The sequence below is a fragment of the Longimicrobium sp. genome, assembly GCF_036399255.1.
Taxonomy (GTDB): domain Bacteria; phylum Gemmatimonadota; class Gemmatimonadetes; order Longimicrobiales; family Longimicrobiaceae; genus Longimicrobium.
The window spans coordinates 56755-114425 of record NZ_DASWNM010000134.1; the positions used below are offsets into that span (position 1 = coordinate 56755).

The window sequence follows — 57671 nt, forward strand, 5'->3', positions numbered from 1 at the left end:
ACGCCGGCGGCAGCCGAGCGAGAAGGAGCGGATCGTAAAGGAGCGCGGGTACCTGAACCTCGAACTGAAGTACGAGGACGTCGCCGAGTTCGAGTACCGGCCGGGCAAGTGCGGCCGGAGCTACCGTGTGGTGGTGCTGCGCAAGAACATCAGCAAGATGAAGGGCGAGAACCTGCTCTTCGACGAGATCCGCTACTTCTTCTACATCACCACGCGCACCGACCTGAGCGCGGAGGAGGTGGTCCGGTGCGCGAACGAGCGCTGCGACCAGGAGAACGTGATCGAGCAGCTCAAGAACGGGGTCGGGGCCCTGCGGGTGCCGCTGTACGACCTGGTGAGCAACTGGGCTTATATGGTGATGGCGGCGCTGGCCTGGAACCTCAAGAGCTGGCTCGCCCTGATGATGCACCGCAAGAGCGACCGCCGCGACTACATCCGGATGGAGTTCCGCCGCTTCCTGCACGCGCTCATCCTGATCCCGGCGCGCGTGGAGCGGAGGGCGCGGGGAATCACGATCCGGCTCATCGGCTGCCATCCCACGCTGGACCGGCTCTTCGGCACCTGGCACATGATCGAGAGCGTGGGATTCACGTAGCAGGGTACGATAGCCGGCAGTGCCTTACCGTCTCGCGGAAGCTGGGGGCGAGACGGCGGCTCAGCCCTGCGCTGAAGGACCGGAGTCGAAGGAAACGAACAGAAAGCGCATGCCTCTCGCCGCTCGGGAGTGCGTGGGAGGCAGCGGAATCGCTCCCGGAGGCCGACGAGCGGCGCCTTACAACCCGGTCACAGCCAGACAGCCCTTCGCTGCGGCGCTCGGGAGCGATATTCGCTTATTTCAGGCCTAGTCGTGGCGCAGCAGCGATTGGAAGACAGACGCAAACGGGAGCGGCGCACCTCGCGCCGCTCCCGTTTGTTTCGCGCCAGCGGCTCGTGCTTACGGGCAGGGCGCGATGAACTTGTACTTGACGTACGCCGTCTGGTATCCGGAGGCCATGATGTAGTCCCCGTCGCAGTACCCGTATCCCACCCCCACGATGGTCGTCTGCGCGGCCGTGGAGTAGAACGTCTCCTTGTAAGTGATCTGATCCGCGGCCACGGGCGCTGCCGCCGTCGCCGAGACGAGGAGCATAGGGGCTGCGACCAGCGCCACCAGCTTGCGGCGGAGCACGGTACGGAGCGTGTTGGACATGGAGCCCTCCCTGCGAGTGTACGTGATGAAGCGGATTGTGCAACAATAGTCGTAAAGGGATAATGAGGCAAGAGAGAGTGTCAGTGATCTCAATCCGTGTATCAGCAGCCAAACGAGTGTGGCGGGCCAGAGCCCGTGCTCCGTCAATGTTCTCTTCACGAGGCGCCACACACATCGCGAGGAGCGCTCGATGGATATCATACGCTACGACTGCTTCGGCGACGGGCCGCTGTTCGACCAGCCAACGGTGCTCGCGATTCTGAGCGGCCTGTTCCTGCTGTTCGTCTGGTGCGCAGTTCGACGCCCGCCCACCCTCAGTGGTGGCGAACACACCGTACCAGATAGGCGATCGAAAAACGGGAGCGGCGCCACGCGGCACCGCTCCCGTTCGTCATGATCGAAGCCCGTTCAATTGTCCTACTTTCCTGGGCTGTGCGATGAGGGCTCGCTTTCGAGAAAGCACCTCAGAGACGCGGCCCCTTGGTAAGGATCGCTTCAATCGGATCCGGAGCTTCGATGGGCCAGTGGTGCGCCTCATACGCCTCGATGAGCGTGACAAGCACATCGAGCCGTGCCCCGTCTGGGGCGTGCCGGAAGCGGCATCCATGATCGCCTCGACCTCAGCGAGCGCGGCCTCGTAGTCGTCCTCGGTCTGGACTGGCCGAACAGTGACTTCCCTCAGATCGTCTCCGCAGTTGTCGCGATCGCAGGACACAGACTGTGGAAAGAATCCAAACGGGAGCGGCGCCACGCGGCACCGCTCCCGTTCGTCCTCTTCCTCAGACTCGATCGCCTACTCCAGCTCCTTCGACTCCTTGAGCAGCTCGCGCAGGCGGGCGGTCTGGGAGCCGTGGATCATCTCCTCGGCGTCGGCTTCGTCGCCCTGCACCTCGACGAAGCGGGCGCGCAGGGACTGATCCGACAGGCAGTGGAAGATCACCTTGGGCCGGATGGAAAGGCCAAAGCGGCCGCCCGAGGCAAAGGCTTCCCAGGTCAGCAGGTTCTCGTCGGTGAACGTCTGGCTCATTTCAAGTGCCGAGTGGCGAGTGCCTAGTACCTAGTGCCGAGAACCGTGCCGCCGAGCAACTCGGCACTTGGCACTTGATACTCGGCACTGCTCTTGTCAGTGCCGCATTCCGGCGGCGGCGGCGAACTCCTCGAACTCCTTGCGCGCGCTCTCGTCCAGCTGGTCGGGCACGTCCACCTGCACCTTGACGAACTGGTCGCCGCGACGGCCGCTTTTTTCCACGCCCATCCCCTTGATGCGGAAGCGGCGGCCCGGCTGCGTGCCCGCCGGCACCTTGAGGACCACGAACTGCCCGTCCACCGTCCGCACCTTTACCTTGGACCCCAGCACGGCCTGGGCCAGGTTCACGTGGATGGTGCACTCCACGTCCAGCCCCTCGCGGCTGAAGAACGCGTCGGGCTCCACCCGGAAGGTGAGCACCAGGTCGCCGGGCTGCCCGCCGGAGGCGCCCGGCTCGCCCTGGCCGCCCAGGCGGATCTTGGAGCCGTTGTCCACCCCCGCCGGCACGGTGACGTTCACCGCGCGCTGGCGCCGCACCTGGCCGTTGCCGGCGCAGGTGGCGCACGGCTCGCTGGGCACCTTGCCCTTGCCGCCGCACTGGGGGCAGGGCCGCGAGACGCCGAAGCTTCCCGCGCCAAAGGTCACCGTCCCTCGCCCCTGGCACTCCGGGCAGGTGCTGACCGTGGCGCCCGGCGCGGCGCCGCTGCCGTGGCAGGTGCCGCAGTCCTCCGTCACCGGCACCTGGATGGTCACCCGGCCGCCGCGCACCGCCGTGCGAAAGGGGATCTCGACCGCGTACTCGATGTTCTCGCCGCGCTGCGGCCCGCCGGGCTGTCCGCCCGGCCGTCCGGCGGCACCGGCTCCGCGCCCGAAGATGGAGCCAAAGATGTCGCCCAGTCCCCCGCCGCCCAGGTCCAGGTCGTCGAAGGTGAACGTCTGCGCCCCCCCCGCCCCGCCGGGCCGCCCGGCGCCCGGACGAAAGCCGCCCATGCCCCCCATGCCGCCGAACGCGCCCAGCTTGCGCATCTGGTCGTACTGCTTGCGCTTCTCGTCGTCCGACAGCACGGAGTTGGCCTCGGAGAGCTCCTTGAAGCGCTCCGCGGCGGCCGCGTCGTTGGGGTTGGCGTCCGGGTGGTACTGCTTGGCCAGCTTGCGGTACGCCTTCTTGATCTCGTCCGCGCTGGCGTTTTCGGCCACGCCCAGCACGCGGTAGAAGTCCTTGCTCTGTGTCGCCATCGGAACCTGACTCGGATGAACGGCGCCCGCCCGCGTTCATGGGACGGGCGGGCGCGGGATCAGCCCTGGTGCTTCTTGACGACGACGCGCGCGGGGCGAAGCAGCACGCCCTTCAGGCGGTACCCCTTCTGGTAGACCTGCGCCACCTTGTTGTCCTCCTCGGCGCTCTCGGCGGGGACGGTGGTCAGCGCCTCGTGGATGGTGGGGTCGAAGGCCCGGTCCTGGGCCTCGATCTCCTCCAGCCCCGCGGCCTCCATGGCGCGCAGGAACTTGCGCTCCACCATCTCGCACCCCTCGTGCAGCGCGCCGGCGGGGGTGGTGGCGGGGTCGAAGTCCGCCACGCGGGCCAGGTCGTCCAGCGGCTCCAGCAGCCGCTCCAGCAGCTGCGCCTGGGCGCGCACCCAGCTTTCGCCGCGCTCGCGCTCCACCCGCTTGCGGTAGTTGTCGAACTCCGCCGCCAGCCGCAGGTGCCGCTCGCGCAACGCCGACAGCTCGTCGCCGCCGCCCGCGGCGGGCGCGGAGGCCTCCGCGAACGCGGGCCCGTCGCCACCCACGCCGTTGGACGGGCCGTTCGCCTGGCCGTCGGCGCCGGAGGCCTGCGCGCCGCCGCCGTTCTCCACCGCCTGCGCCTCGTCGGACGGGCGCTCCGCGGAACCGTTGTCGTCGTGCTCGCTCATCATCCCCGAAAGGTAACCAGCCTGTACAATGCGCGCCCCGCCGGACTCCGCGCGGAGCCGGCGGGCGCATCGTCGGAATCCCGCCGATCTGCAAGGGCAAGCGAGGTGCCATGCCCCGACCGCCATTGTGGCAGGATGAAAGTGCCCAGGATCAAGTGCCTAGTGCCGAGTGCCGAGTGCCAAGTACCGAGTACCGAGTACCGAGTACCGAGTACCGAGTACCGAGTGCCGAGTACCGAGTGCCGAGTGCCGAGTGCCGAGTGCCGAGTGCCGAGTGCCGAGTGCCGAGACACGAAGATGCACCAAACACTGGGCACTGGGCACTGGGCACTGGGCACTAGGTACTAGGTACTAGGTACTACGCACTAGGCACTTTCATCCTCGCCCGGCCCTCCGATCCGCGCGCCCAGCCACGCCGCCACATCCGCGACCACCTGGTGGCGGTCCGCTTCGTTCAGCGACTCGTGCTGAAAGCCCTCGTACCGCCGCACCTGCACCTCGCCCGGGCAGGCGCCGGCAAAGCGCGCCACCGCCTCGGGAAGCACCACGCGGTCCGCCGTGGGCGCCAGCACCAGCAGGGGAACGCGGATGCCGTCCGGCTGCGCGAACGCCGCGTCGATGGCGGCCACCATCTCCGTGTACAGCCGCGGCGTGATGGTGTTGTGCAGCAGCGTGTCGGCCCGGTACGCCTCCACGTACCCCGGCGCCGTGGAGAGCATGGCCGTGTCGATGGCGTTGTGGAACGGGAGCCAGGGCACCCAGCGCGAGAGAACGCCCGACAGCGCCACCTTCCACCGCGGCGCCTTGACCGCGATCCCCACCAGCGGCGCGGAAAGGATGGCGCCGGCGTACGGCGCCTCCGGGTGCGTCTGCAGGTGGCGGATGGCGATCAGCCCGCCCAGCGAGTGCCCCAGCAGGAAGATGGGCTTGCCGCCGGGATGCTCCTTCGCCACCGCCGCGCGAAAATGCTCGAAGTCGCGCACGAACTCGCCGAAGTGCGCCACGTGCCCCCGCGGGCCGCCGGAGCGGCCGTGCCCGCGGTGGTCGATGGCGTACGAGGTGATCCCGTGCCGCACCAGGTCCTCCGCCAGCGCCGCGTACCGTCCGCCGTGCTCGCCCAGCCCGTGCGAGACCAGGAGCACCGCGCGCTCCGCCGGCGCCGGCCAGGAGCGATGGTGCAGCCGCACGCCGTCCGCCGCGCGCAGCTCGCCCGCCCGCTCCCGGGTGGCGCTCATTTCCGGCGAGCCCGGTGCACCGGCGTCACCCCGCGTGGCGCCCGGTCGAGAGCTTGCGGAAGTCGCGCAGGTACACGTACAGCGAGTAGACGGTCAGCGCCACGGCGATGGCCAGCGACACCGCAGTGAAGGCGGCGTGGAACCACTCCCAGGCGCCCCACGTTCCCCCGTTCCACCCCCGCTCGCGCGCCGCGGACTGCAGGGCGTACCACAGGATGGCCGCGCCGATGAAGATGTTCTGGAACACCGCCTTCAGCTTTCCCGCCTTTCCCGCCGCCAGGATCACGTTGCGCCGCGCCGCAAAGCCGCGAAAGACGGTGATGAAGAGCTCGCGCCCGAAGATGACGACCACGATCCACAGCGGGAACGTCCACCCCAGCCAGGGAAAGGGCGTCTCCCGCTCGGTGTAGTGGTTCAGCACGTAGAAGGGAACGAAGGTCAGCCCCAGCAGCAGCTTGTCGGCCAGCGGGTCCATCAGCTTGCCGAAGTCGCTCACCAGGTTGCGCGAGCGCGCCAGGTGCCCGTCCCACAGGTCGCTGAAGGCGGCGGCCAGAAAGACGACGAACGCCCCGATGCGCCAGCCGGAGTGGTCCGTCATCAGCATGGGCGCCACCCCCAGCGCCAGGACGATGCGGCCCAGCGTGATCGCGTTGGGAAGGTTGCGCCAGGCCATGGAGGTCGCCGCCGTTGGGTTAGCTGAGGGACTTGATGACCAGCTTGCTCACCGCCTTCAGCGTGTCGAACACGCCGATCCCCCGCACCGCCACCGCCTCGAAGTGCGGCACCAGGTTGGGGTTCAGCTCGCGCTGCAGCTCGTCGAGCGACGAGATGTTGGGCAGGTCGCGCTTGTTGTACTGGATGACGAACGGGATCTCGCGCAGGTCCAGCCCGTACTCCGCGAGGTTTTCGTACAGGTTGTGCATGGACTCGATGTTGGCGTCCAGCCGCTCCACCTGGCTGTCGCCCACGAACACCACCCCGTCCACCCCCTTCAGGATGAGCTTGCGGCTGGCGTTGTAGTACACCTGCCCCGGCACCGTGTACAGGTGAAAGCGCGTCTTGAAGCCGCGGATGGCGCCGAGATCGACGGGAAGAAAGTCGAAGAACAGCGTGCGCTCGGTCTCGGTGGCCAGCGAGATGAGCTTGCCGCGGGTGTTGGGCGCCACCTTTTCGTACACGTACTCCAGGTTGGTGGTCTTGCCGCACAGACCCGGCCCGTAGTACACGATCTTGCAGTTGATCTCGCGCGAGGCGTAGTTGATCATCGACATGGGCGGGCCTCCTAGAGATCGCCGAAGAGGCGGTCGATCTCGTCCTCCGCCTCGTCGGCGAAGCCGGCCTCCACCCGCGGGCCCTGCGTGGCCGCAGCGGACCGCGTGAACATCTCGCCGAACACCTCCGACAGCTCCCGCACGACGGCCTTCACCTTGATCCGGATCATTCCCAGGGTGGTGCGGTTGTCGAACAGCACCACCAGGATTACCCGCCGCGCCACGTCGGCCAGGTACATCGACTCCTTCTCGCCCTGGTGAAAGAGCGAGCTGAACTCGGTTTCGCCGATCATCGTGGCCAGCTGGTCGTTGGCCGAAAAGTCGGCCGCGGCCAGCGACGCGAAGGCCACCGAGTCGAAGTCGGGCTTTTCGCCCGCGGTGGTCACCAGCTGGCCGGTGCGGTCCACCAGCAGCGCGCACCGGGCGCCCGCGTCGTACAGGAACGCCTGCAGAATGCGGTCGATGCGGTGAAAGTCGCGCTCTTCGAAGCTCCAGCTGCTCGCCCCCGCCATCAGCCGACCTCCCGGGCCGCCAGGCTTTCTTCCAGCCGCTGCAGCACCGCCTCGGCGCGCTTGCGCGCCAGGGAGCGGTTGCGCGGGGAGCGCTTTTCCCACTCGATGAAGTCGCGCAGCAGCAGCACCGTGTCCACCGACGCCGGCAAGCCCCCCAGGTACTCCAGCGCGGCCAGCCGGCGCAGGGTGTGGGGGCTGAACAGGTCGCGGCGGCTGCGGCTGATCTGGTCGCGCACCAGCAGCACGCCCACGGCGGCGACGGCGGCGACGGCCAGCGCCGCGACGGCGGCGGTGCGAACGATTCGGTTGCTTTCCATCACCCGTAGAACGAGGGGCGGAACGGCGGATGGGGTGGACGCCGACAAACTAACGGGGCATCGCCCAAAAAACAAAATGCCGCGATCTCTCGCGGCACCTCTGCTCGTTTCGCGCCACGCCGGCCCCTACATCTCCCGCCGCCCGTTCAGCGCCTCGGCGATGGTCACGCCGTCGGCGTATTCCAAGTCGCCGCCCACCGGCAGCCCCCGGGCAATGCGGGTGACCCGCACCCCCAGCGGCTGCAGCATGCGCCCCAGGTACAGCGCCGTGGCCTCGCCCTCCACGCTGGGATTGGTCGCCAGCACCACCTCGCGCACCTCGCCCGCGCCCACCCGCTCCAGCAGCGGGCGCACGTTCAGCTCGGCCGGGCCAATGCCGTCCAGCGGAGACAGCCGGCCGCCCAGGACGTGGTACATTCCCCGGTACTCGCCCGTGCGCTCGATGGCCATGATGTCGGACGACTCTTCCACCACGCACAGGGTGGCCACGTCGCGCCGGGTGCTCTGGCAGATGGCGCAGGGGTCCTGCTCCGACAGGTTTCCGCAGCGCCCGCACGGATGCACCTTCTCGCGCACGTGCACGATGCTGCGCGCCAGGCGCCGGGCATCGTCCTCGGGCGACTTGATCAGGTGAAACGCCAGGCGCAGCGCCGTCTTGCGCCCGATCCCCGGCAGGCGCGCCAGCTCTCCAACCAGCTCGTCGATGGCCGACAAGGAGCGGTCCCCCGGCCCTTACAGGCCCGGCAGGTTGAACGGGAGGTTGAGCCCGCCCGACAGCTTGCGCATCTCTTCCTCGTACATCTCGTTGGCCCGGTTCTGCGCCTCGTTCACGGCGGCCAGCACCAGGTCCTCCAGCATCTCCACGTCGCCGTCCCTGACGATGCTGGGGTCGATGGTGAGCGCCCGCAGCTTGCCGCGCCCGTCGGCGGTGGCGCTGACCATGCCGCCGCCGCTGGTGCAGGTGACGGTCTTCTGCCCCAGCTCGGTCTGCAGCTGGCTCATGCGGGCCTGCACCTGCTGGCCCATCTGAAGGATCTGCTGAAGGTTGTTCATCTTCGCTTCTGCCACGCGGGCGCTGACGATCAAGGAAAGATGGCGCATGCAAACGCCGAACGACGCAGGGCGCGGGCCGGCGTTCCCCCAGGTAACGGGGAGCCGAACCCGCGCTCAGTCAACCAGTTCCAGGTCCCACGCTTGTACCGCCGCCGCGAGCACCGGTTCCCCATCCATCATCCGCTGCAGCCGGTCGCGCCGCGCGCTCTCGTTGGTGATGCGCGTGGCCGACGGGCCGCCGGCGGAGGCCTGCCCCGCGACGTAGTTCACCGACACCCTTCGCCCCAGCTTGCGGCCCAGCGCGTCTTCGAGCGCGCGGCGGCTGACGGGGCTGCTCACGTCGGGGATGAGCGCGGCGGAAGGCAGCTCCACCCGCGCCTGCCCGCCCTCGGCCGTCACGCGGCTCACGGAGCGCAGGATCATCCGCAGGGCGCCCGGGATCGCCGTGGCGTCCGCCATCACCGCCTTCCACGCGTCGTTCAGCGCGCGTGCGTCCAGCGGCCCCTCGCCCGCGCCCATCGCCGGCTGCGCGGCCTCCGCCGCGGGCGCGGGCACCTCCACCCGTGACGAGGGTGGCGCCACGGGAGCGGGGGAATTCGACGCGGCGAACCGATCGGGCGCGGGCGCGGCGTACCGGTCGCGAGCGGGCGCGCCGTACTGGCCGCCGTCGTCCTCCCCCGGCGCATACCCGTCGAACTCCGGCAACGGGATGTCGTCCATCGGCGGGGGGCCGTCGTACGCCCCCTGCCGCGACGGCGCCTGCCGGGACGCGGGATGCGGCACCACGTCCTCCACCGGGGCGGGACGGGGCGCGGGCGCAGCGTGAGGCGCCGGTGCCTCGGCCTGGGGTGCCGGGACGGCCTGCTGTGCCGGCGCGACGGGCTGAGGCGCCGGCGCGGCCTGCGGTGTCGGCGCGGCGGCCTGGGGCGCGGGCACCAATGCCGGAGGAGTCGGCGCGGCAGCCTGCGGCGCGGGCACCACCGCCGGAGGAGTCGGCGCGGCGGCCTGCGGCGCGGGCACCACTACCGGAGGAGTCGGCGCGGCGGCTTGAGGCAAGGACGCGGCGGCTTCGGCCGGTGGCGCGGCGGCCGCAGGCTCGGGCGCCGGAGCGACGGCCTGAAGCATCGGCGCAGGCGCAGCGGCAGCGGCCGGCGCAGGCGCGACGGCCGATGGTGGGGCGGCGGGGGCGGGCTCGGTCAGGCGGCCGGGCCGCGCCTCAGGAGACGCCGGCCGGCCGCCCGCGAAGTTTCCCCGTGGTGCCCCGCCGTCTCCCGATCCGCCGCTCCCCGATCCACCCCCGCCGCCGATCGCGGAAAGCACGTCCTCCAGACTGACCGTGCTCTCCAGATAGGCAAAGCGCAGCAGCAGCAGCTCGATCAGGATGCGCTGCTCGCCGCTCTTGCGAAAGCGGCCGTCCGCGTCCAGCTCCGCCACCTGCGCCAGCATCCGCAGCAGGTCGCCCGCGGCAAAGCGCGCCGCCGTCTCGGCCACCACGGGCTGCAGGTGCTGCGGAATCCCCTCCGCCTCGCCCCCGCCCAGGCGAATGATGAGGATGGCGCGCAGGAAGTCCGCCAGGCCGCGGTAGAACTCGGCCAGGTCGTAGCCCTCGTCCAGCATGCGCCCCACGAAGCGGAACACGTCCGCCGGCCGCCGGTCGGCGATGATGCGGAAGAGGTCCAGGTACACCTCCGTCCCCACCAGCCCCAGGATGCGCCGCACGTCGTCGGCGCTGGGCGCGCCCTCGGTGAACGAGAGCACCTGGTCCAGCAGCGACAGCCCGTCGCGCATTCCGCCGTCCGCCTTCTGCGCGATGGGGACGAGCACCTCGTCGCCCACCGTGATCCCCTCGTGCCCCAGCACCGTCCGCAACCGCGCCACCAGGTCGCCCGTGGAGATGCGGTGAAAGTCGAAGCGCTGGCAGCGGGAGAGGATGGGCGGCGCGGCCTGCTGGATCTTCTGCGGCTCCGTGGTGGCGAAGACGAAGATCACCCGCGGGGGCGGCTCTTCCAGGATCTTGAGAAGCGCGTTCCACGCCTCGCGCGTGAGCATGTGCGCCTCGTCGATGATGTAGACCTTGAAGCGGTCTTCCTCCGACGGGGCGTACATGGCCCGCTCGCGCAGGTCGCGCGCGTCGTCCACGCCGCGGTTGCTGGCGGCGTCGATCTCCACCACGTCCAGCGAGGTGCGCCCGGCCCAGATGCGCTCGCAGCTGTCGCACACGCCGCAGGGCTCGCCCTCGTCCGTGCGGTTGGGGCAGTTGAGCGCCATGGCCAGCACGCGGGCCAGCGTGGTCTTGCCCACGCCGCGCGGCCCGCAGAACAGGTACGCGTGCGCCACGCGGTCGCGCTGCACGGCGGCGCGAAGCGTCTGCGAAACGTGCTCCTGTGCGCCCACCTCGCTGAAGTGGCGCGGGCGGTATCGGCGTGCGAGTGCGGTGCGGGACACAGACTGCCGGGGAACGCGGGAAGATCGACTGCGAACCGATGAATATAGTCCCCTCGTCCAGTCCCCTCAACCAAGACGAACGCGCGCCGGTCCGCCAGCGGCGCGGAGCCACCCGCGGAGGGTCGGGTCGACGATCACAAAGCCGCCACCCCCCCGGGGGAGCGGCGGCTTTGCGAGCCTACTCACCCGGCCGCTTTCTCCCGCGGCGCGGCTTCGGCTCGGGAGGTGGCACTGCCTCCACGTCCTCGGGCGGGCCGGCGTGCCCGGGAGGCGGGGGCGTGGGCGGGTCCACCCGCTGCTCGCGCGCGCGGATCACGCCGTAGCCGGGCGGCGCGGCGGACCAGCCGGGCTCGGTGCGCGTGCGCGGGCGCCCGCCGCGCGCGCCGTTGGCCCGCGCCGCCGCCGCCTTCCGCTCGCTGGTCGCCGAGCCGCCGCGCTGCGCAAAGGCCCGCGGCATCGCGGGCCCCAGCATTTTCACCAGCACGCCCGCCACACCGATGTGGATGTCGAGGGCTTCCCACTCCAGCGCCTCGCCGGAGGCAAACGGCCGCACCGCGCCGAGTTGCGCGGCCGACCGGCCGGCGAGCTCGGGGTACATCTCGGGCGGGAACGCGAACGACCCGCCCTGCTTGAGCTCGACCACGATCCGTCCCGTGGCGCCGTCGAAGTACACGTCGCGCGCCCGCGGCTCGGTAGTGTCGGCGACGCGCTCGGCCTCACGCGCCGCCTCGATCTGGCGGACCAGCTCGTCGTCGGAAAGTCGGAGATCAGCCATGGATCTTCTCCCAGGCAAGCATAAGGTGCGCGCGGTGCTCTTCGACCATGCGCACCGCGCGCATGGCTTCATGGGTGGGCAGGTCCTTTACGCGCAGCACCGCCACGCGTTCGTCCGGCCGCGGAATGGTCACCTTTGCCTCCCCGCCGCCACGCCGGATGGCGTGCACGTGGGGCGGCGCGTGGTCGTCGCTGTGGATCACGAACCTCCACCCGGGCTCCCTCATCACCGTTCCCATTCAGCTTACCTATCGGCTTGGGTTTTGTCAACGCCACTCCTCCCCCACACGCCGGCCGCGGCGGCCGGCGCGCTCACCACACCCTCCAGGCGTCCTCCACGTGCTCGATGACCGGGTCGCCGCCGGAGGGAAGCAGGATGGCGACGGCGTCGAAGCGGTAGACGTCGCTCGGTGAGCCGTGCGCCTCGATCCAGGCGGCGGCCACCTGCTGGATCTCCCTCCGCTTTTTCCGCGTGATGGCTTCTAGCGGATGCCCGTATCCCAGCCCACCCCGCGTCTTTACCTCCACAAACGCAACGACCTCGTCGCGGCGGGCGACGAGGTCGATCTCACGGTGGCCGATTCGGAAATTGCGGTGGAGTATCACCCAGCCGCGGTCCGCCAGAAACCCGGCGGCGATCCGTTCTCCGCGGTCGCCGAGCGGCTTGTTGTTGCCGCGCGACCCGGAGGGGCGGGGGTCAGGCGGGCTGGGCGGCACCCTCGGGAACGAGCGGCGGCACCAGGCGGGACCCGATGGCGTTGGCGATCACGGCGATCTGCTCCATCAGCTCTCCGAACTGGTCGGGATACAGCGACTGCGCGCCGTCGGACATGGCGCGCTCGGGGTCCGGGTGCACCTCGATCATCAGCCCGTCGGCCCCGGCCGCCACCGCCGCGCGCGCCATGGGCGTCACCTTGGCCCGCAGCCCCGTGCCGTGGCTGGGGTCGGCGATGATGGGCAGGTGCGAAAGCGACTTGACCACGGGGATGGCGGTAAGGTCCAGCAGGTTGCGCGTGTGCGTGTCGAAGCCGCGCACGCCGCGCTCGCACAGGATCACGTGCGGGTTCCCCTCCGCCAGCAGGTACTCGGCGCTCAGCAGCAGGTCCTTGACCGTGGCCGCCATCCCCCGCTTGAGCAGCACCGGCTTGCCGGCCCGCCCCGCGCGGCGCAGCAGCGAAAAGTTCTGCATGTTGCGCGCGCCGATCTGCACGATGTCGGCGTACCGGACCACCAGGTCCAGGCTCTCGTTGTCGATGGCCTCGGTGACGATGGCCATCCCCGTCTCTTCGCGGGCCCTGGCCAGCAGCTTGAGCCCTTCCTCGGCCATCCCCTGGAACGAGTAGGGCGAGGTGCGCGGCTTGAAGGCGCCGCCACGCAGGATGGTGGCGCCCGCGTCGCGCAGCCGGTGCGCGATGCCGATGATCTGCGCCTCCGACTCGACCGAGCACGGCCCCGCCATCACGCACACCTCGCCCCCGCCGATGCGGGTGCCGTTGTCCAGCGCGACGACGGTGTTCTCGGCGCGCCACTCGCGCGACACCTGCTTGTACGGCTGGGAGACGTGGATGATCTCCATCACGCCGCTCAGCGACTCGATGCGGTCGGCGTTCACCTTGCCGTCGTTGCCGACCAGGCCGATGGCCGTGCGCTGCTTGCCCGGCATGGGCCGGGCCTCGTATCCCATCTCGCGGATGGTGTCGACGACGCTCTCGATCTCCTGAGGCGTCGCGTCGTGTCTCATGACGACCAGCATGGCACTGAAGTCCGTTGGGGGTCCCGCATCAGCTCTGCCCGAAATCTACGGTCCCGCGCCGTTTGCGTCCACTCGTCCCGGAAATGGAGACGCGGAGGGCACGGAGCAGGCCTTCCGCGCCCCCCCGCGTCTCCATGCCGGAGCGTCTTTTCCCGGGTCGGCAGGTTCCGCGCTCCTACGCCACCCGCTGGTCCCCGAACGACCAGGCGCCCTCCAGCTCCACGCCCACGATGGTGGATACGCCCGGCTCCTCCATCGTCACCCCGTAGATCCAGTCCGCGGACTCCATGGTGCGCGGGTTGTGGGTGATGACGATGAACTGCGTCTGCTCCTTGAAGTCGTTCAGCAGCTGGATGAAGCGGCCCACGTTGCTCTCGTCCAGCGGCGCGTCCACCTCGTCGAACAGGCAGAAGGGCGACGGCTTGACCAGGTAGATGGCAAAGAGCAGCGACAGCGCCGTCAGCGTGCGCTCGCCGCCGCTGAGCAGGTGAATGCGCTGCGTCTTCTTGCCGCGCGGCGACGCCTGGATCTCGATCGGCGACTCCAGCGGGTCGTCGGGGTCCGCCAGCCACACGTCGCATTCGCCGCCCTGGAACAGCGACTGAAAGGTGCGGTGAAAGTTCTCGCGCACCCGGTTGAAGGTGCCCATGAACACCTCGCGCGCGGTGCGGTTGATCTGGCGGATGGCCGACGACAGGTCGTCGCGCGCCTTCGTGAGGTCGTTCTGCTGCTCCAGGAGGAAGGTAAGGCGGCGGTCTTCTTCCTCGTGCTCCTGCACGGCCAGCATGTTGATGGGGCCCAGCGCGTCCACCGCCTGCGCCACCTCGCGCACCTCCACGCGCCACGCGTCCGGCCCGCCCTCGTCCACGGGGGCCGCCTGCGAGGCCAGCACCTCCCACGTGCGCCCCCACTCCACCTCCACCCGCTCGCGGACGCGCACCAGCCGGCTTTCCTGGTCCGCGCGCTCCAGCTCCAGCCGGTGGCGCCCCTCCGAGGCCTCGCCCTCGCGCCGGCGGGCCACGCGGGCGCGCTCCTCCGCGTGGGCGATCTCCGCCTCCAGCTCCCCCAGCCGCGTGTCGAGCCCCGCCAGCAGCGACGCCTCGCGGTCGCGCTCGGCGAACAGCCCCTCCACCTCGTCCCCCGCGCGGTCGCGGATGCCGGACAGCCCCTCCAGCGAGCGCCGCAGCTCCGTGGCCTCCGCCTCCAGCGTGCGCCCGCGCCCCGCCGCGCCCTCCGACCCCTGGCGCGCCGCGGCAAGGGCGCGCTCCAGCTCGCGCAGGTCGCCCTCCGCGCGGGCCACGGCCACGCGCAGCTCGCTTTCTTCGTCCCGCGCGGCCTCCCAGACGCTGTCCAGCTCGCCCAGCGCGCCGCCGGCCCGGTGCTGCTCGCCCACGGCCTCGCCGGCGGCCCGCTGCAGCTCCGTCATCCGTCCGTCCACCGCCGCGATGCGCTCCGCGGCCTCGACCGAGAGGCGGCGCGCGTTCGCCATCCCCACGCCCACCTCCTCGCGCTCGCGGCGCAGGCGCGTCTGCCGGTGGCCGTGGGCGGCGGCGTCCGCGTCCAGCTGGCGCAGCTCGTTCTCCGTCCGCCGGACGAAGTCCTCGGCCTCGCGCGCCTGCTCCTCGGCCACCGCCAGCTGCTCGGCCAGGGCGTCGCGGTCCAGCGCCAGGCGGTCGTGGGCCACGCGCGCGTCCTCCACCTCGTTGCGCAGCCGGGCCAGCGCCTCGCGCCGGGCCAGGATCCCCTCGCCGCTGACGGGCTGGCCCAGGCGGATGACGCCGCGCGGGTCGACGGTATCCCCCAGCGCGTCCACGCGGGCGCCGCGGGCGTACCCCTCCAGCGCGTCCTCGCCCTCGACCACCAGCAGGCCGTGGAGAAAGGCATCCACCCACGGCGCCGCGTCCCCCTGCCCCGCCACGCCCAGCCGCGCCGCCGCGTCCGCCTCCTGCACCGCCTCGCGCACGCCGGGCGCGTCCAGTGGAAGAAGAAGGAGGGTGCCGCCGCCGTCCCACTCGTCCCGGAACCAGCGGCGCACGCGGCGCGCGGCGGCCAGGTCGTCCACCACCAGCGCCTGCAGCAGCGTGCCCAGGAACGACTCCACCGCCGTCGCCGTGGCCGCGTCCGCCGTCGTCGCGCGGACGAAGTCGGCCAGGGGGGCGCGGACGCCGGGAACGCGGTCGCGCAGCCCCATCAGCGCGGTGACGGCGGGGGAAAAGCCCTCGTAGCTGCGCTCCAGCGCCTCGCGCGCGGACACCTGCGCCGTCAGCCGCGACAGGCGGTCGTCCGCGGCGCGCAGCTGGTCACGCAGGGCGGCTTCGCGGCCGCGCAGGACGCGGATCTCCTCGCGCGCCCGCTCCGCCGCGTCGATGGCGGCGTCCAGCCGGTCGCGCAGCGCCTCGCCCTGGCCCGACCACAGCTCCGTCTGCTCGTCCAGCATCGCCAGCTCGCCCGCCAGGCCGGCCTCCTGCTCCGCCAGCCGGGTGATGCGCTCGGCGGCCTCGGCGGCGCGGCGCTCGGCGGCGGCGCGCTCGCCCTCGGCGGCGGCGATCTCGCGGGCCAGGTCGCGCGCGCGGGCCGCGGCGGCGTCCGCGGCCTGGCGATGCGAGGCCAGGGTGGCGCGCAGGGCCTCGTTCTCCTCCAGCCGCGCCTCCAGCCGCTCGCGCATCCCCTCCAGCCGCCCCCGGGCATGGGTGACGTCCCCCTGCAGCCGCGCCGCGTCCGCCGCCAGCCGTTCGGCGCGCTCCGCCAGCTCGCCGCGCTCGCGCACCAGCTGGGCGATGCGCATCTCCGCATGCGAGCGGCGCTCGTCCGCCAGCAGGATCTCGCGCTCGCGCGTGTCCAGCCGCCTGCGCACCTCCTCGAGCCGCGCGGAGACCGCCGTCCGCTGCCGCGCCACCTCCGACTGCTCCAGCCGGCGCTCCTCCAGCGTGGCTTCGGCCGTGGCGCGCTCGGTGGCCGCGTCGCGCCCCTCCGCCTCCAGCGCCGCCAGCCGCCGCGTTCCCTCCGCGAGCGCCAGCGTGAGCGAATCCGCCTCGGCCCGGGCGATGGCCATCTCCAGGTCCAGCCGCCGGGCCTGCAATTCCGCGTGGCGCTGCGCCCTGCGCTTCTGCCGGGCGAGGGCTTTCACCTTCGATTCCACCTCGCCCACCAGGTCGTTCAGGCGGGAGAGGTCCACCTCCGCCGCCTCGAGCCGGCGCTGCGCGGCCTTGCGGCGGTCCTTGTAGCGGCCGATGCCCGCGGCCTCCTCGAACATGGCGCGGCGCTCGTCCGGCCGCTCGCTCAGGATGGCGTCGATCATCCCCGCCTCGATGATCGAGTAGGCGTCGGCGCCCAGCCCCGTGTCGCGCAGCAGGTCGTTGATGTCGCGCAGGCGGCACGACTGGCGGTTCAGGAAGTACTCGCTGCCCCCTTCGCGAAACACCTTGCGCGCGATCTCGATCTCGGTCTGCGGAATGGGGACCGACCCGTCCTCGTTGCCGAAGACGAGCGTGACCTCCGCGTAGTTCAGGGGACGGCGGCGGATGGTGCCCTGGAAGATGACCTCTTCCATCTTGGCGCTGCGCAGGGCGCCCGCGCGCGTTTCGCCCAGCACCCAGCGAACCGCGTCTGCGGTGTTGCTTTTGCCGCAGCCGTTGGAGCCCACGATGGCGGTCACGCCGTCGCGAAGCTCCAGCACCGTCTTGTCAGCGAAGGACTTGAAGCCGTGGAGCTGGAGGGAGCGAAGCTTCATTTGGGGGAAGCGGGGGGCCGGCCCGATCTCTCGACGAGACGGGGGGGAATGCTGGCGCCCTTCAGCAGCTCCGTCATGGCGGCGGCGCTGGCGGTGTCGCGGTAGGCGCCGCCGTACACCTTCCAGCGCTCTGTGCCGTCGGTGTAGGGAACGGGCGCCACGTAGGCGGGAATGGCGCGCGAGGTCAGCGAGTCCGCCCGGGCGCGGGCCGCCTCGGCGGTGGGGTACTCGCCCAGCTCGTGAGCCAGCGGGCGGTGGTCGATCAGGGCGTAGCGCCCGCCCGCCGCCTCTTCCTCGATCACCTTCTCCGCCAGCAGCCGCTCGCGCAGCGCGGTGACGGCGGTGGTGTCGGCGGCCATTCCCGCCATCACCTTCCAGTAGGTGATCCCCTGGTTGGCCTCGGGGACGATGAAGAACTGCGCCTCGCTGAACCGCCGCGACACCTCGCGCGAAAACACCGCCGCGTCGTCCCAGCTCTGGAAGTTGCGCACCTGCACCGAGTACGGCAGCACCGCGCCCGCGGCGGCCACCGGCTGCGGCCGCACGGGCGCCGCCGCCGCGGGGACGGCCTTCGCCGGTGCCGGCTCCGCATCGCGCGCGGTGGACGAGCCCAGCAGGTCCGGGAAGCCGGGGATGAGCTGCGGCCCCAGGAAGACCAGCGCGGCCAGGAGCGCCACCAGCAGCAGGACCAGGAGCAGCGGCGACACGGCGCGCTTGCGCTTCTTCGGCTCGTCCGCGTCCGTCCACTCCGGGTCCGGGACGGGGATGGCCTCGGGCGAGACCGGCGGCGCGGCGGGCGAGCCCGGGACCGCCGCCGTGGGGACGATCACGTCGTTCACGCCGGCCAGCTCGGCGCGGGTTCCCGGCGGCGCGTTCCAGGGCGCCACGGGCTCCGGCTCGGGAAAGCGGTCCGCGGGCGACGCCGGGCGCGCGGCGGGGACGGCGGCGGCGTCGTCGCGGCGGGGCGGGGTGAGCCAGGCGCGCACGCTGAACGGATCCGCGAGCCCCGCGGGCATGGGGCTGGCGCCGTCCCCGCCGCCCAGCAGGATGGCCTCGCTGGCAAAGCGCCGCAGCGAGGCCAGCTCCGGCGCGTCGCTGGGGACGAAGAGGAGCAGCGCCGCCTGGTTGTCTCGAAAGCCGGCCACGATCTTGTCCCAGCGCGGGTTGCGCAGCACGCCGCCAGGGTCGTCGCTGTAGGTGCCGGCCGAGATCAGGTGAAAGCCGCGGCCGGGGACCGCCCGCGCGCTGCGGGCCAGCGACGCGCCGTAAAGAAAGATGTCGACCACGCCGTCCTGGTTGGGCATCCCGATGCGCTCGTGAAGGAACGGGTCCTCCAGGCACAGGTCGGCCAGCACGGTGCGGCGCCCGGCCGCGTGCCACCCCGTGGCCAGGCTGACCGCCGCGTCGGCGGCCCAGCTGCGGTCCGCCGCGCGGTCGAAGAGCAGCAGCACGGGACCCGGCGCGGCCGTCTCGCCCGCCACGGGGGCGGGCAGGCGCTCGAACGACGGGTCGAAGAACGTGGGGGCCGGGACGCGTCCCGGGTCGCCGGCGTGCGGCTGCGAATGCGTCATGGGCTCTGGAAGGCTGTGCCGGGCAGAGGCAATCCGGGTCAGGAACGGAAAGTACACGGCGGAGTCGTTGCGAAGCAAGCGTTTGACGCACGGTGGGGTCCCGACGCCGTGCCTCGTCCGGGCATGAACCGGCACCTCGACAGGACAGCCGTGAAATCCTCCATGACCCGCGGGTGCAGAAGGCAATCCGCGTGGAACGAGAGGCGGCTCACGGATTCAGCCTGAGCCCGCGGTGGAGTCGTGGGCGAAATCCCACAACCGGCGAGCTACCGTCAGGGTTGAGACCGCCACAATGCACGCCGAAAGGGATTGACAATCTCGTCGCGGTTCGGGTACACTTCGCCTGCAGGCCGGGTTGTCACGACAACCCGCGCAATGCCAAGGGGTACAACCATTGTACGCCTTGGATCGGCACCAGAGAGGGACCACCGATGGCCCGAACTGCTTTTCGCGCACCCTACGCTGGCCGTCAGGCGCTGCTCAACCTGCGCAGGCGTCTCAACGACCCGGCCGTCGCCGCAAGCACGGCCGAAGCGCTGGAGAACCTGGACTGCGAGCTGTTCTTGCGCGAGTACGAACAGGCGTATGCAGATCTCCGGGACGACCCGGAAGAGTGGGCGGAGGTTCAGGCGGAGCGGCGCGCATTCGACGGGTCGCTGATGGATGGGCTGAATCCGGATCAGGCCTGACCGGACGTGCAGCCGCCCGTGAGACAGGGGGAAGTCTGGTACATCAACTTCTCCCCCGCCGAGGGGCATGAGCAGCAGGGACAGCGGCGCTGATCGTCTCTCGCAACGCGCTGAACCGCACAGGGATGTGCATGGTCGTGCCGGGCACGACCACGTTCAAGAAGCGCCCCGGGCGGGTGGCGCTCCCCGCGGGTGAAGGCGGAGTGACGGAAACGACGTATCTCCTGTGCGACCAGCTGCGGACGGTGGACGCGACGCGCCTGATTCGCCGCTGTGGCGCGGCGGACCGGCGGTATGTCGAACAGGTCCTCACTCAGGTTCACTACTTCCTGACGCCGGAACTTGCCGACTGAACCAGCAGATCAAGAGAGGCGCGGAGACCTGGTCTCCGCGCCTCTTTTTCCGTCCAGCGACCAAACGCCAGCGCTTACGTGCGGACGCGCACCATCAGCACCAGGCCGGCGACCAGAAAGAGCAGGTTGGGGCCCCACGCCGCGACCATGGGGTCGATGGCGCCGCTGCTGCCCAGCGCCTTGCCCACACGAAAGAGCAGCATGTAGATGATGGTGATCCCCAGGCTGATCCCCACGCCGTACGCCGTCCCGCCGCGGCTGGACGAGGTGACCAGCGGCGCGCCGAACAGCACGATCACGATCACCGCCAGCGGCACCGAAAGCTTGAGCGCCTGCTCTACCCGCAGCGGCAGCGCGTCGCCGCCGGAGCGCTCGATGGCGCCCACGAAGCGCGTGACCTCGGCGTAGCGCATCTGCTCGGGGTCGCGCGGCTCGGCCATCAGGTCCTCGGGCATCTCGACAAGCCCCGGGACGGAGAGGGTGTCGAAGCGCACGGCCTGCTCGCGCCCGTCGGCGTGCAGGGTGCGCTTCCACCCGTCCTCCAGCCGCCAGCCGCCCTTCTGCCGCCAAACGGCCCGGCGCGCCATCAGGTGCACCCCGGGCGTCTTGTCGGTGGCGTTGCGCTCCAGCGCCAGCTCCGTCATCTCGCCCGTTCCCGCGTCCAGCCGGCGCACGGAGAGGATGCCCTCGCGCTCCGTCTGGAAGACGAAGTTGATGCGCGGGCCGTTGGCCGCCTGTGTCACCGCCTCGCCGCGCAGGGCGGCTGCCTTGCGCATGCTGGCCGGCACCACCTCGCTCAGCCCGAACGCCCCCGCGCTCAGCACGATGGAGAGCAGCCCCACGGGAACGAACAGGCGCCAGAAGCTCACGCCGCCGGCCTTGGCCGCCGTGATCTCCTGGTGGCGCGTAAGCCCGCCGATGGTGAACACCGTGGCCACCAGCGCCGCGATGGGAAAGGCGTACACCATGAACTGCGGGAACTGGTACACGTACGCCAGCCCCAGCCGGGCGATCGGCACCCCGCGGTCCATGTAGGTGTCGATGTTGTCGGTGATGTCGCCGATGATGAACAGCAGCGGCAGCCCCAGCACCAGCATGATGAAGGTCAGCAGGAACTGCCGCAGGATGTAGCGGTCAAGCAGCTTCATGGCCGCGCCCTCCGCATCCGCTCCAGCGGCGCGCGCACCGCCTGCAGCAGTCCGTCCCACGCGCCGCTGCGCGCCGTGGACGTTTCACGCCCCATGGTCGCCAGGCCGAACAGCCCCACCACCGTCATCAGCGCGTTCATGATCCACATGGCCACCGCCGGGCTCACGATCCCCCGCCCCGCCAGCGACTCGCCGCCGATCAGCCCCACGTAGTACAGCGAGAACACCGCCATGCTGGTGGCGATCACCATCCCGATCCCCCCGCCCCCGAAGCGCAGGGCCAGCGGCGCGCCGATGATCACGAACACCAGCGAAGCCACGGCGATGGAGTACTTCTTGTGGATCTCGACCCAGTAGTTGCGAATGCTTTCCTCCAGCTGCCCCACCTGCCGCCCGTTGTTGGCCAGCAGGTCGGCGGTGCGGCGGGTGCGGGTGCGCAGGTTGCGGCGCTCCGCGTCCATGGCGGCGACCATCTCGGGCTCCAGCCCGGCGCGCGACATCTCCGCGCCACCGGGGCCGGGAAGGTCGGCCTCCTCCTTGCCCGTCAGGGCAAAGTCCAGGTCCGCCAGCGCGCTCTGCCGCAGCGTCTTCGCCTCTTCGGCCCGCTGGCGCGACAGGGTGTCGATCTGCGCCTGCAGCATGCCGATGGTCATCTCGCGGTCGCCGCGGTAGCCGTCGGGACGGTCGTTGCGCTGCAGCTGGTTGCCCACGCCGGGCACGCCGAACACCTGCCGCTCGAAGTACACGCGGCGAAAGTTGTCGGGCTCGCCGGCGTTCACCTCGCGCGTGTGGCCATCGTACAATTGCAGGATCATGTCGGTGCCGCTGCCGCTGAACCAGGCGCGCCCCGAGTCGGCGAACACGGTGTGCAGGGTGGTGGGGTTGCTCACGTCGAACATCTGCACGTCCCACATCCGGTTGGTCCCCGGCTCGATGCGGCTGGCGCGCAGGTAGTACACCTTGCCCCCGCTCTGGGGAGAGATGCGGTTCAGCGTCTGCTCCTCCAGCAAAAAGGTGGGCGTCTTGCGGCCGATGTCGATGATGAGCTGGCTCCACAGGTGGTTCGACTCGGGGAGCACGCGGTCGTTGAAGACGATCATCCCTCCCGTGATCACCCCGGCGGCCAGCAGCAGGGGCGCCAGCATGCGCCGCAGGTCCACCCCGCTGGCCTTGAGCGCGGTGATCTCGTTTTCGGCCGTGAGGCTGGAAAAGGTGAACAGCACCGCCACCAGCACGGCCATGGGAAAGGTGAGCGCCAGCGTGGCCGGCAGCGCCAGCACGAAGAACTCGCCGATCACCCGCGGCGGCAGCCCCTTTCCGGCCAGGTCCGCCAGCCGGCGCGCCAGGGTGTTGATCAGGATCACCCCGGTAAGGGCGAGAAACGCAAACAGAAACGGGCCCAGGTGCGCCCGCATGAGGTACCGCGTAAGGATCTTCATCGGGCCCGCCGAGGACTTGCCGGTTGCGTGGGACGGCGCCTAGTATACGCCGTACGGCGGGGCGGTACAACCGTACCGTCCACACCGTCCTGAAATCTTCCCTGCCACATCCCGTGCCCCTGATACCGATGCGCGGCGCCGCCCGTTCCGCGGCGCTGGCGGGCGCGCTGCTGCTGGCCGCCTGCGCCGACCGCCCGCCCCCCGCGCCGGAGTTCCGGGCGGAGCGCGCCTGGTCGTACCTGAACCGGCAGCTCTCCTTCGGGCCGCGCTACGCGGGAAACCCGGGGCACCGCCGCCAGCTGGCGTGGCTGCTGGAGGAGCTGCGCTTTCGCGCGGACACGGTGCTGGTGCAGACGTTCACCGCCCGCGACGCGGACGGAAAGGCGCTGGAGCTGACCAACGTGGTGGCGCGCTTTCGCCCGGAACTGAAGGACCGCGTGCTGCTGGTGGCCAACTGGGACACCCGGCGCCGGGCGGACGGCTCGCCCGAGCCGCTGGACCGCAAGTTTCCCGTCCCCGGCGCCAACGTCAACGCGTCGGGGGTGGCGGTGCTGATGGAGATGGCCGAGCTGTTCCGGCGGCAGCCCCCGCCGGTGGGGGTGGACCTGCTGCTGGCGGATGGAGACGACTACTCACGGGAGGTGTCGATGGCGGGAACGCGAACCTTTCTGGCCCGCATGCCCGGCTACCGGCCGCGCTACGCGGTGGTGCTGCAGGGCGTGGCCGACGCGGCCGCGCAGTTTCCCCTGGACGCCGCCGGGGCGGAAGAGCCGGCACGGCGGATGTGGGACGCGGCGCGGCGGCTGCGCTACGACTCCGTCTTCGTCCCCCAGCCCGCGCCGCCCGCGGCCAACCAAGGCCCCGTCCTGCGCGCCGCGGGAATCCCCACCGTGGTGGTAGCGGACCGGGAGTACGGGCCGCTGAACATGCACTGGCACGCCGCGGACGACGTTCCCCGCTACCTGCGGCGCGAGACGCTGGGGCTGGTGGGGCGCACGCTGGCCGAGACGGTCTACGCCGAGACGCCGGCGGGGGAGGGCTGATGGGAACGCCGCAGGAACGGCTGGCGCTGGGGGTGGCCGCGCTGCTGCTGGCGGGGGGCGCCACGGTGCGCGCCCTGCGCACGGAGCCCGTCCCCGCCGCGCTCACCGGCCCGCCCGCCGCCGAGGCACCCGCGTCGCGCCTGGCCGCGCAGGTGGCCGACTCCGTCGAACGGGCGGAGCGCCGCCGCGCGCCGCTGGCGCCGGGGGAGCGCATCGACCCCAACACGGCGGGGACGGACGAGCTGGACCGGCTGCCCAAGGTGGGCCCGGCGCTGGCCGCGCGCATCGTGGAGTGGCGGCAGGCCCACGGCCCCTTTCGCACCCTGGCGGACCTGGACTCGGTTCCCGGCGTGGGCCCCGCCCTGCTGCGCGACGCCGCGCCGCACCTGGCGCTGGCCCCCGCGCATACGACAGCAGGGAATAGGGAACAGGGAACAGGGAATAGCGGGCAACAACCCCTGGTGTCCACAGGAGACCCTTCCCAACCGGCTGCTTCCGTAGCAGATTGGGACCGTTCTCCCCAAAACGTGACTCACGGGCCACCGGCGGCGTCATCCCCGGTCGACGTCAACACGGCGACGGCGCAGGAACTGGCGGCGCTGCCGGGGATTGGCCCGGCGCTGGCGCGGCGGGTGGTGGAGTGGCGCGCGGCGCACGGCCCCTTTCGCGGCGTGGACGCACTGAACGACGTGCCCGGCATCGGCCCGGCGACGGTGGAGCGGCTGCGCCCGCTGGTGCGCGCTACCCCTTGACACCGCTTGCACTTGCGGCGAAGCTAGAAGGATAATCCCCGAAATCCCGCCCGGCGCGCGCGATGGTCCCTGCGTGCCGGGACTCCCGCCCAGAAAACAGGGCTAGATGGCCGTTTCCGCCCCCGCAGACCGGATCGGCGAACAGCTGATCCACGAAGGACTGGTCACCCGCGAGCAGCTGTCCAAGGCGCTCGACGACGCGCGCAGCAACGGCACGCGGGTGGGCTTCAGCCTGGTCAAGCTCGGCTTCATGGGCGAGCAGGACCTGGTTCGCGCGCTTGCCCGCCAGCACCGCATTCCCGCGGTTGACCTGGAGCGGGTCAAGCTGGACCCCAAGATCCTGCGTCTGCTTCCCAACGAGATCGCCATCAAGCACCAGGTGCTGCCGCTGCGGCGCGTGGGTCGCACGCTGACGGTGGCGATGGCCAACCCCACCGACCTGGGGGTGCTGGACGACCTGAAGTTCGTCACCCGGCTGGACATCGAGCCGGTGATCGCGGGCGACTTTTCGCTGCGGCGGATCATCGAAAAGGAGTACGAGGGCGGGGCCGACGACAAGATCAACGACCTGCTGAAGCAGATCGAGCAGGAAGAGGTCGAGCTCGTCGACGACACCGAGGAGGAGATGTCGGTCACCGCCCTGCAGGCGGCGGTGGACGAGGCGCCGGTGGTCAAGCTGATCAACGGCATTCTGAGCGACGCCGTGCACCGGGGCGCGTCCGACATCCACCTGGAGTGCTACGAAAAGGACATCCGCGTACGCTACCGCATCGACGGCGTGCTGCAGGAGATCATGCGGCCGCCCATCAAGATGAAGGCGGCGCTCATCTCGCGCTTCAAGATCCTCAGCGACCTGAACATCTCGGAGCGGCGGGTGCCGCAGGACGGCCGCATCAAGCTGCGGCTGGGGCGGCGGGTGATCGACTTCCGCGTGTCGACGCTGCCGACGCTGTTCGGCGAGAAGATCGTGCTCCGAATCCTGGACAAGGGCAACCTGACGCTGGATCTCGAGAAGTTCGGGATGGAGCCCAAGGCGGAGCAGGACTTCATGAAGGCCATCATGAACCCGTACGGCATGGTGCTGGTCACCGGCCCCACGGGCTCGGGAAAGACGACGACGCTGTACAGCGCGCTTTCGCGCATCAACACCGCCGAGGTCAACATCATGACCGCGGAGGACCCGGTAGAGTACAACCTGCACGGGATCAACCAGGTGCTGGTGCGCACCGAGATCGGGATGACCTTCGCGGCGGCGCTCAAGGCGTTCCTGCGGCAGGACCCCAACATCATCATGGTGGGCGAGATCCGCGACCTGGAGACCGGCTCCATCGCCATCAAGGCGGCGCTCACCGGCCACCTGGTGCTCAGCACCCTGCACACCAACGACGCCCCCAGCACGATCACGCGCATGATCGACATGGGGATCGAGGCGTTCAACGTGGCCAGCGCGGTGAACCTGATCACCGCCCAGCGCCTGGTGCGCCGCATCTGCTCCAACTGCAAGGAGCCGGTGACGTACCCGCGGGAGTACCTGGACGCGGCGGGACTCACGGACGAGGCCCTGGACGGGATCACCTTCTACCGCGGCGCCGGCTGCGACACCTGCGGCGGCAGCGGCTACAAGGGCCGGCAGGGATTGTACGAGGTGATGGCGATGAGCCCCACGCTGCGCCGCATGGTGCTGCAGAGCGCCTCCACCGCCGACCTGCAGGCGCAGGCCATCAGCGAGGGAATGCTGACGCTGCGCATGGACGGCCTGCTGAAGCTGCGCAAGGGGATTACGACGCTGGAAGAGGTGGTGAAGGAGACGGCTGCGTAGGGGAACGGCAGGGAATAGGGAATAGGGAATAGGGAATAGGGGACAGGTTACAGCGGGCGAGGTGGTCGCGGGGGCCGAGGGTCCGGTGCGGCTGGGCGGGTCCCGATCGATGCCCGGTGGTCGGGACCGCAGCGGGATGCCCGCGCAGGCTGTAACCTGTCACCTGTAACCTATTCCCTGCTCTCTCCGGCGGCACACAACTTGGTTACCTCCAAGGCAGAACCGCGAAAACCGCGCAGATCCGTAAGCCGTGGCGCCGGGCCGTCTTGCACGCTGCAACAGATGTTGCGGAGTGCGGCGGCGGGTGGCCGCGGGCGGCACCTTTGGAAGCACCCCGTTCTACGAAAGTCCCCATGACGATGACCGCCGAGGCCAACCGCGTGGCCCCCGAAGCCGCCCGCAGCCTGAACCTGCGCGCGCTGCTGGAAGAGATGATCGAAAAGGGCGCCAGCGACCTGCACGTGACGGCCGGCGAGCGCCCCAAGCTGCGCATCGACGGGCACATCACCGACAGCGGCGTGGACCACGTCCTGACGCCCAAGGACTGCCTGCAGCTCACCTACAGCATCCTTACCGAGAACCAGAAGAAGCGGTTCGAGACCGAGGACGAGCTGGACTTCAGCTTCGGCATCCAGAACCTGGCGCGGTTTCGCGGCAACGTGTACCGCCAGCGCGGCTGCGTGGCGCTGGCCATTCGCCAGATCCCGTTCAAGATCCAGACGTTCGAAGAGCTGCGCCTCCCCGGCATCATCAGCAAGATGGCCGAAAAGCCGCGCGGGCTGGTGCTGGTGACGGGGCCCACGGGCTCGGGCAAGAGCACCACGCTGGCGGCGATGGTCGACAAGATCAACAAGGAGCGCAAGGGGCACATCCTCACCATCGAGGACCCCATCGAGTTCATCCACCGCCACCAGGGGTGCATGGTGAACCAGCGCGAGGTGGGCAGCGACACGCAGTCGTTTGCCCGCGCGCTGAAGTACGCGCTTCGGCAGGACCCCGACGTGATCCTGGTGGGCGAGCTGCGCGACCTGGAGACGGTGCAGGCGGCGCTCACCATCGCCGAGACGGGCCACCTGTGCCTGGCCACGCTGCACACCAACAGCGCCGCCGAGACCATCAACCGCGTGATCGACGTGTTTCCCGCGCACCAGCAGCCGCAGATCCGCGCGCAGCTGGCCTTCGTGCTGGAGGGCGTGGTGACGCAGCAGCTGCTCCCCAAGGCGCGCGGCCGCGGGCGCAGCATGGCGTGCGAGATCATGGTGTGCACCCCGGCCATCCGCGCCTGCATCCGCGACGACAAGGTGCACCAGATCTACTCCATTATGCAGGCCGGCAAGAAGCACGGCATGCAGACGCTGAACGACTCGCTGTACCAGCTGTACGTGCAGCGCGAGGTGGCCCTGGACGAGGCCCTGAAGCGCACCAGCGACCCGGCCGAGTTCCAGCGCATGATCGGCGAGCCGGTGGCGAACTGAGGAGAAGAAGTACCTAGTGCCTAGTTTTCGAGTACCGAGTTTACTAGGTACTAGGTACTAGGTACTAGGTACTAGGTACTAGGTACTAGAAACTCTTCGTCTCGCTGTCCCCTGTAACCTGTTCCCTGTCCCCTACATGCCAACCTTTGCCTACAGCGCGCGGTCGTCCAGCGGCGAGCTGATGAGCGGCGAGATCGACCTGCCCAGCCGCGACGAGGTGGTGGGCTACCTGGTGCGGCAGCGGCTGCGCCCGGTGTCGGTGAACGCCAAGGCGCGCGACATCAACATCCAGTTCGGCACCGGGATCAAGACCCGCGAGGTGGTGATCTTTACCCGGCAGTTCGCCACCATGATCAACTCGGGGCTGCCGCTGGTGCAGAGCCTGACCATCCTGGCCGAGCAGACCGAGAACAAGATCTTCCAGAAGGTCATCACCCAGGTGCTCAACGACATCCAGGCTGGCCAGACCCTGGCCGACTCGATGAAGAAGCACCCCAAGGTGTTCACCGAGCTGTACGTGAACATGGTGGCCGCGGGCGAGGCGGGCGGCATTCTGGACGTGATCCTGATGCGCCTGGCGGTGTTCCTCGAAAAGAACGACGCCCTGGTGCGCAAGATCAAGGGCGCCATGACCTACCCGGCGGTGATGCTGTGCGTGGTGATCCTGGCCACCACCATCCTGCTGTGGAAGGTGGTGCCGGTGTTCGCCACCATCTTCACCTCGTCGGGGCTGGAGCTGCCGGCGCCCACCCGCGCGGTGCTGGCGATCAGCGAGTTCCTGCAGAGCTACATCTTCTTCATGGTGCTGGGAATCGTGGGGCTGGTGTTCGCCATCCGCCGCTACTACCGTACCGACAACGGGCAGCTGGTCATCGACCGCATGCTGCTGCACATGCCGGTGCTGGGCGGCATGCTGCGCAAGTCGGCGGTGTCGCGCTTTACCCGCACGCTGGGCACGCTGATCTCGTCGGGCGTAAGCATCCTGGAGGGGCTGCAGATCACCGCCCGCACCTCGGGCAACCGCGTCATCCACGACGCGGTGATGCAGTCGCGCGCCAGCATCGCCGGCGGCGCCACCATCAGCGAGCCGCTCAAGGCCTCGGGCGTGTTTCCGCCCATGGTGGTGCAGATGATCAACGTGGGTGAGCAGACGGGCGGCCTGGACGACATGCTCAGCAAGATCGCCGACTTCTACGATGACGAGGTGGACGCGGCCGTGACGGCGCTTACGTCCATCCTGGAGCCCATCATGATCGTGGTGATGGGCATCGTGATCGGCGGCATGGTGGTGGCCATGTACCTCCCCATGTTCGACATGATCAACACCGCGCAGACCTGAGGCGGTGCTGAGCATATCTATTTTGTCGCACGTGCGACGTCGGATTCTGTCGTGGTGATGTAAGTGAATGTGGCGTGAGAACTTGGCAGGCCCTCCTCCAGAGCATGATCTGGGGGAGGGCCTGTTTCTTCTATTCACGGCTACCATTTGCGACAGAATCCGATGTCGTGGTCAGGTGCCGGGTCCTACCTCGCGTTCGCCTGCCTCGACACCAATTCCGCGTGAATGCTGGTTTTTGTGGGTTTGATCGCGGTGCCCCCCCTGCACGACATCGGATTCTGTCGCGCAGTGCCCGTGGGAGGACCACATCGGATTTTTTCGCATACCTTTGAGGCTAATTCTTTCATTGACTTAGCGTCTTTTTTTTCCCATTCACACTCGGCGGTCCGCGTAGGGGCCATTTGCGCGTACCTTGAAGGCCGGTCGTGAGGTGCGATGCAGACCCGTCCTTGCGACTCCGGGGGGGATTTGCAGAAATTGCGCAGTTCAGTGCGCCCAGCCTGCCGTTGTATTCCCCACGACCATCCCCGCACCTTCTATGTGGCCGACAACGAATCCCCCATCGATCTCTACAACGTGCAGCACCTGGTCGCGGCCGTGGCTTCCACGGCCAGGAACCAGCGCCTGCTGCCGGTGACCATCGGCGTTTACGGCGACTGGGGGAGCGGGAAGTCGACCGTCGTGCGCATGGTGAAGGAGCAGCTCGAGCGCGAGGAGGACACGCTCTGCGTGTACTTCAACGGCTGGCTGTTCGAGGGCTACGAGGACGCGAAGGCCGCCATCATCGGCTCGATTCTGGATGAGTTGGCGGACAAGCGGCGCGCGGTTGAGAAGGCCGGAGACCTGTTTCACCGGCTGCGCAAGCGCGTCAACGGGTTCCGCCTGATGGGGTGGGGTATCAAGACGTACTTCAGCGTGAAGGCGGGGCTGCCCCCCCGCCTGACGCGGCGGCGGTGAGCACGGAGGTCGTCAAGGCAGCTGCGGACGGGATGGAGGAATCACTTGGTAACTGTATTCTCTTCTTGGTGGAGCAAATTGCTCAGGGGCGGGGCGGAAACCGGTTTCGGCGTGACTGCCGCCGTGGTGGGAAGCGTAGAGCCGGCGCCGTGGTGAGCAGTACGCCCGAAGGCAACGGCCGGGGTGAGCATTCTGGCCGGGTCGGCAGCAAAGGTCGCAAAGCTCCCGCTGAGCAGCCGGTCGTCCCGCGCGATCCGCCAGCCATCCGGTTAGTGTCCGGTGCGTGCCTTACCCTATCCACGCTCATGCCGTGGAGACGCGCTGGAGTGCGTGTCCACGTCCGTGCGCAACCCTGAGCTCTGTTCAAGAGGGTGTCTGTAGCGCCGCATCCCCCAGCTTTGTAAGCCCGTGCGCGGATCCACAAGTTCGGCGCAGGGCCGTTCCATTCGTGGTGATCCTGCCGATGTGCAACTTAAAAAGGTTGCAGCGACGGTTTTTGACATTTATAGTGGCGTATCAGGCGGTACCGTTCGTTCCTTTCATGGACCAGCTGTGTCCGTGTGGGCCTCTTCCTCCATCCATCTGCTTGCTTCATGGCTTCGCGACTTACGCGGCACCTGATCTGGACCCATCCGGACGCGCCGGAGGCGCGCGCGCCAGACGGCGAACCCAAGACGATGTTCAGGGCCGTGATGCCCGGGGGGCCGGCGCAGATGGCGTTCAGGGCGTTCACCGCCTCCGAGCTGCGCGGGGAGACGTCGTCGGAAACGCTCAGCGTCAACCTGCCAAGCGTTGCCCGGGACCGCGCCATCTATTTCCTGCACATCGGCGCCGAGGTGGAGCACGCACTCATGGTGCAGTACCTCTACGCCGGGTACTCCCTGGACGCCTCGCAGGTGCAGGACCCCAAACATCGCGCGCTGGTCCAGCAGTGGCGCGAGACGATCCTGCTGATCGCGCGCGAGGAGATGGGCCACCTGGCGGCGGTGGAGAACATCCTCACGCTCATCGGGGGCCCGCTTTCGTTCGACCGGCAGGAGTTCCCCGTGGAGAACGAGCTGTACCCCTTCCCGTTCGACCTGGAGCCGCTCACCCGGCGCTCGCTGGGCAAGTACGTGCTGGCCGAAAGCCCCAACGACGAGGCGCTGGCGGCCATGGGGCTCACCGAAGAGATCGAGGAGATCAAGGAGTACGTGAAAGCCGGGGGCACGTCGGTCAACCGGGTTGGCGTCATCTACGATGCGGTAATGGCGCTCTTCAAGGCGCCCGACGAGCCGAAGTACCCCGGGAAGCGTCCCTTCTTCATCCAGTCCGGCGACATCCAGGCGGATTCCGAGGGTTTTCAGGTAGGGCCGGGCGAGTGGGGGCTGGGATACAAGGACCTGCTGATTTGCACCGCGAACGACCGTACATCGGCCCTTGCGGCGCTGGAGGCGGTGGCCGAGCAGGGGGAGGGGGAGAAGGTCGAGGACTTCGCGTCGTCCCACTTCGGCCGGTTCCTGACCATCTACCGTGCGTTCCCCAAGGACGGCGAGTGGACGCCGGCGCGCAACGTGGCGTGCAACCCCACGCTGGGCCGCCACGCGCCGCCGGAGCGCCAGATCACACATCCCACCGCGCGGCTGTGGGCGGGTCTGCTCAATGTGCGCTACCGCATGCTGCTGGCGTACCTGGCGCACTCGTTCCAGGTGGAGGAGCCGGTCAAGCAGTGGACGCGCACCTCGCGGGGCCTTCTGGTCTCGTGGGCGTTCGGCGAAATGTACAACGTGCGCTCCATCTCCGAGATCCTGATGCGGCTGCCGATGCACCCGGGCGGCGACGTGTACGCCGGGCCGCCGTTCGAGATGCCGTACACGCTGGCGCTCCCCACCCGCGACGCCGACCGCTGGCGCACCCACCGGGACCTGTTCCTGATGTCGCGCAACTACATCAACCTGCTGCTGGCGGACCCCGAGGCTCAGCCGTACCGCACGTACCTTGAGGGGCTGCGCACCGCGGGCGAGGCGGGGGTGGAGCAGGCGATCACCCTGATCGGAGGCTGACCCGTGGCCGACCGCATCGTGGAGCTTCGCATCCTTCCCCCGTTCGCCATCGGCCGGCTGGGGTCGTCGCCGGACCCGATGGACAACTATGACCTGGTGCTCCCCGACCCCATCTCGGTGCGCCGGATCGTCGCCGCCGACACCATCGTCGTGGACCCCGCCACGGGCGCCGCCACGCTCAAGCGGCCGCCCTTCGACGTGCGCTTTCGGGATGCCGGGTACCGCATCCGCCCCATCGCGCCGTTCCTGGAGGTATGGGCGCGGCGCGAGGGGAGCGAGGAGCTGGTCCCCCTGACCGCGGGGATGCTGGAAGAGCTGGGGCTGGGGCCCGACGCCGTGGAGTGGCGGGTGCACGTGGGCAACGTCAAGGCGTTCCGGCGCACCAACGACCCCAACGATCGCGTGGAGGCGGTGGCCGGCCCCTTCCGCGACCACGGTCCCCACCCGTTGCTTGGACAGTGCGCCAACTTCCTGGAGGGCAAGGTGCTTCCTCTGGGATCGGTGCAGTACGTGCGTCCTACGGCCGAGCTTCCCGAGATCCGCCTTCGCTTTACCCCCGCGGCCGGGCTGGTGTACGGCCCGCCGCCCGACCCGGGGCCCACCGATCCCAACATCGCCGACGCCGTGTACGACCCGGAGAAGGGGAGGTGGAAGGGGTACATTGACCCCAGTGACCCCAAGATCGACCCGGTCGGCGTCCGCCGGGCGACCAATCCTGCGAACGTGTACGCCGGCGTGGCCCAGGGGAACAACCAGATCAGCTACGGCTATCTGGACGACGAGTGCGACGGGTTCGTGGAGGTGGCGCTGCACACGGCGGAGGGCCCGCTCACCGCCTTTGCGCGGGTGGCAGCAGGCCCGCCCACCTTTGCCCCCGACAGCGCGCCCGTGCGCACGGTGGGCGATGACCTGGAGCAGGCGATGTTCGGCCCCGACGTGGACGCCCCTGCCGACCCGCGGGAGGTGGAGGAGGTGGGCGAGATCGTACGTCGCGCGCTGGAGACCGTGCGGCTGATGAACACGGCGCAGATGAACGGCGCGTCGCTGCAGCGCGGGGTGGGGATGGCGCGCATGGACGCGCTGGACGTGAACCGGGCGCTGGAGCCCATCGTGGAGCCCGCGATCGCCGATTCGCTGGCCATCCGCGCCCGCCACGAACGCGTGCTGCTTTCGCTGGCCAGCGGCTCGCTGGCCTGGTTTGCCCGCGTGCTGCGCGCGTACGACGAGGTGGGCTCGCTCTCCGACGAGAGCCGGCGCAAGATGCCGGCGCTCATGCGCGGCGCGGACGGCCGGCACCTGGCACTCACGCGGCGGCAGGTGAACAAGGTGCGCGCCGCCGCTGAACTGATTACCCGCGCCGCCGCCGAGGCCGAACGATGAGCCCCCCCAGAGAGCCGATCAAGGCGGTGAACCTGACCGCCCAGCTGGAGTTCCGCGCCGCCGGCAACCCGCCCAGCACGCTGCCTTCCACGGCGATCTCCAACGCCTTTCCGGGGCTGGAGATGGACTTCCGCAACGTGTGGAAGCGCATCTTTGTGGGCATTCAGCTGCACGAATCCAACAACCTGGTGGTCGCGGCCGACGACGACGCGCCGGAGGCGCTCAAGGCGCTGGTGAACGCCTACCGGCTGATCTCGGCGGCCGGGTGCCCGGTCACCGTGGAGGTTACGGGGCCCGCCTATCCCGGCGGCCCCTCCGTGCCCCTGCCGGACAGCACGTTCAACGAAACGCGCATGCCCATGGAGTGGTCCAACGCGCTAGCCGACGTGGTGCACCGGTACCAGGGGCAGGAGGTGGAGTGCGTGTTCGAGCGGCTCCCGGATCCCGCGAAGCCGGACGCGCCGGTACGGGAGACCACCCGGTGGCTGAAGGTGCGGCCTTTCTTTCACCAGGCCGTGGAGGACGACCCGCACAGCCGGCAGGCGGTCATCGCCCGCGACATCGCCCCGCCGGGCGTGCTTTCCGAGAGCCTGTGCTCGCCCTGGCAGAACGACTACCGGGAGTGCGCCTGCTTCTACTGGGCGGCCAGCCGGCCGGACTACGTGAACGTGGAGCCGCGCGGCGACGGCACCAGCACGGGCCAGCAGTGGATGCAGAAGGATCGCGACGCGTCCACCCCGCTGGTGTACATCGTGGACGACTGGATGGACCCGGCGCTGCTGAGCCACGGCGACCTGTTCCGCCACTGGGAGCGCTCGCTGCGCTTCGTCATCGGCGGCAAGGACGAGCCGCCGCCGGGCGACTCCCCGTGATCGTCCAGCTTCAGCGCCGCCCGCCCGCGCCCCGGCCCGACGCGCGCCCGCCGGCGGCGGTGCACCGCTTCGACACCGCGGACGGCCGGCACCTGCTGGTCGTCAACGGCTCCCGGGTCTTTACGCTCGAAGCGGCGGCGGCCGCCGTATTCGACGCACGCGAGCCGGGAGACGTGGCCTCCGTACTGGAGGAGATGGGGCTCGCAGCACCGCCGTTCGTGGACGACGCGCCGGTGCACGACCCGCCGGTGCGCGCCCTTTCGCTGGCCATCGCGCAGAAGTGCAACCTGGGCTGCACGTACTGCTACGCGCAGCAGGGGGAGTTCGGCGGCCCCGCGCGCGACATGACGCCCGAGGCGGCGCGCGGCGCCGTGGAGCTGCTGTTCAGCGGCGCGGGGCCGGGCGACGCCGTGAACCTGGCGTTCCTGGGCGGCGAGCCGCTCACCAACCGCGCCCTGCTGCGCGAGTGCACCGAGCGCGCGGCGGCCATGGCGGCCGACCGGGGCGTGCGGATCGGCTTTTCCGTGACCACCAACGGCACCCTGCTGCGTCCGGACGACGGCGAGTTCTTCGAGCAGCACGGCTTCGCGGTCACGGTGAGCCTGGACGGCGTGGGTGAAGCGCACGACCGGCTGCGGCCGTTCCGCGGCGGCCAAGGGAGCTACGACCGCGTGCTGCGGAACGTCCGCCCGCTGCTGGCGATGCAGCGCGCCATGCAGGTCTCTGCTCGCGTCACCGTCACCCCGGCCAACCTGGCGCTCCGCGAGACGCTGGACGAGTTCCTGGGGCTGGGCTTTCACAGCGTGGGATTTTCGCCGATGCTCTCGTCCCCCGCCGGCACGGGAGAGATGGACGGCGATGCGCTGGGCGCGATGCTGGAGCGGATGATCGACTGCGGCGACGAGTTCCAGCGCCGCGTGCTGGCGGGCGAGCGGTACGCCTTTCTGAACATGGCCAACGCCATGCGCCAGCTGCACCGGGGAACGCACCGCCCCTACCCCTGCGGGGCCGGTGCCGGGTACCTGGGCGTCTCGGCGGATGGGGCGCTGTCGGCGTGCCACCGCTTCGTCGAAGACCCGGCGGGACAGCTGGGCCACGTGGGCACCGGGGTGGACCTGCACCGCCAGCGCGCCTGGCTGCAGACCCGCCACGTGCACCGCCAGGAGCCCTGCCGCGGCTGCTGGGCCCGCTACCTGTGCGGCGGCGGGTGCCACCATGAGGTGATCCGGCGCGGCCGGCCCGCGTGCGACTACATCCGTGGCTGGCTGCACTACTGCCTGCAGGCGTACGTGACGCTGGCCGAGCGCCGGCCCGGGTACTTCCAGGCGTAGCGCATGGCGGCGCGCGAGGTCCGGGTGGAGGTGTGCGTGGTGGGCGGCGGCCCCGCCGGCGCCGCGCTCGCCCGCCGCCTCCAGGCCCTGGGCCACGCCACGGCCGTGGTCGAGCGCGACGTGTTCCCCCGGCGGCACATCGGCGAGTCGCTGACGGGGAGCATGGTGCCGCTGCTGGAGGTGCTGGGGGTGCGCGCCGCCGTCGAAGGCGCCGGTTTCCTTCGGCCCTCCGGCGCCATCGTGCGCTGGGGGGAGGAGGAGGCGCGGCGTGGGGAGTCCGGGGGGGCGGGCTTCCAGGTGGACCGGGGACGCTTCGATGCGCTGCTGCTGGACGCTGCGGCGCAGGCGGGGACGGTGGTGGTGCAGCCGGCGCGCGCCGTGGCGGTGGAGCGGCGCGCGGAGGGCGGATGGTCTACCCGCGTCCGAGGCGCGGAGGGGGAGACGACGATCGTCTCCCGGTTCCTGGCGGACGCCAGCGGGCGTCCCGGGCTGTTCGGCGCCCGGCGGCGGCGGACCGCCGCGCGGACGGTGGCACTGTTCGCCTACTGGCGCGACGTTCCCCTGGACGGCCCGGAGACGCGGGTGGAGGCGGGCGACGACGCATGGTACTGGGCGGCGCCGCTTCCCGGCGGCGAGGTGAACGCCGCCGTCTTCGTCGACGCGGCGACGTACCGGGACGAGCTCCGGCGGGCGGGCGGCCGCGCGCGCTACTACCACCGCCTCCTGGAGGCGTCCAGCCTGCTGGCCCCCTGCACGCGCGGCACGCGGGTCACCGGGGTGCACGCCTGCGATGCCACGCCGGGGTTAGCGGCCACGCTCGTGACGCGCGACCGGATCAGCGTGGGCGAGTCGGCGTTCAGCATCGACCCGCTCTCGTCGCAGGGGGTGGCGGCGGCGATCGGGTCGGCGCTCCACGCGGCCACGGTGCTGCACACCATGATGGCGCGGCCGGAGCACGCGGCATTGGCGGTGCGCTTCTACCGGCGTCGAGGGATTGCGTCGGTGCGCGTGCACTCGGAGGCGGCGGCGCGCTTTTACGCCGAGGCGGCGCGGACGCGCCCGGGCGCCTTCTGGACGGCGCGGGCGCGGAGGCCGGCGGAGGCCCGGCTCCCGGGTGGGGAGCCCGCGCCCATCACGCTGTCCACCCGGGTGGCGCTGGGAAGCGGGGTCTGCTTCACGCCTGCCGCCGCAGTCCGCGGTGATTTCGTGATTCCCGTCACGGCGGTGAGCGCCCCTGCGCTCACCTCGCCGACCACGTTCGTCGGCGGCATCGAGGTGACACCGCTGCTGCGGGCCCTCGACCGCCCTCTGCCCGTGGCCGAGGTCCTCGGCGCGTGGAGCCAGGGGCTGCCGCCTTCAAGCAGTACCGCCCTCCTGCGGTGGGCGCTGGAGCGGCGGGTGATCGTGCCGAGTGAGGCCCAGCCAGCCTTCCTCGTTCACGCTCCGGCCTCGCCGGACCTCGGACCGATCGAGAACGCCGAAGGCTGAGACGGCAGCCAGGCACCTGGCTGAAGATCGATGTCCGGCAGTCTGGGAGTCCGTTTCTCAATCTGCATCCCACCACGTCCCTTCCCGCGGCGTTGCGTCGGCCTCGCCAAGCCCATTTCGCGAACCTCCATTCGCCGAGGTGGCCTCCATGCGCGTTCACTTGCATTGGGAGCCGTTTGGCAAGACTGTCTCCGCCGAGATCCAGCGCGTTGTGGACGGTATCATCGCGGAGACCTACAAGAGCAAAAACGAGGAGAACAAGGAGAAAACCGTCGAGGGTAGCCCCGTCCGATCTCAATGTCTTCTCGGACCCTGCGGGCCAGGACGGCGGCGGCATACCAGACCTCACGCGGCTCCGTGGTGCGGGCGCTGGCAATTGCCTCCAGAACCTCCAGGACTGATGTCCCGATCGGACCCGGCAGCGGTTCCGGACCGGTCAGCTGGGCGTACGCGGTGGTCGTCGCCGCAAGCAATGGAATCCGGCGGATCGAATCGGGGGGCACAAGGTCACTCAGCCACAGTGCGCTGGCAGGATCGACATACCTGGCCAGCACCAGCATCGCTCCGACCCGCATGGAGATCTGTCCCAGCGCCCAATCGTGCCTCCCGGCCGGATTACCCGTCTGGAGCACCTGGGCAGCGAGCCGGCAGTCGTTCCGATGCCGGGCAGCCGCTGCCGTCTCGCTTCCCTGGCCGCTGAGGGGTGCGGTGGCGCAGAATGCAGCCACGAGAGCGCCGACTATACGTAAGCTCATCCGTATCACCGTCTCAGTTGCTGGACGCAGGTTCAGGAATGGCACGCAGCACCGCGCCCCGTTCGTTCCTCAGACTGCAGTCTCCACCAGAATCACGCGGCACGGGAAGCCCTGGAAAGCCGCCCTCACCATGGATGGCGAAGGACTCACGCCGAGCAACATCATCCAGATCCCACCACGCTTGATCATAAGCATCGTACGGCGACCATTCCAGCGGCCGCGCTCCGTGAACCGGCGGAGTGATCCGGTACACGTGGGTCGGCTGAACGTCACAGAAAAATGCCTGGAAGTCAGCGAAGCAGAGTTGCGCAGCCGTCTCACACAGACTCTGCTCCCTCTGCGTGAGAATAATCTGTTGCCGGAACCGGGATGCCACGCGTCTGTCGGCGCCCTTCTGCCCGTGCTTCGCCACGTGTACATTGAGCCGCGCAGGCCCCTCCCCCGTCCGTTCAACATCCCCGCCATCATCGCATTGCCATGATGACCATCCGCCGCCTCCTTCCGGCCGCGCTCGCCGCCGCGCTCTGCGCCATCGTCCCCTCTCGCGCAGCGGCGCAGTCGATGGATGCGGGCAAGTGGATGCTGATCCAGTACGACAACGTGTACATGGATACCTCCACCATCGTGCCGGCGGAGGGAGGCGGGCAGCGCGTGTGGCTTCGCGCCCTGTTCGAAGGCGAGCAGGAGTGGCCCAGGCACCCGGACGTCAAGTACAACGCGCTCTACTACGAGCGCGTCTACCGCTGCGACACCTTCGAGTGGGTGACGCTGCGGCACCAGGCGTGGCTCGGCGAGCGCATGGTGCGCGACATGCCCAACATGTTCGCCGGACACATGAACAACGGGCGCGACAACCAGGAGGACGTCTTCCAGATCGTCTGCGAGCACATCCGCACCCGCGAGCAGGACTGAACCGCCGCAGGAGCTTCGCCGCGCTCTCACCAGCTCCGCGACGCCGGTTCGAAACACGGTGTGAGGGCAGCGAAACTCCAATGGATGGAGCGCAAGCGTGGGCGCCGCGACAGAGAGATCGCGGCGCCCCCGCTTGCTTCTGGCATCCTGGCACATTCCCCATCCAGCAACTTCCCGCTCCCACGTATTGACGCATTCGGGATTGGACAGGTATCTTCAAAACATCTGATCCTTCGGCTCCGCAGCCGTTCCCGCATGGAGCCGTTCATCCGGCCATTTTCTCCCTGGCGCTCTGGCGGACGCGAACTGCCACCGAGCACTGGAGCAATGGGAGAAATTGGGTTAGATTAAAGGCATTGCTACACATACGCGCATCTGGACGGACCATCTGGCTGCCCGCACTTCGCCGCTTCGCGGTGCGGTGAGCCCAACCGCCCGGGTGCTTCTCCACACGCCTCGCGGCCGGGCCACTGAACGGCTCGGCCTTCCCCGTCCGAAACCCCGAACGTCTTTCATCCGTTGAAGTTGAGGAGGCCGCCGCGTTGCACGCCGCAACGGGCCGGACCGCCGCCTCCGCAGCGAGAACGGATCGAGATCGCCCGTGAACGACTTCCTGCAGACCGCACTCACCTTTCCCACCGTCGCGTACAGCGTGCTGCTGGCCGTGTGCGCCGTCTACTGGCTGCTCGCGGCCACGGGGCTGGCGGATGGCGACGCCGTGGACGCGATGATGGGCGGCGAAGGGGATGCGGGCGACGCGGGTGCCGCGGCGGCGATGCTTTCGCGGCTGGGGCTGCCGGGCGTGCCGCTGATGGTGGTGCTCACCACCCTGAGCTTCGCGGCCTGGGTGGGGACGTACTTCGTGCACCTGCTGGTGCTGCGGCACATGCCGGAAGACGCGCGCACCCCCGCCGGCGTCGGCACGCTGGTGGGGATGCTGGTTCCCGCCCTGGCCGTCACGTCGCTCGCGCTGCGCCCGGTAAGCCGGATGATGGTGAAGCTGCGCCCCGCCACCGACGCCTCGCTGCTGGGCAAGGCGGGCGTGATCGTAACCCCCACGCTGACCGCGGACGCCGGCCGGGCGGCCGTGGACGACGGCGGCGCCGGGCTCATCCTGCAGGTTCGCCACGGCGACCCCGGCGCGCTGGCCCGCGGCGACCGGGTCGTGCTCATCGAGTACCTCGAAGGGGAGAACGCCTACCTCGTGGTATCCGAACCCAAGTTCCTCGGCCGGTAATTCCATCCACCCCCAAGAGAGGTACCGATGTCCCTTGCCATGCCGTTCGTGATCGGTGCGGTCGTCCTGCTGGTGATGCTGCTGGGCATCTTTGGCCTGTTCAGCGCCTTCTACGTGAAGGTGGAACAGGGCACGGCGCTCATCATCAACGACCTGAGCGCCACGCCCAAGGTGCGCTTTACCGGCAGCCTGATCATCCCGGTGCTGTACAAGGCCGAGCTGATGCGGGTAAGCCTGATCACGCTGCAGGTGGACCGGCGCGGCAAGGAAGGGCTGATCTGCCGCGACAACATGCGGGCCGACATCACCGTCGCCTTTTACCTGCGCGTGAACGAGACGCAGGCGGACGTGCTGCGCGTGGCCAAGGCCATCGGCGCCAACCGCGCGTCGGACCGCGAGGCGGTGGACGAGCTGTTCAACGCCAAGTTCTCGGAGGCGCTCAAGACGGTGGGCAAGAAGTTCGAGTTCACCGAGCTCTTCGAGAAGCGCCAGGAGTTCCGCGACGAGATCGTCAAGGTCATCGGCAACGACCTGAACGGGTACGTGCTCGAGGACGTCGCCATCGACTTTCTGGAGCAGACGCCCAAGCACCTGCTGGACCACAACAACATCCTGGACGCCGAGGGCATCCGGAAGATCACCGAGCGCACGGCCGCGCAGAACGTGGTGACCAACGAGCTGGAGCAGAACGAAAAGCTCGCCATCACCAAGAAGAACGTGGAGGCCCGCGAGGCCACGCTGGCCTTGGAGCGCCAGCAGGCCGAGGCCGAGGCGCGCCAGAAGCGTGAGATCGAGACCATCCAGGCCCGCGAGGCGGCCGAGACGACCAAGGTGCGCGAGGAGCAGCGCCTGATCGCCGAGCAGGCACGGCTGGAGAGCGACGAGAAGATCCAGATTCGCGAGCACAACGTGCAGCGCGAGGTGGAGGTGGCCGAGCAGAACCGCCAGCGCGCCGTCGCCATCGAGGTGGAGCGGGTGGCGCGCGCCCGCCAGCTGGAGCAGGTGACCACCGACCGCGAGGTGCAGCTGCAGGGGGTGGAGCGCGACAAGGTGGTGGAGGTGGGCAAGAAGGACGTGGCCAACATCACCCGCGAGCGCATCGCCATCGACAAGACGGTCGCGGTGGAGGAGGAGCGCATCAAGGAGGTGCGCGTGATCTCCGAGGCCGAGCGCGACAAGCAGGCCCGGGTGCTGGTGGCCGAGGCGGCGGCGCAGGAGGAGATGGTGCGCGCCGTGAAGGAGGCCGAGGCCGCCGAGGCCGCGTCCCGCCACAAGGCCGTGGAGCTGGCCACCATGGCGCAGGCCTCGGAGACGGCGTCCAGGCACAAGGCCGCGGAGCTGGCGACCATGGCGCAGGCCCGGCTGGAGGCCGCGACCCACGACGCCGACGCGAAGCGTGTGCTGGCCGAGGCGAGCCGGGTGGAGATGGCCGCGCCCGGACTGGCCGAGGTGGCCGTTCGCGAGGCGGACGCGGCGGCCCTGGAAAAGGTGGGCATCGCCGAGGCGCGGGTGATCGAGGTCAAGGCCGAGGCCGTCTACAAGCAGGGGAGCGCCGAGGCCCGCGTGCTGGCGGAGAAGATGGGCGCCGAAGCGGAGGGCGAGGCCAAGCTGGGCCAGGCCCGCGCGGCGTCCGTGGAGTCCGTGGGCGTGGCCGAGGCCAACGTCACGGCCAAGAAGCTGGGCGCCGAGGCGGAGGGCGAGGCCCGGATGGGCCAGGCCCGCGCGACGTCGGTTGAGTCCGTGGGCACGGCCGAGGCCAACGTCACGGCCCGCAAGCTCACGGCCGAGGCCGAGGGCCTGACCAGGAAGTTTGGGGCCATCGACGCGCTAACCGACCGTGCCCGCGCCCACGAGGAGTTCCGCATGACGCTGCAGGCCCAGCTGGAGCAGGCGCTGGCCGCCATCGCCGCGGGCAAGGACGTGAGCAGGGAGAATGCCGAGGTCCTGGCGTCGGCGCTGGGCAACGCCAACATCGACCTGGTGGGCGGCGACGGCGGGATGTTCGAGATGCTGTCCAAGTCGCTCACCCTGGGCAAGTCCATCGAGGGCTTCGCGGGCAAGAGCCCCATCGTGCAGGACCTGATGGAGCGCTTCCTGGGCGTGTCGCGCCCGGAGCCGCGCGAGCGCCTGAGCGTGCCGATTACGCCCGAGGTGTTCGAGCAGGTGGCGCCGAAGGCGGAGCCGGTCGCGTAAAGACGACAGGTTACAGGGGACAGGGGACAGGTTACAGCCTGCAACGACATCGTCCGCGGCGCGGGCTGTAACCCGATCCGACAAAACTGTCATTCCGGGGAGGCGCCGCGCAGTGCTCTCGGTTTGCCCGAGAGCGTGGCGCCGACCGAAGAATCTTTATCTGGGCGGCAGGATCTTTCCGTCACACGGGGTTCCCGGGCGATGCCCGGGAAAGGGCTCCGCGCGAGGGGCGGGAGATTCTTCGGTCGCGCCACGGGCTCCGCGGCTGTTCCGCAAATCCGGGGTAGGCGCTCCCTCAGAATGACAGGTTTTTCCTCGGGTTTTCCTGTCCGCTGTAACCTGTAACCTGTAACCTGTAACCTGTCCCCTATCCCTGTCCCCTATATGACCGAGCAGTCCCCCGCCGTGCCGGCGGCCGAAGCCGATTCGTCCGTCGACACGGCGGTCGCGCAGGGCGGAGCGTACGAGGTCCTGCGCCGCCGCCTGAGCGAGCAGGGCGCCCGCCTGCGCGAGATCGCCGGCGCGCTCAACGAGCAGCGGCTGGCCGAGTTCGGGGACAGCAAGCTGGAGGTCGTGGGGCGCCTGCGCATCCAGACGGAGAACAACTGCATCGGCCGCGACATCGTTCCCGTCGGCGGCCTGCTGCTGTTTGGCTACAACGTCTTCATGGGGCTCAAGACCACCGTCCGCGTACAGGACGTGTTCAGCCTCTATCGCCTGGTGGAGGGGCCCGACGGCTACGACGTGGAGAGCGCGGACGCGCCCGACAGCTTTCTGCGCGACGCGGCGTTCGTCCGCGACTTCGACGAGTTGTACGCCTACTACAAGAACGCGCGGCTGCTGCAGCTGGACGTGGCGGGCGGCAAGCTGCTGGCGGCGTTCCAGATCGGCGAGCGCAGCACGGACGTGCGCGTGTTCCGCTGGGCGCTCTCTCCCCAGGGCGGCGCCACCTACCTGGACGCCCGCGGCGACCGCGACCTGGCCTTCCCTCCCCCGTTCGACTTCGAGTGGACGCGGGCGGGGCGCGAGCAGATGGTCAACGGCCGCTTTCCCCACCTGAACGTCCTCGACACGCTGTTCGTGGAGACCACGGGCGGCGACCTGACCATCAAGGTCGAGAACAACACCGAGTCGGGCGAGGGGATCCATAGCGAGCCGGTGGACGAGAAGACGCAGTCGCTGGACGACGCGGCCTTCGACTTTGCCCGCGTGGGATCGCTGATCCTGCTGAAGGTGCTGCCCTACCGCGAAACGGCGTGGCGCGGGTTCGTCTTCAACACCATCACCGGCAGGGTGGCGCGCATCGACGCCATCGTGCAGGCGTGCGTGCAGCTCCCCGAGGACCACGGGATCATCTTTCCGGGCGGCTACTACCTGCAGAACGGCGAGCACAAGGCGTTCGACGCGCGGATGGACGGCATGCGCTTTCAGCGCGCCGTCCGCTCGCCGAACGGGGAAGACGTGATGTACGTCTTCTACGAGCACGAGGCGGGGCGGTCGGCGCTGTTCGTCTACAACCTCATCCAGCGCAAGCTGCAGAACCCGCTCTTTGGCCACGGCCACGCGGTGCTGCGTGACGGGCGGATGGTGCTGTTCAACGCGGAGGGCGATGCGCCCACGCGCATCCATCCCATGCAGATCTGGCAGACGCCGTTCGTCTCGGACGAGTTCGCGGCCAGCCGCCCGCCGGGCGCCACCTTCATGGGCCGGCTGGGGAACGCCGAGCTGGTGCGGGGGATCTCCAGCCTGTTCGAGCTGGCGCGGGAGATCGAGAGCCCCGAGGTCTCCGCGCGGCGCTACCAGCTGCTGACGCGCAACACCCGCCGCCTGTTCGACGCCCACCACTGGCTGGATGCCGCCGACAGCCGCGGCGCGGCCGGCGTGCTGCGCGAGATCGCCGCCACGGGCGAGTCGGTGCTGGACGAGTTCGAAAAGGTGGAAAGCATCCGCCGCCAGTCCGAGGCGGCGATGGCGCAGGCGCGCGCGGACCACGCGGCGCTGCTGGGCCGGCTGGTTCCGGAGGACTGGAAGCAGATCCAGGAGTTCGTGGACGCGCTGAACGACGTCACCCGCCAGCGCGGCCGCCTGCTCACCATCCGCGACCTGCGCTACATCGACACCGCGGCCATCGACGCCATGGGCGCCGAACTGCAGGCCGCGCACGAGCGCGTGGGCGCGGCCACCGGCGACTTCCTCGCGGGCGACAAGGCGCTGGCCCCCTTCGCCGAGCGCCTGGCAACGCTGGACGCGCAGGCGCAGCAGGCCGAGACGGCCAAGGGGATCGGCCAGGCGGTGGCGGCGCTGGAGGCCATGTCCGCCGACCTGGACATGCTGTCGGAGCTGATGTCCACCCTCAAGGTGGACGACGCGGTGCAGCGCACGCGCGTGGTGGAGGTGATCAGCACCCTGTACGCGGGCCTGAACCAGGCGCGCGCCCGCGCCGCCCAGCGCCGCAAGACGCTGGGCTCGGCCGAGGCGGTGGCGCAGTTCGGGGCGCAGTTCGCCCTCTTTGGCCAGGGCGTGGCCAGCGCGCTGGGGCTGGCCACGGATCCGGAAAAGGCGGACGAGCAGCTGTCCCGGCTGATGGTGCAGCTGGAGGAGATCGAGAGCCAGTTCGGCGAGCACGAGCAGTTCCTGGGCGACATCCTCGCCAAGCGCGAGGAGCTGCTGGAGACGTTCGACACGCACAAGCAGGCGCTGCTGGACGACCTGCAGCGCAAGGCGCAGTCGGTGCTGCAGGCGGCCAACCGCATCCTGGACGGCCTGGGGCGGCGCACGGAGAAGTTCGCCACGGCGGACGAGCTGAACGCGTTCTTCGCCGGCGACCCGCTGATTTTGAAGGTGCGCGAGCTGGCCGAGCGGCTGCGGGCGTACCGCGACCCGGTAAAGGCCGACGACATCGAGGCGCGCGTCAAGGGCGCCCGCGACCAGGCCGTGCGCGCCCTGCGCGACCGCACCGACCTGTTCGAGGACGGCGGCAACGTCATCCGGCTGGGGCGCCACCGCTTCAGCGTCAGCACGCAGCCGCTGGACCTTACCATCCTGCCCCGCGGGGACGAGCTGGCGGTGCACCTGACCGGCACCGACTTCATGGAGCCCATCCACAGCGACGAGCTGGCGGCGCTCCGCGAGTACTGGCAGGTGTCGCTGGAGTCGGAATCCCCCACGCTCTACCGCGGCGAGTACCTGGCGGGCGAGGTCCTGGCCGCGGCCGAAGCGAACGCCGAGGGCCTGTCGATGGAGCTGCTGCGGACGCAGGCGGCGGAGGGCGAGGCGCTGGCGAAGACCGTGGTCGATTTCGCCGCGCCCCGCTACCGCGACGGCTACCAGCGCGGCATTCACGACCACGACGCCACGCTGATCCTGCGCGCCTGCCTGGCGCAGCTGGCGTCCGCGGGCACGCTGGTGCACGCGCCGGAGCCCCGCGCCCTGGCGGCGCTGTTCTGGGCCGCCGCGCAGGGGGACGAGGACGTGGCGGAGTGGCGGTCGCGCGTCGACAGCGCCACGGCCATGCACGGGCTCTTCGGCTCGCGCTCCGCGGCGGACACGCTGCGGGCGGAGATGGCGGAGCGGCTGGGGCGGTTCGCGGAAGCCGCCACCCTGCCCTTCCCCGCCGGAGTCGCCGCCAGCGCCGCCGCCTACCTGTTCGACGAGCTGGCGGGCGGGCAGGAGGGGCTGGTCGTCTCGCGCGCCGCCCGTGAGCTGGTGGACGCGCTGCTGGCGCGGCTGGAGAAGGCCAGTCACCGCGCCGCGTTCGACCGCACGCTGCAGCAGCTGGGCGACCGGCTCTCCGCGCGGTACGTGCACGTGGTGCACTGGCTGCAGGCGCTGTGCACGGATGCGTCGTTCGCGCCGCTGGCCCGCTTCGTCCCCGAGGCGGCGGCGCTCATCCTTACCCGCGACACGCTGGCCCGCCGGCCGAACGACGCCGCGCTGATGGACGCGGTGCAGGGGCTGCTGGGCGAGCATCCGCGCATCGAGGGCGGCCGGCTGACGCTGGCGGTGGACGACTTCCTGGCGCGCGTCCGGACCCACCGCGAGCAGTTCCTCCCCGGCTACCGCCGCTACCAGGAGATCCGCCACGCCATCGCCACGCGCGAGCGCGACGCGCTGCGCCTGTCGGAGCTGCGCGCCCGGCCGCTGACGTCGTTCGTGCGCAACCGGCTGATCAACGACATCTACCTGCCCATCATCGGCGACAACCTGGCCAAGCAGATCGGCACGGTGGGCGAGGGCAAGCGCAGCGACCTGATGGGGCTGCTGATGATGATCTCGCCCCCGGGGTACGGAAAGACCACGCTGATGGAGTACGTGGCGCACCGCCTGGGGCTGGTCTTCGTCAAGGTGAACGGCCCCGCGCTGGGGCACGAGGTGCGCTCGCTGGATCCCGCGCAGGCGCCCGACGCCACCTCGCGGCAGGAGCTGGAGAAGCTGGGGCTGGCGCTGGAGATGGGGAACAACGTGATGCTGTACGTGGACGACATCCAGCACACGCACCCCGAGTTCCTGCAGAAGTTCATCTCGCTCTGCGACGGCACGCGGCGCATCGAGGGCGTGTGGCGCGGGGGGACGAAGACGTATGACCTGCGCGGCAAGAAGTTCTGCGTGGTGATGGCGGGCAACCCGTACACCGAGTCGGGCGAGGTCTTTCGCATCCCCGACATGCTGGCCAACCGCGCCGACATCTACAACCTGGGCGACGTGCTTGGGGGGATGGAGGAGTCGTTCACGCTGAGCTACGTGGAGAACAGCCTGACCAGCAACCCGGTGCTGGCGCCGCTGGCCACGCGCGACCTGGCGGACCTGTACCTGTTCGCCGACCGGGCGAAGGGGCTGGACGTTTCGACGAACGGGCTGAGCCACGCGTACGGCGCGGCGGAGATCAACGAGATCGTCGGCACGCTGCGGCGCATCATGCAGGTGCGCGACGTGGTGTATCGCGTGAACCAGCAGTACATCGCCAGCGCGGCGCAGGCGGACCGGTACCGCACGGAGCCCGCGTTCCGGCTGCAGGGCAGCTACCGCAACATGAACAAGCTGGCGGAAAAGATTTCGCCGGTGATGAACGACGCCGAGCTGCAGCAGCTGATCTCGGACCACTACCTGGGCGAGGCGCAGCTGCTGACCACGGGCGCGGAAGAGAACCTGCTGAAGCTCAGGGAGCTGCGCGGCGTGCTCACCCCGGACGAGGCCGCCCGGTGGGAGCAGATCAAGCGCGACTTCCTGCGCAACAAGGCGATGGGTGGCGACGATGCCGACGTCGGCGGGCGCGTGGTGGCGCAGCTGGCCGACATCGCGGGCGGCCTGCAGGCGATGGGCGAAGCCGCGGCTGCGTCGGCTTCGCGCGAGCCGCCGCCCCCGCCGGAGCCGGTCCGGCTGGCGGACGACCTGCCCGACGTGATCCGCGCGGCCCTTGCCCCGCTGATCGAGGCGATCCACGCCAGCCACGAGGTGATCCGCGCCGGCCACGCGCAGCAGGGCGAGGCCGCGGAAGCCATGCTGCGCGTGATCTCCGCCGTCCGCGCGGAGCCCGTCACCATCGTGCAGCCGGTCGCCGGTGCCACTGGGCGTCCGGTATCCGCCGCCGCCGCTGGCGAGCCCGTGTCCTTCGTGGCTGCGGTGCCGGTCGCCACGGCTGCGGATGAGCCGGTGACCGCCGCCGAGGCGGAGATCATCCCCACTGGGGTCGATGGGGAGCTGGCCTCCATGGCGGCTGGGGAGGCGGCCACCGAGACCGCCGCCGAGCCGCGGGTGGACGACGCCCCGCAGCACCTGCCGATGATGGGCGGCGACACCAAGCCGCTACGCATCTGGCCCCCCGAGCCCCCCAAGCGCGGTCCGAGAGGCCGGTAGGTCCGCGCCGCGGCTGCCCTCTCGGCTCCGCTTCTACGACGTCGCAGGTTCGAAAGGCGAGCGCTCCCGGAAGCTTGAGAGCGCTCGCCTTTCGCTGTTTCGCCATTGAGCGCTCGTACAGCCGTTCCGCGCACCTCACCCATCACCGGCGGCGATAAGAAGCCTGTGCGAGTCTGGCCCCGAGCCGCTGACACGATGGCAGATGACGCTTTGGCGCCCCGCAACTCGTAATTTTGAGCGCGGGTGCCACGTGCAAAGACAAGCGCCGGTGTGGAACTGGGTTCCACACCGGCGCTGCATCTGGGTCCCCGGCGGCACCACCGAAGTGGCGTGGGCCGAGGCGCACGCTCATAATATACGCAAGCCTAAAGCCGGACACAAGCCTTAGCCGGGCTCCTCCTCGCTTACCGGACCTCGCTGTGTGGGGTCTTCAGGACAAAGACAAGCGCCGGTGTGGAACTGGGTTCCACACCGGCGCTGCATCTGGGTCCTCAGCGGCACCACCGGAGTGGCGTAGGCCGAGGCGCACACACATAATATGCGGCCAAGCCGGGGCCGCAGACAAGCCCCTCCATGCATACCGTTTCGAAACAGGTCCGTTTTGGCAAAGCAGCCGGCGGTTCGAGAAGGAGACAGCTCCCCCTGGTCTCCACTCGAAGCATCCATGCGGCAAGCGGTTTCAGTGGATCGGCTTCGCCGGCTTCGGGAACGCAAGGACAAAGGGGAGTGGCTTCCCGCAATTGCGCGGTACCTCTGGAACCTGGAACTGGCACGTTCGCTCTACCCGGTTCTTCATGCCGCCGAGGTGGTGCTCCGGAACCATCTGTTCTTCGGGATCGGCGAGGCGGTTCCCCTCGCCGGGCGGACGACACGTCTTGGTTGTTGGCTCGACGCAACCCCTTCCCTCTTGCTGGACAAGGAAAGGGAGAAAGTCGAGTTCGCGATCATCGACTTTGAGCGAGAGCAGCGGCGGCGTGAGAAGGATCCATCGAAACGCACCCGCATGACCCCCGGACACCTCGTCGCGGAACTACGCTTCGGCTTCTGGACCAAACTACTCGATGGTGCCTACGACGACTGGCGCAACCCGTCGTTCCGCATCTGGCCGCTGATGGAGAAGTCCATGTTTCCCAATTGCCCGCCGGCGGAGCGCAACCGGAACCACATTCACGTGCGGTTTACCGAGATCAAGGAACTGCGGAACCGGGTGTTTCATCACGAGCCGATTCTGCGCCGCATGGACTTGGCCGTGTACGACCGGTGTGTCGAGGCGGTCGAGTGGATCAATCCAGATGCTGCTCGCCAGCTCCTTGCGATTGACAAACCCCGGGTGGCACAGCTCCTCGCGGAGAAGGAAGGTCCTTACCTGACGTGGCTGAGAGCGGAAGTCGCGAACCCCGGACAAGCCAACCCGGTCAACCTCCTCGGCCTTCCACAATGATGAGCCCGTGACGAAATGCCTCAGAAGCATCTGGATGAAAGGAGCCCCGGAAGGCATCGCGCCTTCCGGGGCTCGCGTGTTCCATCCACCGAAATGCGCGCCTCCGGACGAGGCACGGAGCGGCCTAGCCGACGTATTGGGACACGAAATCGAGGTAGCCGCGGCGTCCCGCATGTTTGGTCCAGCGCTTAACGGACTTCCTCACCCGCTTCAGGCACATCACCATCTCCTCGACCGTCTTCGGCTCGGGCAGTCCCGGCCCGTCGGGAAGTTGCGCGCGCCCCAGCCGCCACTCGCACACGTTCCGCACCGCCTCGTACATCTCGCGGCGGGGGCCCTCGAGCGTGACCTCGCGTGGAGCCCGCCCCTGCTGCTCGGCGGCGTAATGTGCGACGGCGGCTTCCAGCGCGGCATCCACGTGGTAGTCCAGCGCCCCGCGAAGACGGCGGTCCGTGTCCACGATGGCGAACTCGATGTTCTGCAGCACGTCGGTGTATCGCTCCTCGAAGCCCAGAGGCATTGCGGCGCTTCCTTTCAGCGAATGAAGGTGAACGAAGTGCCCAATGCTGGGACATCGGCCGGTGTTGCGCAAGACGCGGAAGCCCCGGAAGGCATCACGCCGTCCGGGGCTCCGTTTTTCGATCCACTTCCACCCACCGGAATCCGCTCAGTCGAACTCCAGCACCAGGCGATCGGGGAAGGGACCGTCGAGGACGACCTTGCCGGCACCGCCGGGGGCGCGGCGCAGGCCGGGCAACCGCAGCAGCGCGGCCAGGATCTCGGGGATCACCACCATGTTGATGCCCAGCCCGAAGCACTGGTGCATCCCCCAGCCAAAGTGCAGGTACGAGCGCACGTCGCGGTCGATGCGGAAGCGCTTGGGATCCGGAAAGCCGTCGGGGTCGAACATGGCGGAAAGCGTGCCGATGGCCATCGACGCCCCCGCCGCGACCTGCCTTGCGCGGGGCGTGCCGGCGGCCACGGTGGCGTCGACGGAGCAGCGGCGCGCCATCAGCGGCGTGTGCGGGTTGAAGCGCACCGCCTCCCACGCGTACTGCCGCACCCGGTCCAGGTCGCCCGCCAGCGCGGCGGCCCGGGCGCCCTCCAGCTCCCGCGGGCGGCGCAGCAGCTCGTCCACGGCCAGGATGCTGAAGCGCGAGATGGTGTCTACCGCGCCCACCACCAGCCCCGCGATGTTGCGCCGCACCCAGTCGTCGTCCGCGTACGGGTGGGCCGGCCGCAGCGCGATCATCCGCCCCATCACGTCGTCGTCGCCCGCGGTGCCGGCGGCGCGGCGGCGGGCGATCTCGGGCAGCGCCCACGCCTTTACCTCGGCGGCCGTCTGGATGGCGGCCTGGCGCACGAACGGGTCGTCCAGCGGGTTGGCGAACGCGTCCTGGAACAGGTTGCGCAGCCAGCGCTGCTGCGTGGGCCGGTCCGGGCCGGGAAAGCCGAAGTACGTCGCCACCATCTCGGACGGCACCTCGCGCGTAAGCCGCTGCACGGCCTCGATGCGGCGCTGCGGCCGCGCGGCGTCCACGGCGCGGGCGCTGGCGTCGCGCGCCAGCTGCCGGATGCGCTCGGCGTCTTCGCGGCGGGCGCAGGCGCGCAGGGCGGCGTGGTCGCGGTCGTACTCCGGCCCGCGGTCCATCGCCAGGATGAAGGGGCCGTTGATGCGGTCGATGGAGGGCCCGTTCACCTGGCTGATGGTGAAGTCCTCGTCGCGGCTCAGCACCTCCACCACGTCGGCGTGCCGGCTGACGACGACGCGCGATCCCGCCTTGAGCAGCGGCGCGTGGCGGCGCAGCACCGCAAAGACGGCGCGCAGCACCGTGCGGCCGGTGAGCGTGTAGAAGATCCAGCGCTTGACGCGGAGGCCCATGCCGCCCTGCGAGTTGGGCGACGGGGGCTGCGGCGCGGGGCGCAGGGGCGCGGTGGCGGGTGCGGCCGGGGCCAGGGTGCTCACGGGGCCTGCCTTTCTCTCGGGGGCGGCTGGGGACGGACGGGGAGGGGACGATCGGGGAGCCGGCGCGGGGAAGACCGCGCACGGCGGTCCCATGATAACCGCGCCCCCGCGACGCGACAATATTTCTGAAATCGCGTGGGGATGATCCCGCTCCCCCCGTCCCGGCTGCCCCCTGGCCGCCGCGCTTTCCGGGACACGCATGCCCCAGCCGGGGCGGCGCTCCGGCGCCCGGCCGGCATGCGGCTTCGCCCAGGTTGCTCCACCGCAACGGCTTGGGGAATCGCCTCCGGCAGCGCGGCAGCGGAACCGATCTTGCAAAAAAATCTGCATCCCCAACCGGCCCAGTTTCGGCGGAGCATCCCCAAACGCTCCCGATGGACCGGATTTCCCGCCGGCTCGCCGTCTCCCCGCTTTCGACCCGCCGGCATCTTCCGTCGCCACGCAGGAGCTTTCATGAGCGACACCCCCACCCCGCCCCACGCGGACGATTTGCAGCAGCCGGCCGCCACCACCGTTCCGCCCGCGGACGCCGTGCAGGTGCACGCCCTGGTGGGAGCCCCGGACGCGCTGCCCGGCCCGGACGATCCGCGGCCGGCCGCCGCCACCCAGGACACCCCGGCAGACGCCGTGCAGGTGCCCGCCATCGTCCGGGCGCCGGAAGAGGCGGAACGCATCCCCGCGCCCTTCCCCGTCGTCTCCGACCGGCTGGCGCGCCGCGCGCAGGTGGCCGCCGCGCGCCGCCGCACCCCCGCGCAGGAGACGGAGTCGGCGCAGACCGACGGCCACACGTCCCAGGCGTCCCTGCTGGTGATGGTGCCCATCAAGGCCGGGCACTACGACGCGCTGAACGCGCTGCTGGGCAGGATCGCCAACCCCGAGGACGGCTACGACTTCGAGGTCAACTGCATCATCCCGTTCGCGAAGCTCACCACGGTGCACTTCGCGCGGTTCCTGCTGCACCCGGAGTCGCCGTCTCCCGCCGCGCCGATCCCCACGTATCCGCCGCCGCCGGACAGGGGCGAGCCGCAGGCGCACGGGCCGCGCATTCCCGCCAAGCTGCTGTTCGCCACCGACTACGACGGCCCGCGCGAGGCGCACGTGGACGAGCTGCTGCGCGTGGCGGGCGACGGGCTGAACCAGGTGTTCAGCCACTGCGAGGGGTGGCCCGGGATCTCCGACCCGCGCGCGGTGCACGACTACTTCACGCGCTACCACCTGGAGTCCAACACCTTCTACACCGGCACCATGAACCGGTCGGTGGACCAGATCCACCGTGAGGACAGGCTGCACCGGGCCATCGAGGCGTACCTGGACGAGAACGCCGGCAAGCCCGGCTTTGGCACCGACCCGCTCAAGATCCGCGAGCGCATTCGCGACTGGGTGTTCTCGAACCCGGACTTCGCCTGGGCCCGGCAGAAGCCGGGGCCGTTCCCCACCCCGCTCTTCAACCCCAGCTACCTGCTGCCGGCGGCGGGCGTGGCGATCCTCGCGCTGCTGGGCGTGGTGTCGCTGGCGCTGAGCGCGGCAGCCGGTGCGCCGCTGCTCCAGACGTTCGGAAGGGTCCTGGGGGTAACGCTCGCGGTGGTGCTGGCCGCCTACCTGTTCCTGCGGCACCTGGAAAAGACGGACCCCGTCATCATCCTCAACAAGGACATCGACGACCTGGTGTCGGCGGAGGACCGCATCGTCCAGAACCAGATGAGCTCCGTCATCTACATCAAGGAGCCGCTGTGGTTCAGGGGGCTGGTGCTGCGGGCGGTGCTGTGGTTCATCAACTTTTCGGCCAGATACTTCAGCAACACGGGCACGCTGGCCGGGATCCCCTCCATCCACTTTGCCCGCTGGGTCATCGTGGACAACGGGCGCCGGCTGGAGTTCTTCAGCAACTTCGACGGCAGCTGGGAGAACTACCTGGGCGACTTCATCGACAAGTCGGCCAGCGGCCTGACGGGCGTGTGGAGCAACTGCGTAGGCTTTCCGCGGACGAAGAACCTGGTGCAGGACGGGGCGTCGCAGGAGCAGAAGTTCAAGACGTACTCGCGCGACAGCCAGATCCCCACGCAGGTGTGGTACAGCGCCTACCGCTGGCTGTCGGTGGACAACATCAACAACAACAGCAAGATCCGTCTGGGGCTGTACGACGGCATGACGGCGGACGAGGCGTCCACCTGGCTGCGCCGCTTTGGCGGGTCCAGCAACGTCGACAACACCGGCGCGGCGCTGGCCCCCGCGACGAAGCCCGCCCCGGCACCCGCGCACCGGGTGGAGCTGGAGGACGTGCAGGGGCTGGTGGCGCGCAGCTTCAACGCGCTCAAGCACGCCGACTACGTGCGCGTGTACCTTCCCGAAGACGCGGCCGCCGGCCGGGCGTGGGTGGGCGAGATGGCCGACACCGTGACCACCGCCACCACGCGCAGCGCCACGGTGAAGGGGGAGGGCCGCGCCATGAACCTGGCGCTGGCGTTCTCCGGCTTCAGGCAGCTGGGAATGCGCGACGAGGACCTGAACACCTTCTCGCCCGACTTCCGCGACGGGATGACCTCGGCGTACAAGCAGCGGGTGATGGGCGACGACGGTGACTCGGCGCCGAAGAACTGGCGGTGGGGATATCCGGAGAACGACCCCGTGCACGGCATGCTCTTCATCTTCGCCGACACGCCGGAGCGGCTCGAGGCGCTGGTGAACGGCGAGCGCGCGCGCGCGGCGCGGCACGGCGTGCTGCTGGGCGAGCCGCTGGGCAGCATCATGCTGGCGGACGACAAGGAGCACTTCGGCTTTCACGACGGCATCGCGCAGCCGCGCGTGGCCGGCTTCCGCCCACCCGACGACGGCGAGGCGCCGTCGCCCACCGAGCCGCAGATCCCCGCGGGCGAGGTGCTGCTGGGCTACCAGGACGCCTACGACGAGGTGCCCGACACGCCCACGGTAAGCGACACGCCGGGTGCCCGCGCCCTGCTGCCGAAGCGCCCGCACGACCCCGACACGGTGCCCAGCCAGCGCAACCGGCGCGACCTGGGGCGCAACGGCAGCTACGTGGTGTTCCGCCAGTACGAGCAGCACGTGCGCGGCTTCTGGCAGTACCTGGACGGCAAGGCGCAGCACGACGCCGAGCGGCGCAAGAAGCTGGGCGCCAAGGTGGTGGGCCGCTGGCCCAACGGCGCGCCGCTGGTGGAGCACCCGGACACGGAGCCGGCCGTGTTCGACCTGAAGACCGCCAACGACTTCATGTACTCCGGCAAGTGGGACGACCTGCACGGTGACAAGTGCCCGCTGGGCTCGCACATCCGGCGCACCAACCCGCGCGACGGCATGCAGCCCGGCCCGGCCGATTCGCTGAAGGTGGCCGACCGCCACCGCCTGCTGCGCCGGGGCCGCGCCTACGGCGACCCGCTGGTGCCCTCGTTCGACCCGTCCGAGATCGTCGCCTCCACGGGCGAGGACAAGGGGCGCGGGCTGCACTTCATCTGCTTCAACACGGACCTGGGCCGGCAGTTCGAGTTCGTGCAGAGCACGTGGGTGAACAGCCTCAAGTTCGACGGCCTGTACCGCGACGCGGACCCGCTGGTGGGTCCGCACGCGGACCCCGACGACCCGCAGACTCCGCCCGAGCAGATCACCAGCATCACCGAGCAGCGCTGCCCGGTGCGGCACCGGGTGAACGGCGTACCCCGCTTCGTGACCACGGTGGGCGGCGCGTACTTCTTCATGCCGGGCATCAAGGCCCTGCGTTACCTGGCCCGGCTGGACTGATACTGGATCCGAAAAAACAACACCTTCAGGGTACAGAGGAACAGAGTCAGACAGAGGAAGCAAGATCATGCTTCCTCTGTCTGACTCTGTTCCTCTGTACGATGATTCTTTTCCAGGATCTGTATGAGGCGCATCGGGAGCGGGATCAATGGACGATGGATGAAGATCCGGCGCCGGGGGCTTTCCCCGGCGCCGGATTTTCCATGTACGCATCGGTTGCAAACATTGTATTCTTGCGCTCCTTTTCGTTCAATCGTAAGCTCGCTTCATCGAAGACGGGATTGGATGGATCGGGACGGCTCCGCCACCGGGCCGGACCTTTCCGCCGCCGGCGCAGGTAGCACCGCCCGCGAATCCCCCCGCACGCCCGGGTCGTGTCCCCATCCCGACACCGTGCGGGAGGGACGCTCGACCGGACCGCCGGAACCATCCCGGCTCGCCGCTGCACGTTTGCGGCGTTGTTGCAGGACGTTGCGGGGGATAGGTTGTCTTCACCGGAAGGTTTTCACGCTTCAGCAAAGATTCTCATGCCGCCAGGCGGGGACACGGAAGAGGTGCCGGGGCGCCAGAAGGCCGAAGCGCTTTTTCTCGAGAACCTGGAGTGGGTGGATCGGAGCGTCGCCTCGCTGTGCCGCCGCTTTGGCGTGGGAGGCGACGACGTGGACGACGTGGCCTCGTGGGTCAAGCTACGGCTCATCGAGGACGACTACGCCGCGCTGCGCAAGTTTCGCGGGGACAGCAGCGTCCGCACCTACCTGGTGGTGGTGGTCGCGGCGCTTTTCCGCGACTACCGCGCGGGGAACTGGGGGCGGTGGCGCCCCTCGGCGGCGGCGCTGCGCAAGGGGCCGCTGGCCGTGCGGCTGGAGACGCTGGTGTACCGCGACGGGTGCACGCTGGACCAGGCGGCCCGGACCCTGCGCGCGTCGGGAGCCACGGACCTGCCCGACGCCCGGCTGGCGGCGCTGCTGGGCGAGCTTCCCGTCCGCGGCCCGCTGCGCCCGCTGCCCGCCGGCGAGGCGCCGCTGGACACCGTTCCCGCCGCCGCCGCCGCGGACGAGCGCGTGGCCGCGGAAGAGTCCGACCGGCAGCGCAGGGTGGTGATGACGGCGCTGGAGCGGGTGATGGAGCGCCTGCCGGCCGAAGACCGGCTGATCCTGCGGCTGCAGTACTGGAAGGGGCTCAGCGTGGCGGACGTGGCCCGCGCGCTCACCCTGCCGCAGAAGCCGCTGTACCGGCGCATCGAGCGCATATTGGGCCAGCTTCGGCGCGACCTCCCCACGGAGGGGGTTCAGCCGGAGCAGCTGCGCGACTTTCTGGGGGAACTGTCACCATGACCCGCCTGATTTTGTGGGACATGGGCGTTTCGTGCCCATCCAATGGAGCATGAGAACGCACGTGGAGGGAGAAATGCGGTGAGTCAATCGCACATGGACAAGAACGATCTCGCGCGCTTCCTCGACGGCGGTCTGCCCGAGGAGGAGCACGCCAGCGCCGTCGCCCATCTCTCGGCGTCCGACGAGGACGCCGAGCTGCTGGCCGACGCCGCCGCCGTGCTGCGCGACCTGGAGGCAGAGGACGGCAGCGTCATCGCGCCCCGCGCGGATGACGTGGACGATGCGGATCCCGATGCGGAGACGAAGATCATCCCGCTCCGTCCGCCTTCCACCGAACGGACGCGCCGCCGCCTCCCCACGCGCTGGCTGGCGCTGGCGGCGATGGTGGCGGGCGTGGTGCTGGTGCCGCTGGCCCTCTCGCGCTCCGGCGGCGGTCCGGGCAACCCCGGCCAGTATGCCGGCCTGCTGGCCAACCGCGAAGCCGGCCTCCCCCCCGACTGGGGGAATCAGTCGCCCTGGCCCGTCACCCGCGGCGGCGGCACCCCCGTCGTCGACAACGCCCGCGCCGCGCAGCTGGGCGCGCTGCACGTGGACCTGGAGCTCGCCGCGGCCGCGCGGCAGGCGGAGCAGACGTTGCTCCTTGCCGCCCGCATCGAGGCCATGCTGGCGGACGTACCGGCGGCGGGGCTGGTGGCGTCCACCTACCGCGAGATCGGCACCCGCGCGGGCCAGCCGCCGCAGGCGCTGGCGGAGCTGCTGGAGGACGGGCGCGAGAACGTGGCAATGTTCGTGGACGAAGACCACTTCGCCCTGGGCGCCTGGGCAGAGGCGGCCCGCCTCGCCGCGGCATCGCGGGACGCGGAGTTCTTTGCCGCGCGCGCTTCGCGGAAGATGCTGGATCGAGCCGGGGAGATGTCCCTGGACCCGGAAGCCGCAAGCGCGGTGGACGCCATCCGCGCGGCTGCCCGGCGCGACGGCCAGCCGGACTGGGCGGTGCTCGAAGCGCAGACGAAGCTGCTGCTCGGGCGCCTGGGCAGCTGAGCACCCAAGTTTCGACACCCGAGTACTCGCCCGGGCGACAGACGCACGCAGAGGAAGCCGAACATGCTTCCTCTGCGTTACGTTTTCACCCTTGAATTGAATCCCTGGTCCGGCTTCTCATATCAGGCAGCAGAGTGGTTGCCACCTTTGTTGGGCGGCCATATAGGCGCGGTGGCTGTGTACCACGCCGCTCCCGCGACGACGCGCGCAATGCCGGCGGCATACTCCAGGTCCAGGTGCTCCGGGCGATCTTCCGGCAGGTGATGGTTTGG

General features: G+C 69.9%; 45 protein-coding genes and 2 pseudogenes (2 of these 47 only partly in view). 23 read left to right on the top strand and 24 right to left on the bottom strand.

What is annotated here, in order from left to right; translation table 11 throughout:
• Positions 1 to 595, top strand: the 3' portion of a protein-coding gene (locus VGC13_RS24070) for an IS1380 family transposase (protein ID WP_414683015.1). 932 nt of this gene lie to the left of the window's left edge; the window shows 595 of its 1527 coding nt (coding positions 933-1527); the start codon falls outside the window, past its left edge; it ends in the stop codon at positions 593 to 595.
• Between the two features lie 339 nt (positions 596 to 934).
• Here the strand turns inward: VGC13_RS24070 and VGC13_RS24075 are convergent, their stop codons facing one another.
• Complete coding sequence (locus VGC13_RS24075) at positions 935 to 1189, bottom strand: hypothetical protein (RefSeq protein WP_331127855.1); 255 nt, start codon at positions 1187 to 1189, stop codon at positions 935 to 937.
• A 190-nt stretch (positions 1190 to 1379) separates the two neighbouring features.
• Here VGC13_RS24075 and VGC13_RS24080 point away from each other — a divergent pair, with 190 nt between their 5' ends.
• Entirely contained in the window at positions 1380 to 1586 is a 207-nt protein-coding gene (locus tag VGC13_RS24080; RefSeq protein WP_331127856.1) for a hypothetical protein, read from the top strand.
• Positions 1587 to 1677: 91 nt separating this feature from the next.
• Here VGC13_RS24080 and VGC13_RS33720 read toward each other — a convergent pair.
• The 18 genes and pseudogenes from VGC13_RS33720 to VGC13_RS24165 all read right to left on the bottom strand — a co-directional run.
• Positions 1678 to 1796, bottom strand: a pseudogene (locus tag VGC13_RS33720) (transcriptional regulator); the annotation flags it as partial.
• A gap of 186 nt (positions 1797 to 1982) precedes the next feature.
• Entirely contained in the window at positions 1983 to 2216 is a 234-nt protein-coding gene (locus VGC13_RS24085) for a hypothetical protein (protein ID WP_331127857.1), read from the bottom strand.
• A gap of 96 nt (positions 2217 to 2312) precedes the next feature.
• Entirely contained in the window at positions 2313 to 3452 is a 1140-nt protein-coding gene (locus VGC13_RS24090) for a J domain-containing protein (RefSeq protein ID WP_331127858.1), read from the bottom strand.
• A 59-nt stretch (positions 3453 to 3511) separates the two neighbouring features.
• A complete protein-coding gene (locus VGC13_RS24095; protein WP_331127859.1) occupies positions 3512 to 4129 on the bottom strand; it encodes a nucleotide exchange factor GrpE in 618 nt (205 codons plus the stop codon).
• A 365-nt stretch (positions 4130 to 4494) separates the two neighbouring features.
• Entirely contained in the window at positions 4495 to 5364 is an 870-nt protein-coding gene (locus tag VGC13_RS24100) for a lysophospholipase (RefSeq protein ID WP_331127860.1), read from the bottom strand.
• A 25-nt stretch (positions 5365 to 5389) separates the two neighbouring features.
• Entirely contained in the window at positions 5390 to 6037 is a 648-nt protein-coding gene (locus VGC13_RS24105; protein WP_331127861.1) for a CDP-alcohol phosphatidyltransferase family protein, read from the bottom strand.
• A 19-nt stretch (positions 6038 to 6056) separates the two neighbouring features.
• Positions 6057 to 6635, bottom strand: a complete 579-nt coding sequence (locus tag VGC13_RS24110) for a GTP-binding protein (RefSeq protein WP_331127862.1) — start codon at positions 6633 to 6635, stop codon at positions 6057 to 6059.
• Positions 6636 to 6646: 11 nt separating this feature from the next.
• Positions 6647 to 7147 carry a roadblock/LC7 domain-containing protein gene (locus tag VGC13_RS24115; protein ID WP_331127863.1) on the bottom strand — a complete coding sequence of 167 codons (501 nt, stop codon included), beginning with the start codon at positions 7145 to 7147 and terminating at the stop codon, positions 6647 to 6649.
• Entirely contained in the window at positions 7147 to 7464 is a 318-nt protein-coding gene (locus VGC13_RS24120) for a hypothetical protein (RefSeq protein ID WP_331127864.1), read from the bottom strand. Before VGC13_RS24120 ends, VGC13_RS24115 begins: the two co-directional genes overlap by 1 nt.
• A gap of 126 nt (positions 7465 to 7590) precedes the next feature.
• The gene (gene recR, locus VGC13_RS24125; RefSeq protein ID WP_331127865.1) at positions 7591 to 8178 is read right to left on the bottom strand and encodes a recombination mediator RecR; all 588 of its coding nucleotides are present in this window, start codon (positions 8176 to 8178) and stop codon (positions 7591 to 7593) included.
• 18 nt (positions 8179 to 8196) lie between these two features.
• Positions 8197 to 8517, bottom strand: coding sequence for a YbaB/EbfC family nucleoid-associated protein (locus tag VGC13_RS24130; protein WP_331127866.1), 321 nt, complete (start codon positions 8515 to 8517; stop codon positions 8197 to 8199).
• Positions 8518 to 8631: 114 nt separating this feature from the next.
• Positions 8632 to 10962, bottom strand: coding sequence for a DNA polymerase III subunit gamma/tau (dnaX, locus tag VGC13_RS24135; protein ID WP_331127867.1), 2331 nt, complete (start codon positions 10960 to 10962; stop codon positions 8632 to 8634).
• Between the two features lie 178 nt (positions 10963 to 11140).
• The gene (locus VGC13_RS24140) at positions 11141 to 11737 is read right to left on the bottom strand and encodes a DUF2442 domain-containing protein (RefSeq protein WP_331127868.1); all 597 of its coding nucleotides are present in this window, start codon (positions 11735 to 11737) and stop codon (positions 11141 to 11143) included.
• Complete coding sequence (locus VGC13_RS24145) at positions 11730 to 11939, bottom strand: DUF4160 domain-containing protein (protein WP_331127869.1); 210 nt, start codon at positions 11937 to 11939, stop codon at positions 11730 to 11732. The genes VGC13_RS24140 and VGC13_RS24145 overlap by 8 nt, the downstream gene beginning before the upstream one ends.
• Before the next feature lie 109 nt (positions 11940 to 12048).
• Positions 12049 to 12453: a YraN family protein gene (locus tag VGC13_RS24150; protein WP_331127870.1), complete on the bottom strand. Its 405-nt coding sequence runs from the start codon at positions 12451 to 12453 to the stop codon at positions 12049 to 12051.
• Positions 12434 to 13489, bottom strand: a complete 1056-nt coding sequence (aroF, locus tag VGC13_RS24155) for a 3-deoxy-7-phosphoheptulonate synthase (RefSeq protein ID WP_349264255.1) — start codon at positions 13487 to 13489, stop codon at positions 12434 to 12436. Before aroF ends, VGC13_RS24150 begins: the two co-directional genes overlap by 20 nt.
• A gap of 175 nt (positions 13490 to 13664) precedes the next feature.
• Complete coding sequence (gene smc / locus VGC13_RS24160; RefSeq protein WP_331127872.1) at positions 13665 to 17219, bottom strand: chromosome segregation protein SMC; 3555 nt, start codon at positions 17217 to 17219, stop codon at positions 13665 to 13667.
• Positions 17216 to 18790 (bottom strand): hypothetical protein, encoded by a 1575-nt coding sequence (locus tag VGC13_RS24165; RefSeq protein WP_331127873.1) that lies wholly within the window; start codon positions 18788 to 18790, stop codon positions 17216 to 17218. The genes smc and VGC13_RS24165 overlap by 4 nt, the downstream gene beginning before the upstream one ends.
• A gap of 431 nt (positions 18791 to 19221) precedes the next feature.
• On the opposite strand from VGC13_RS24165, the gene VGC13_RS24170 reads away from it, so the two are divergent.
• Positions 19222 to 19479, top strand: coding sequence for a hypothetical protein (locus VGC13_RS24170; protein ID WP_331127874.1), 258 nt, complete (start codon positions 19222 to 19224; stop codon positions 19477 to 19479).
• An 18-nt stretch (positions 19480 to 19497) separates the two neighbouring features.
• Positions 19498 to 19832 (top strand): annotated as a pseudogene (locus tag VGC13_RS24175) (type II toxin-antitoxin system PemK/MazF family toxin).
• A gap of 74 nt (positions 19833 to 19906) precedes the next feature.
• Here VGC13_RS24175 and VGC13_RS24180 read toward each other — a convergent pair.
• Together VGC13_RS24180 and VGC13_RS24185 are read right to left on the bottom strand one after the other, a co-directional pair.
• The gene (locus tag VGC13_RS24180) at positions 19907 to 20980 is read right to left on the bottom strand and encodes an LptF/LptG family permease (protein ID WP_331127875.1); all 1074 of its coding nucleotides are present in this window, start codon (positions 20978 to 20980) and stop codon (positions 19907 to 19909) included.
• The gene (locus VGC13_RS24185) at positions 20977 to 22419 is read right to left on the bottom strand and encodes an LptF/LptG family permease (protein WP_331127876.1); all 1443 of its coding nucleotides are present in this window, start codon (positions 22417 to 22419) and stop codon (positions 20977 to 20979) included. The genes VGC13_RS24180 and VGC13_RS24185 overlap by 4 nt, the downstream gene beginning before the upstream one ends.
• A 113-nt stretch (positions 22420 to 22532) precedes the next feature.
• Here VGC13_RS24185 and VGC13_RS24190 point away from each other — a divergent pair, with 113 nt between their 5' ends.
• The 16 genes from VGC13_RS24190 (at position 22533) to VGC13_RS24265 (ending at position 49308) form a co-directional block, all read left to right on the top strand.
• Positions 22533 to 23462 (top strand): M28 family peptidase, encoded by a 930-nt coding sequence (locus VGC13_RS24190; RefSeq protein ID WP_331127877.1) that lies wholly within the window; start codon positions 22533 to 22535, stop codon positions 23460 to 23462.
• A complete protein-coding gene (locus VGC13_RS24195; RefSeq protein WP_331127878.1) occupies positions 23462 to 24214 on the top strand; it encodes a helix-hairpin-helix domain-containing protein in 753 nt (250 codons plus the stop codon). Before VGC13_RS24190 ends, VGC13_RS24195 begins: the two co-directional genes overlap by 1 nt.
• A gap of 106 nt (positions 24215 to 24320) precedes the next feature.
• On the top strand, positions 24321 to 26033 hold the full coding sequence (gene pilB / locus VGC13_RS24200; RefSeq protein ID WP_331127879.1) for a type IV-A pilus assembly ATPase PilB: 1713 nt from the start codon (positions 24321 to 24323) through the stop codon (positions 26031 to 26033).
• Positions 26034 to 26386: 353 nt separating this feature from the next.
• Positions 26387 to 27508: a type IV pilus twitching motility protein PilT gene (locus tag VGC13_RS24205; RefSeq protein ID WP_331127880.1), complete on the top strand. Its 1122-nt coding sequence runs from the start codon at positions 26387 to 26389 to the stop codon at positions 27506 to 27508.
• A 136-nt stretch (positions 27509 to 27644) separates the two neighbouring features.
• Complete coding sequence (locus VGC13_RS24210; RefSeq protein WP_331127881.1) at positions 27645 to 28847, top strand: type II secretion system F family protein; 1203 nt, start codon at positions 27645 to 27647, stop codon at positions 28845 to 28847.
• Between the two features lie 540 nt (positions 28848 to 29387).
• Positions 29388 to 29804 (top strand): KAP family P-loop NTPase fold protein, encoded by a 417-nt coding sequence (locus VGC13_RS24215; RefSeq protein ID WP_331127882.1) that lies wholly within the window; start codon positions 29388 to 29390, stop codon positions 29802 to 29804.
• Positions 29805 to 30397: 593 nt separating this feature from the next.
• Positions 30398 to 31846, top strand: a complete 1449-nt coding sequence (locus tag VGC13_RS24220; protein ID WP_331127883.1) for a ferritin-like domain-containing protein — start codon at positions 30398 to 30400, stop codon at positions 31844 to 31846.
• A 3-nt stretch (positions 31847 to 31849) separates the two neighbouring features.
• Positions 31850 to 33226, top strand: a complete 1377-nt coding sequence (locus VGC13_RS24225; RefSeq protein WP_331127884.1) for a hypothetical protein — start codon at positions 31850 to 31852, stop codon at positions 33224 to 33226.
• A complete protein-coding gene (locus tag VGC13_RS24230; RefSeq protein ID WP_331127885.1) occupies positions 33223 to 34098 on the top strand; it encodes a hypothetical protein in 876 nt (291 codons plus the stop codon). The genes VGC13_RS24225 and VGC13_RS24230 overlap by 4 nt, the downstream gene beginning before the upstream one ends.
• Positions 34095 to 35429, top strand: a complete 1335-nt coding sequence (locus VGC13_RS24235; RefSeq protein ID WP_331127886.1) for a radical SAM/SPASM domain-containing protein — start codon at positions 34095 to 34097, stop codon at positions 35427 to 35429. The genes VGC13_RS24230 and VGC13_RS24235 overlap by 4 nt, the downstream gene beginning before the upstream one ends.
• 3 nt (positions 35430 to 35432) lie before the next feature.
• On the top strand, positions 35433 to 36917 hold the full coding sequence (gene qhpG, locus VGC13_RS24240; RefSeq protein WP_331127887.1) for a flavin-dependent monooxygenase QhpG: 1485 nt from the start codon (positions 35433 to 35435) through the stop codon (positions 36915 to 36917).
• 1235 nt (positions 36918 to 38152) lie between these two features.
• The gene (locus tag VGC13_RS24245; RefSeq protein WP_331127888.1) at positions 38153 to 38584 is read left to right on the top strand and encodes a hypothetical protein; all 432 of its coding nucleotides are present in this window, start codon (positions 38153 to 38155) and stop codon (positions 38582 to 38584) included.
• Between the two features lie 601 nt (positions 38585 to 39185).
• A complete protein-coding gene (locus VGC13_RS24250; RefSeq protein ID WP_331127889.1) occupies positions 39186 to 39821 on the top strand; it encodes a hypothetical protein in 636 nt (211 codons plus the stop codon).
• 27 nt (positions 39822 to 39848) lie between these two features.
• Entirely contained in the window at positions 39849 to 42014 is a 2166-nt protein-coding gene (locus tag VGC13_RS24255; protein WP_331127890.1) for a hypothetical protein, read from the top strand.
• 384 nt (positions 42015 to 42398) lie between these two features.
• Positions 42399 to 47867 carry a DNA repair ATPase gene (locus VGC13_RS24260; protein WP_331127891.1) on the top strand — a complete coding sequence of 1823 codons (5469 nt, stop codon included), beginning with the start codon at positions 42399 to 42401 and terminating at the stop codon, positions 47865 to 47867.
• Positions 47868 to 48531: 664 nt separating this feature from the next.
• The gene (locus VGC13_RS24265) at positions 48532 to 49308 is read left to right on the top strand and encodes a hypothetical protein (protein ID WP_331127892.1); all 777 of its coding nucleotides are present in this window, start codon (positions 48532 to 48534) and stop codon (positions 49306 to 49308) included.
• A gap of 124 nt (positions 49309 to 49432) precedes the next feature.
• On the opposite strand, the gene VGC13_RS24270 is transcribed toward VGC13_RS24265, so the two are convergent.
• Positions 49433 to 49828 (bottom strand): hypothetical protein, encoded by a 396-nt coding sequence (locus VGC13_RS24270; RefSeq protein WP_331127893.1) that lies wholly within the window; start codon positions 49826 to 49828, stop codon positions 49433 to 49435.
• A gap of 147 nt (positions 49829 to 49975) precedes the next feature.
• A complete protein-coding gene (locus VGC13_RS24275; protein WP_331127894.1) occupies positions 49976 to 51274 on the bottom strand; it encodes a cytochrome P450 in 1299 nt (432 codons plus the stop codon).
• A gap of 453 nt (positions 51275 to 51727) precedes the next feature.
• Between VGC13_RS24275 and VGC13_RS24280 the strand changes: the two genes are divergently transcribed.
• The 3 genes from VGC13_RS24280 (at position 51728) to VGC13_RS24290 (ending at position 57399) form a co-directional block, all read left to right on the top strand.
• Positions 51728 to 55024, top strand: a complete 3297-nt coding sequence (locus VGC13_RS24280) for a hypothetical protein (protein WP_331127895.1) — start codon at positions 51728 to 51730, stop codon at positions 55022 to 55024.
• Between the two features lie 527 nt (positions 55025 to 55551).
• Positions 55552 to 56358 (top strand): sigma-70 family RNA polymerase sigma factor, encoded by an 807-nt coding sequence (locus VGC13_RS24285; RefSeq protein ID WP_331127896.1) that lies wholly within the window; start codon positions 55552 to 55554, stop codon positions 56356 to 56358.
• Positions 56359 to 56451: 93 nt separating this feature from the next.
• A complete protein-coding gene (locus VGC13_RS24290) occupies positions 56452 to 57399 on the top strand; it encodes a hypothetical protein (protein WP_331127897.1) in 948 nt (315 codons plus the stop codon).
• 122 nt (positions 57400 to 57521) lie between these two features.
• Here VGC13_RS24290 and VGC13_RS24295 read toward each other — a convergent pair whose 3' ends face one another.
• A protein-coding gene (locus VGC13_RS24295) for a M28 family metallopeptidase (RefSeq protein WP_331127898.1) crosses the window boundary here: on the bottom strand, positions 57522 to 57671 show its end. The gene runs 879 nt beyond the window's last position; only the last 150 of its 1029 coding nucleotides appear in the window; its start codon lies off the right edge, out of view; its stop codon occupies positions 57522 to 57524.

What these genes read in the sequence shown, in the direction of transcription:
- VGC13_RS24075 (WP_331127855.1), bottom strand. Translation starts at nt 1,189, where the DNA reads ATGTCCAACACGCTCCGTACCGTGCTCCGCCGCAAGCTGGTGGCGCTG.
- VGC13_RS24080 (WP_331127856.1), top strand. Translation starts at nt 1,380, where the DNA reads ATGGATATCATACGCTACGACTGCTTCGGCGACGGGCCGCTGTTCGAC.
- VGC13_RS24085 (WP_331127857.1), bottom strand. Translation starts at nt 2,216, where the DNA reads ATGAGCCAGACGTTCACCGACGAGAACCTGCTGACCTGGGAAGCCTTT.
- VGC13_RS24090 (WP_331127858.1), bottom strand. Translation starts at nt 3,452, where the DNA reads ATGGCGACACAGAGCAAGGACTTCTACCGCGTGCTGGGCGTGGCCGAA.
- VGC13_RS24095 (WP_331127859.1), bottom strand. Translation starts at nt 4,129, where the DNA reads ATGAGCGAGCACGACGACAACGGTTCCGCGGAGCGCCCGTCCGACGAG.
- VGC13_RS24100 (WP_331127860.1), bottom strand. Translation starts at nt 5,364, where the DNA reads ATGAGCGCCACCCGGGAGCGGGCGGGCGAGCTGCGCGCGGCGGACGGC.
- VGC13_RS24105 (WP_331127861.1), bottom strand. Translation starts at nt 6,037, where the DNA reads ATGGCCTGGCGCAACCTTCCCAACGCGATCACGCTGGGCCGCATCGTC.
- VGC13_RS24110 (WP_331127862.1), bottom strand. Translation starts at nt 6,635, where the DNA reads ATGTCGATGATCAACTACGCCTCGCGCGAGATCAACTGCAAGATCGTG.
- VGC13_RS24115 (WP_331127863.1), bottom strand. Translation starts at nt 7,147, where the DNA reads ATGGCGGGGGCGAGCAGCTGGAGCTTCGAAGAGCGCGACTTTCACCGC.
- VGC13_RS24120 (WP_331127864.1), bottom strand. Translation starts at nt 7,464, where the DNA reads ATGGAAAGCAACCGAATCGTTCGCACCGCCGCCGTCGCGGCGCTGGCC.
- VGC13_RS24130 (WP_331127866.1), bottom strand. Translation starts at nt 8,517, where the DNA reads ATGAACAACCTTCAGCAGATCCTTCAGATGGGCCAGCAGGTGCAGGCC.
- VGC13_RS24140 (WP_331127868.1), bottom strand. Translation starts at nt 11,737, where the DNA reads ATGGCTGATCTCCGACTTTCCGACGACGAGCTGGTCCGCCAGATCGAG.
- aroF (WP_349264255.1), bottom strand. Translation starts at nt 13,489, where the DNA reads ATGCTGGTCGTCATGAGACACGACGCGACGCCTCAGGAGATCGAGAGC.
- smc (WP_331127872.1), bottom strand. Translation starts at nt 17,219, where the DNA reads ATGAAGCTTCGCTCCCTCCAGCTCCACGGCTTCAAGTCCTTCGCTGAC.
- VGC13_RS24165 (WP_331127873.1), bottom strand. Translation starts at nt 18,790, where the DNA reads ATGACGCATTCGCAGCCGCACGCCGGCGACCCGGGACGCGTCCCGGCC.
- VGC13_RS24170 (WP_331127874.1), top strand. Translation starts at nt 19,222, where the DNA reads ATGGCCCGAACTGCTTTTCGCGCACCCTACGCTGGCCGTCAGGCGCTG.
- VGC13_RS24180 (WP_331127875.1), bottom strand. Translation starts at nt 20,980, where the DNA reads ATGAAGCTGCTTGACCGCTACATCCTGCGGCAGTTCCTGCTGACCTTC.
- VGC13_RS24185 (WP_331127876.1), bottom strand. Translation starts at nt 22,419, where the DNA reads ATGAAGATCCTTACGCGGTACCTCATGCGGGCGCACCTGGGCCCGTTT.
- VGC13_RS24195 (WP_331127878.1), top strand. Translation starts at nt 23,462, where the DNA reads ATGGGAACGCCGCAGGAACGGCTGGCGCTGGGGGTGGCCGCGCTGCTG.
- pilB (WP_331127879.1), top strand. Translation starts at nt 24,321, where the DNA reads ATGGCCGTTTCCGCCCCCGCAGACCGGATCGGCGAACAGCTGATCCAC.
- VGC13_RS24205 (WP_331127880.1), top strand. Translation starts at nt 26,387, where the DNA reads ATGACGATGACCGCCGAGGCCAACCGCGTGGCCCCCGAAGCCGCCCGC.
- VGC13_RS24210 (WP_331127881.1), top strand. Translation starts at nt 27,645, where the DNA reads ATGCCAACCTTTGCCTACAGCGCGCGGTCGTCCAGCGGCGAGCTGATG.
- VGC13_RS24220 (WP_331127883.1), top strand. Translation starts at nt 30,398, where the DNA reads ATGGCTTCGCGACTTACGCGGCACCTGATCTGGACCCATCCGGACGCG.
- VGC13_RS24230 (WP_331127885.1), top strand. Translation starts at nt 33,223, where the DNA reads ATGAGCCCCCCCAGAGAGCCGATCAAGGCGGTGAACCTGACCGCCCAG.
- qhpG (WP_331127887.1), top strand. Translation starts at nt 35,433, where the DNA reads ATGGCGGCGCGCGAGGTCCGGGTGGAGGTGTGCGTGGTGGGCGGCGGC.
- VGC13_RS24245 (WP_331127888.1), top strand. Translation starts at nt 38,153, where the DNA reads ATGACCATCCGCCGCCTCCTTCCGGCCGCGCTCGCCGCCGCGCTCTGC.
- VGC13_RS24255 (WP_331127890.1), top strand. Translation starts at nt 39,849, where the DNA reads ATGTCCCTTGCCATGCCGTTCGTGATCGGTGCGGTCGTCCTGCTGGTG.
- VGC13_RS24260 (WP_331127891.1), top strand. Translation starts at nt 42,399, where the DNA reads ATGACCGAGCAGTCCCCCGCCGTGCCGGCGGCCGAAGCCGATTCGTCC.
- VGC13_RS24265 (WP_331127892.1), top strand. Translation starts at nt 48,532, where the DNA reads ATGCGGCAAGCGGTTTCAGTGGATCGGCTTCGCCGGCTTCGGGAACGC.
- VGC13_RS24270 (WP_331127893.1), bottom strand. Translation starts at nt 49,828, where the DNA reads ATGCCTCTGGGCTTCGAGGAGCGATACACCGACGTGCTGCAGAACATC.
- VGC13_RS24280 (WP_331127895.1), top strand. Translation starts at nt 51,728, where the DNA reads ATGAGCGACACCCCCACCCCGCCCCACGCGGACGATTTGCAGCAGCCG.
- VGC13_RS24285 (WP_331127896.1), top strand. Translation starts at nt 55,552, where the DNA reads ATGCCGCCAGGCGGGGACACGGAAGAGGTGCCGGGGCGCCAGAAGGCC.
- VGC13_RS24290 (WP_331127897.1), top strand. Translation starts at nt 56,452, where the DNA reads ATGGACAAGAACGATCTCGCGCGCTTCCTCGACGGCGGTCTGCCCGAG.